A 57,409-nucleotide genomic window follows, 5' to 3' on the forward strand; every position below is an offset into this window, starting at 1 on the left:
GGTTCAGCACCGTCTGCACCCCCGGCACCGAGCCCGGCGCGGCGCTCAGCGCCGCCGGCAGCTTCATGCCGAAGCCCGCCATCAGCGACTGGAAATAGCCCGACCAGCCCACCGACACCGCCGAGGTGGCCAGCCCGTATTCCAGCAACAGGTCCCAGCCGATCATCCACGCCACGATCTCGCCCAGCGTGGCGTAGCTGTAGGTGTAGATCGAGCCCGACACCGGGATCGCCGAGGCGAACTCCGCGTAGCACAGCGCGGCAAAGCCGCACGCCAGCGCCGCGATCACGAACGACACCGTCAGCGCCGGCCCGGCGGTCAGCGCGCCGGTGCCGGTCAGCACGAAGATGCCGGTGCCGATGATGGCGCCGATGCCCATCAGCACCAGGTCGACCGGACCCAGCACCTTTTTCAGGGCGGCGACGTGGCTCTGCGCCAACATGGCGTCAATGTCCTTGGTTCTGAACAAGCTCATATAGGGATCTCCTAAATGGGTCCTGCCGCGCGCTCGCACGGCTGCGCGCCGGAGATGGCGGCGAGGCATGCGGTGCGCTGGCATCCGGGCAGCGTGCCGACGGGTAGACGACACCGCTTGCCGGCACGCAGGTCGCGCGCCGGTCCCGGTAGTTTTTTGGGAATGGCCCAGACCGCCCAGGCGGTGGGACAGACGTCAAGCCAGATCAACGCGGCGAGCGTTGCACTGCGATGCCTTGCTCGCCGCCGAGGTCAAACACGCCGATCTCAATCGACGTGATGCACCCATCCGAACGGGTCGGCGATGCTGCCGCGCTGGATGCCGGTCAGCAAGCCACGGAGCCGTTGCGTGACTTCGCCTTCGCCGCCGTTGCCGATGGTGAATTCGCCGCCGGCGTGACGCACCTGCCCGATGGCGGTAACGACCGCGGCGGTGCCGCAGGCGAATGTTTCCCTGACCCGGCCACTGGCTGCGTCGGCGCGCCACGACTCGAAGTCGTATGGCGTTTCGCTGACCGGAATGCCCTCGTGCCGGGCCAGTTCGATGATCGAAGCGCGGGTAATGCCCGGCAGGATGGTCCCTTTCAGGGGCGGCGTGCGCAGCGAGCCGTCATCCATCACGAAAAACACGTTCATGCCGCCGAGCTCCTCGATCCAGCGGTGCTCCGCAGCGTCCAGGAACACGACCTGGTCGCAGCCCTTGGCCGCGGCCTCGGTCTGCGCGATCAGGCTGGCCGCGTAATTGCCGCCGCATTTGGCGGCGCCGGTGCCGCCGGAAGCCGCACGGGTGTATTGATCCGACACCCAGACGGTCACCGCGGACTTGCCGGGCTTGAAATACGGACCGACCGGACACGCGATCACGCAGAATATGAATTCGGCCGAGGCACGCACCCCGAGAAAATTCTCCGAGGCGAACATGAACGGGCGCAGGTAAAGGCTGCCCTGGCTGCCGGGAATCCAGGCGCGGTCAATATCGACGAGCGCTTCCACGGCTTGCAGGAAGGTGGCCTCGGGCAGGTCCGCCATCGACATGCGGGCAGCGGAGGCGCGAAAACGCTTCGCGTTCTCCTGCGGCCGGAACAGCGAGATCCTGCCGCCCTCGCCACGGTATGCCTTCATGCCCTCGAAGATCTCCTGCGCATAGTGCAGCACTGCGCAGGCGGGATCGATCTGGAAAGGACGGCGTGCTTCGACCCTGGCGTCATGCCAGCCGCGACCGTCGGTCCAACGGATCGTGACCATGTGATCGGTGAACACGCGACCGAAGGCGGGGTTCTCCAGCCTGGCAGCGATCTGCTCGGCGGGGGTGGGGCCGGGATGGGGCTCCAGAACGAACTGCAATGGATTTTCGGTGCTCATGCTTCAGTGCTCGGGGATGTTGGGCCGTATGGCCTGGCCGCCGCGGTAGCGTTTTCCGGGACGGGTGCGCTGCAAGGGAGTATGGGGCAAAGGCGCGGCGGCGGGCGACCGACCGCGGCCTGGCGCAGGCTGGCGCGTGGGATGGCATTCACGATGTCTGTCTCCGGATGCTTCTTTTTGTCCGGTGGAGTGTATGAAGCGGCTGCTCCGCAGTAAATTGAAGAATTCCGACACCTGGTATCTGGAAAACGAATAGCAGGCGGTCACTCGTTGGCAAGGTACGTGCCGTGCCCGATGTGATGCCATATCATGGCGTGTCACCCGCCATCGGATGCTTGCGGCAACGCAATCTCCACCATCCCATCCTGCAGCCTGCGCCACGCCAAGCATGTCTCGTCACGATCCCTCTATCCGCCGGAACAGTTGCATGCCCGGGCCACAGGGCCGGCCAGGAAGCGCGCGCGGCGCCTGCGGCAAGGCCGTCCGCGCCCTGATGGTGCTTGTGCTTGCGGGAGTCGGTGCCTGCGGCTCGCTTTCTCACAATGTCCCCCGCAATCTGCCCCAGGCAACGGCCGCCAGCGCTGCCGTACCGTTGCGTGAACCTGCCGATGTCGCCGGGCCGACGACCATCGCGATGGCGTTCTCCGGCGGCGGCACGCGGGCCGCGGCCTTCGCCTTCGGCGCGCTCCAGGGGCTTGATGCCATGCGGGGCCGCGGCGGCGCTTCCTTGCTCGACGACGTGGCCTTTATCAGCAGCGTGTCCGGGGGTTCGCTCACCGCCGCCTACTACGGCCTGCATGGCAAGGACAGCCTGGCGACGTTCCGGTCGGTGCTTCTGAAAGACGGCGAGGCGCGGCTGCGCTTCAGCCTCCTTAATCCCTTCAACGTTGCCCGGCTCTTTGGCGGGGGGCTCAATAACCGGGAGGATCTCCGGACCTGGCTGGACGAAGACGTGTTCAAGGGGGCCACCTACGCCGACATGTTCCGCCGCGGCAAGCCGCTGGTGTGGATCAACGCCACCAACGTCTATTATCGGGTCGCGTTTCCGTTCAGCCAGCTGGCATTCGATGCGCTTTGCAGCGATCTCGCCAGCTTTCCCGTCTCCGAGGCCGTCGCGGCTTCCATGGCGGTGCCGCTGTTCTTCGCGCCCATCGTGCTGGAGAAGCATCCCCAGGCTTGCCGTGCGCCGCTGCCCAACCTCGATCACGCCGATGCCCCGGGGCAATCGCTGCTGAGTGGCGCGCTGGCGGTTGCCGTTCGCGGCCACCGGGATCTGTCCAGGGGCAAGTACATCAAGCTGGTCGATGGCGGCGTGACCGACAATTACGGCCTGGCCACCATCTTTCAGTCGCGCCTGCTGCTGGGCACGGCCTACGGGCCCATGAGCGAGAACGACGCGATCAAGGTGCGGCGGCTGCTGTTTGTCGTGGTCGATGCCGGCCAGGGACCGCGCGGCGACTGGAACCAAAGCCAGGTGGGGCCGTCGGGGATCGAAGTGGCAAACGCGTCCATCGACGCGGCCATGGCCACCAACGTGCGCATGAGCTATGACGCCTTCGTTCCCATGATGAGGCAGTGGCGCAACGACCTGGTGGCGTATCGCTGCGCCATGCCGCCTGAACGGCAGCAGGCGATCGCCGCAAGTCGTCCGGGCTGGCGCTGCGACGACGTCGAGTTCTTCGTCACCCGGATCGCCTTCGACGCCCTCGACAAGGCGCGTGCCGCAAGCCTGAACGAGCTGCCGACCAGACTCCGGCTGCCCGAGAAGGATGTCGACCGCCTGATCGAAGCTGGCAGGGACGCCATCCTGGGCAACCCCGTGATCCGCGCGTTCGAGCGCGAAGCCAACGCGGCGCGGTAGTTCCGTTGCAGGCCGATCCGGTGCCGCCGCATCGTGCCCGAAGATTGGTGTCGGCGCGGTAACAGTGCGTGTACTTCTGCGGCACTACCGGTGCGCCCGGCGTACGGCTACGCTTCCTTCCACGCGGTCCCTGCCATCCGGCGCAGGCCCGCCGGGTATCCCCGCCATCTCAGCAGGAGCGATCATGACGCAACGCCTAAACTTCTTCCAGCAATCCCCGGAGCTTTCCAAGAAGCTCATGGAACTCAGCAGCCTGTTCCCGAAAACGACGATCGAGCAGCACATTCGCGAGCTCGTCGAGATTCGCGCGTCGCAGCTCAACGGCTGCGCGTTCTGTGTCGACATGCACATCAAGATGGCGAAAATCCACGGCGAGCGCGAGCTGCGGCTGCACCACGTGGCGATCTGGCGCGAATCGACGCTGTTCTCGCCGCGCGAGCGCGCCGCGCTGGCCTGGACCGAGGCGCTGACCCAGCTGCCCGCGCACGGGGTGCCGGACGACGTCTACGAGCGCGTGCTGACGCAGTATTCCGAGAAGGAGCTGTCCGACCTCACTTTCCTGGTGGGCTCCATCAACACCTGGAACCGGCTGAACGTCGCCTTCCGCACGGTGCCGGGTTCCTCCGACAAGGCCTTCGGCCTGGACAAGGCCAACCTGGAGTAATGCCATGAAACGGTCGATTGCCATGGCGGCGAGCCTGCTGCTGCTGATGTCGGCGCCGCTGGCCAATGCCGCGCCGCCCGAGGTGGTGGTCAAGTCGCTGACCACCAAGGCACTGCCCGATTATGCGGGCAAGGAAGTCGAGATGATCACGGTGGAGTATCCGCCCGGCGGCTTCGACCCGGTGCACCGCCATGACGCGCATGCGTTCGTCTATGTGCTCGAAGGCAGCATCGTCATGGGCGTGAAGGGCGGCAAGGAGGTGACGCTGAAGGCGGGCGAGACCTTCTATGAAGGCCCGGACGACCTCCACACCGTCGGTCGCAATGCCAGCAAGACCAGGCCCGCGAAGTTTGTCGTGTTCCTGCTCAAGAAGCAGGGGGCGCCGGTCTTTACCCCGGTGAACTAGCGGTTTGCGCCTCAGTTAGCCGTGCTGTTTTCGACCGTGACCGGCTGCTTCCGTGTCAAGCGCGGGCTTGTTCTGTGGCGGCGCAGGCAGCCGCGACTGAAAGGCAGTGACCGTCGGTGGCCTTGGCAGGCTACCGGCACGGCATCGACGCATGGCCCCCACGACCATGGGGGAATCTGCGTCGATCTCCTGCGCAACGCTACTTCCCCAGCCAGGCCGCACGGCGGGCGTCGAATTCTCCGCCGGCCCTGGCCAGGTGCAGCCACTGGTCGACGTACCGCTTGAACACCTCGTCGCCATTGGGCAGCAGATAGCCCATTTCGGCGTACTGCAGCGGCTTGTCGGGATTGACCGCGCACAGCTCGGGATGGGCCTTGCTCTGGACGATGGCTTCGGCGGCCTCGGTGACGAAGACGTCGGCGCGTCCCTGGATCACCTCGTCGAAAATCGTCAGGTTGTCCTTGTGCATGGTCAGCCTGGCCTGGGACAGCTGCGTGCGGGCGAAGCGCTCGTTGCTGCCGCCCGGATTGGCGATCACGCGCACGCCGGGCCGGTTGATGGCCTCCACGGTCTGGAAGCGCTGCACATTCTCGCAGCGGGTGATCGGCGTCTTGCCATTGACCATGTAGGGCGCGCTGAAATAAGCCTGCTTCTGGCGTTCCAGCGACACCGAGATGCCGCCGGCGCCGATATCGCACCTGCCGCCGACGAAGTCCGGCATCAGCGTGGCCCAGCTGGTCTTGACGAATTGCGCCTTGGCGCCGAGCGAGCTGGCCAGCGATGCCATCAGGTCCACGTCGAGCCCCTCGTACTGGCCTTCCGACTTCATGAAGCTGAAGGGCTTGTAGTCGCCGGGCGTGCAGACGCGCAGCACGCCCGATTGCGCGACGCGGGTCAAAGTGGGCGACAGCGCGGGGGCCGGCGCGGCCGGCTGCGAGAACACCGGGGCGGCGCAGAGCAGGGCAACGGCGCTGACGATCGTCCTTGTCATTGGCATCTTCGTTTTTCTCTGTGTTGGGTTCGGGAAATGAGGCCAGGGCGGCATGCGGAAATATATCGCATGCGTTTGCCCGCATGTCGTCAGCCGATCCGCAACGATACGCAACGATCCGCCCGTGGCCTTATTCCCGGCTCTGTACGTATGTCGACGACTGGCCGAAGATCCAGCTCAGTGCCAGCCCGGCGGCCAAGGCGTCTTTGCGGCGCACCAGCGGGCTGTCCTCGAAGCTGGCGCCGTCGAGCCGGTCGTAGCGGACGAAGGCGCCGAACCAGACATGGCGAAAGCGCTTGGACAACGAAGCCAGCGCCATGCTGCCGGAATAGCCACCGCGCGCAACGTAGGCCGGACGCGCCGCGGTCGCGAATTGCGCCTCGACGGAATAGAAGTACTGGTTGTAGCGCGCGGTCGAGAACAGCGGCCCCGCCATCAGGCCCAGGTTCCAGCCCGGCAGGCCGCCGACGTTGGCAACGTCGAGGTTCAGGTTCGGCGAAAAGATCCAGCCTATCGCCTTGGGCGACGATTCCACGGTCACGGCCAGCCGTACCGGCAGCCGCAAGTCCAGCCTGGTGCGGTCCTCGGCGGAATGCCAGAGCGTGACCGCCAGCGAGGGCCCGATCTCCACGGCGGTCTTGAGATCCGGCATGCCGCGGCGGATTTCATCCTGGCTGCTCCTGACGGGGAGCGAGAGGCCGAGGCTGACATTGGCCTCGATGCGGTCGCTGTCGAACAGCTTGCCGCGCACCCCGCTCCGGTCCGCGCGCAGATGCTCGCCGCGGTAGACAAAGTAGGGGACCGGAAACAGCAGGTTGGCGCGCGAGTCCGAGCCGCGGTAGTGCGGCAGGGTGATGCCGCCGACTCCAAGCCCGGCCTCCCACAACGGCCGCTCGATGGCATCGAAATCCTGTGCCCAGCAGGTCGTTGCGAATGCCGCGGCAATGGCCGGGAGCGCGCGGCAGCGCTTGCGCAACCTCGTCTCTGGCAAGGCATGCCGTGGTCGGCTGGCGCAATGCCCGGTTCGCATGGCGTGGCTCCGGAGAACTTCGGTGGAACTGCGGGGGAAAACCGAACACGACGAAAACCAGGGCAAGTATAACCAGAGTGGCGGGCTGTGCGGCTCACTTTCAGCCTCGGTATTTCTCCCACATTTCGCGCACGATCGATTCCGGCGGCGGCGCCGGGGCGAAGCCCGCCACATTGCCGAATACTCCGGCAATGCGGCGCCTGAACGAATCGAGGTCGGCCATCGGCTCCGCCCCGGCATGGGCGCTATCGATGATGGTATGCAATTGCCCGGCGGAGAGGCCGGCGATGGCGCGCCATAGTTCTTCGGCGCTGGACAGCGTCCGGGCGACATCGGGCATGGCAAGCATCGTCTTCTCCACGCGGATCCATCAACGCGGCAGCACCGCTAGTCCCTGGCCCGTGCCCGTTCGATCGACATGTCGGTCGGCATCATGTTGAGGTCGGCGTTGTGCATCACCCACAGCGAGCCGGCGACGACGATCGCGATCAGGAAACCGGTGCAGGCGAAGATGACGGTATTGCCGCGCTGGCCGGGGCCGGTGCCCAGGTGCAGGAAGTACACCAGCTGCACCAGCAGTTGCGCGACGCAGAGGCCGACCACCAGCGCGATCGCGGCATCGCTCCGCAGCGTGCCGGTCATGACTGTGGCAAACGATGCCACGGTCAGTGCCACCGACAGCAGCAGGCCGATGGTGTAGCGGCGCACGCTGCCATGGACGGCGTGCTCGCCCGCATGGACGGAATGCAGATGGGACGGCTTCATGCGAACTCCCGCAGGTAGACGAAGGTAAACACGCAGATCCACACCAGGTCGAGGAAGTGCCAGAACAGGCTCAGGCACGCCAGCCGGCGGCGCACGATGTCGTCGAGGCCGAAGCGCCGGATCTGGTGGATCATCACGGCCAGCCAGAACAGGCCGGCGGTGACGTGGAGGCCGTGGGTGCCGACCAGCGTGAAGAAGGCGGACAGGTAGGCGCTGACGCCGGGGCCGGCGCCCTGGTGCAGCAGGTGGGCGAACTCGTAGACCTCCATGGCGACGAACAGTGCGCCCAGCACGAAGGTGGCCGCCAGCCAGCGGATCATGCGCGGCGCGGCATTGGCGTCCTGCCGCAGCATCGCCAGGCCGAAGGTGTAGCTGCTGAGCAGCAGCACCATGGTCTCGGCGAACACGAACGGCAGCTCGAACAGTTGTTGCCCGCCAGGCCCGCCCGCGGTATTGCCGGACAGCACGCCGAAGGTAGCGAACAGCACCGCGAAGATCAGGCAGTCGCTCATCAGGTAGAGCCAGAAGCCCAGCGTGGTATGGGCGGCGGCATCGTGATGGCCGTGGTCGGCGGCGTGGGTGGTCGCGTGTGTGGCGTCCGGGCCCGGGTGGTGCAGGGTAGGGGATAGCGTCGTGGTCATGGTCAGGCAGCTTGCTGCAGTTGGGCATAGCGGGCGCGCTCGATGCGCTCGACTTCGGCGGCCGGCACGTAGTAGTCGACGTCGCGGTCGTAGCTGCGCAGCACGAAGGTCGCGATCGCGCCGACCAGCCCGGCAATGGCGACCAGCCACATGTGCCAGACCAGCGCAAAGCAGCACACCAGCCCGAACACCGACACCAGGAAGCCGGCCGCGGTGGGGCGTGGCATGTGGATGTCCTCGTAGTGGGCCGGCTGGCGCCAGGCGCGCCCGGCCTCCTTGTCATCCCAGTGCTGCTCCAGCGAGGTGATATGCGGCACCTTCGCGAAGTTGTAGAACGGCGCCGGCGATGCGGTCGACCACTCCAGGCTGCGGCCGTCCCACGGGTCGCCGGTCAGGTCACGGTTGTGCTTGCGGTCGCGGATGCTGACGGCCAGCTGCACCAACATCGCCAGGATGCCGGCACCGATGACGAAGGCACCGATCATCGCCACCACCAGGTAGGGATGCCAGTCGACGTTGGCGTAGTGGTTCATCCGCCGGGTCATGCCCTTGAAGCCGAGCACGTAGAGCGGCATGAAGGCCAGGAAGAAGCCGGCCAGCCAGCACCAGAACGACACCTTGCCCCAGAACTCGTTGAGCTTGAAGCCGAACACCTTCGGGAACCAGAAGCTGATCGCGGCCAGGCAGCCGAACAGCACGCCGCCGATGATCACGTTATGGAAGTGGGCCACCAGGAACAGGCTGTTGTGCAGCACGAAGTCGGCACCCGGCACCGCCAGCAGCACGCCGGTCATGCCGCCGATCGCAAAGGTGACCATGAAGCCGATGGTCCACATGGTCGAGGTATGGAAGCGGATCCGGCCCCGGTACATGGTGAATAGCCAGTTGAACAGCTTGACGCCGGTCGGAATCGAGATGATCGACGTCATGATGCCGAAGAAGGCGTTGACGTTGGCACCCGAGCCCATGGTGAAGAAGTGGTGCAGCCACACGAAGAACGACAGCACGCCGATCGACGAGGTCGCATAGACCATCCACTTGTAGCCGAACAGCGGCTTGCGCGAGAACGTGGCGATGATTTCCGAGAACGCGCCGAACGCGGGCAGGATCAGCACATAGACCTCGGGGTGGCCCCAGATCCAGATCAGGTTCACGTACATCATGGCGTTGCCGCCCAGCTCGTTGGTAAAGAAATGCATGCCGAGGTAGCGGTCGGCGGTGAGCAGGGCCAGCGTGGCGGTCAGCACCGGGAAGATAGCGACGATCAGGATGTTGGTGATCAGCGCGGTCCAGGTGAACACCGGCATCTTCATCAGCGTCAGGCCCGGTGCGCGCATGCGCAGGATGGTGACGATGAAGTTGATGCCGGTCAGCGTGGTGCCGAGCCCGGATATCTGCAATGACCAGATGTAGTAGTCAACGCCGACGGTCGGGCTGTAGCCCAGTTCGGACAACGGCGGGTAGGCCACCCAGCCGGTCGCGGCGAAGTCGCCGACGAACATCGACAGCATCACCAGCACCGCGCCCATGGCCGACAGCCAGAAGCTGAGCGAGTTGACGAAGGGGAAGGCCACGTCGCGCGCGCCGATCTGCAGCGGCACGATCACGTTCATCAGCCCCACCACCAGCGGCGTGGCGACGTAGAAGATCATGATCACGCCGTGCGCAGTGAAGATCTGGTCGTAGTGGTGCGGCGGCAGGTAGCCCGCGGCATCGCCGTAGGCGATGGCCTGCTGGGTGCGCATCAGGATCGCGTCGGCAAAGCCGCGCAGCAGCATGACCAGCGCCAGGATGATGTACATCACCCCGACCTTCTTGTGGTCGACCGAGCAGATCCACTCGGTCCACAGGTATGCCCACTTGCGGTAGTAGGTGATGGCGCCGAGCAGCGCCGCGCCCAGCACGATCACCACCGCCAGCGTCCCCATGATGATCGGCTCGTGGTAGGGGATGGCCTCGAGGTTGAGTTTTCCTAGCATGTCATTGCTCCATGCGGCCGGGCAGCGCCGGCGGAACGCGCCGGAAGGCCTGCAGAGATTCGGGGGTGTCCGCGCGGCACACCGCGCCGTAGGCCTGCATGTACTTGTCGACCACCTGGTCGAACAGCTTCGGCGCCACCGAGGCGTACAGCGCGACCGGATCCTTGCTGCTGGGCTGCTCCAGCGCGCGGTAGGTGTTCGCATCGAGCGCCCGGGCCGAAGCGCGGGCCTTGCCGATCCACGCGTCGAATTCCTCGCGCGAGGTGGCCAGGGTCTTGAAATGCATGTCGGAAAAGCCCGCGCCGCTGTAGGCCGCGGACTGGCCGAGATAGACGCCCGGCGACTCGGCAATCAGGTGCAGGCGGGTCTGCATGCCGGCCATGGTGTAGACCATGCTGCCAAGTTGCGGAATGAAGAAGGCGTTCATCATCGATTCGGAGGTGAGCCGGAAGCTGACGGGCGTGCCGACCGGGATGGCCAGCTGGTTCACCGAGGCGACGCCGTACTCCGGATAGACGAACAGCCATTTCCAGTTCAGCGCGATGACGTCGACCTGCAGTGGCTTGACCTCGGACTGCAGCGGTCGGTAAGGGTCAAGCTTGTGCGTCGAATCCCAGATCAGCACCGCCAGGCAGGCCACGATCACGCACGGGATGCCCCATACCACGATCTCGATCCTGGTCGAGTGCGACCACCGGGGCGCGTAGGTCGCGCGCGTATTGCTTTCGCGGTAGCGCCACGCGAACCACAGCGTCAGGAAGATCACCGGGATCACGACCATCAGCATCACGAACAGCGAAATCAGGATCAGCGATTTCTCCTGCTCGCCGATGCTGCCCCTGGGATTGAGCAGTTCGAGGTTGCAGCCGCTCAGCAGGGCGCTCAGGCCGGCGGCCAGCAGCAAGACGCCGAGACGGGGCGCCCGGGTTGGCGATGGACTGTGGCGGGAGGACGGGCGGGGCAGCGGGCCTTGTCGATTCTGGTTTGCCGGCCCGGCGGTAGGTTTGAGCATGTCGGACACCTTGGTTACGGATTACCGAAGGCATCCGGCCACGCGCTCCGATTCAAGTGCTTCGTCAGCCCGCGCGGGCGTGGCTTGTATGGATTCCTTCGGCAATGTGTGGCATGCTATTCGAAGACAAAGGCCATACATCGAGGAAAATTTTGGCGACAGGATCCATACAAGATGCCGGCGCCGCGGCCGGGTGGGATCTGCGGATCGCCACCTCCGGCGTCGCCCGATACCTGCAGATCGTCGATTACATCGAGCAGGCCATCGGCGACGGCCGGCTCGTGGCCGGGGACCGCGTGCCGCCGCAGCGCAGCCTGGCGCAAGCGCTCGGCGTCGACCTGACAACGGTCACGCGCGCCTATAACGAAGCCCGGCGGCGCCAGCTGATCGAGGCCAGGGGTGCGCTCGGCACCTTTATCGCCGCGCCGCGCGCGGAACTGGCGCGGGTGGTCGACATGAGCATGAACGTGCCGCCGCGGCCCGCCGGCGTGGATTTCCAGGACCTGTTGCGGCGCGGCCTGAACCAGGTCCTGCTGCGCAGCGACCCGCAGCTGCTGATGACCTACCAGCTTGGCGGCGGCAGTGCTCCGGACCGCGCGGCCGGGGCGCTCTGGCTGGCGCCGATGTTCGGGCGGGTCGACACGGCGCGGCTGGTGGTGTGCCCCGGCGCCCAGGCCGCGCTGGCCGCCGTGATCCTTAGCCGCACCCGGCCCGGCGAGGCGATCGTGACCGAGCCGCTGGCCTACCCGGGCATCCGCGCCGCGGCGGCGCAACTGGGCCGGCGCGTGGTGGTCGCGCCGTGCGACGCCGACGGGATGCTGCCCGACGCGCTCGCCGCCGCCCGCGCCGACGGCGCCACGCTGGCCTACCTCAACCCGACCGCGCAGAACCCGACCACCCACACCATGCCGGCCTCGCGCCGGGCCGAGCTGGCCAGCGCGGCGCAGCGCTGCGATATCGCGCTGCTCGAGGACGACCCCTACTGGCTGCTGACGCCGTCCGCACCGCCTCCGCTCGCGCGCTTTGCTCCCGCACGCACCTACTACGTCGCGACGCTGTCCAAGGCGCTCAGCCCGGGCTTGCGCACCGCCTATGTGCTGTTGCCCGAAGGCCGCGGCAGCGACGACCTGCTGGCGCCGCTGCGCGCGTTTGCGCTGATGCCCGCGCCCATGACCGCGGCGCTGGCGACGCAATGGATCCATGACGGCTCGGCCATGCAATTGCTCGAAGGCATCCGCGCCGAAGCGCTGGCGCGCTGTGCCCTGGCCAGCCGCTGGCTGAGCGGGATGGGCCAGCTGCCGCCCAGCGGCATCCACGCATGGCACCGGCTGCCCTCCCACTGGTCCGCGCAGCAGCTGGCCAGCGCCGCGCTGGCGGAAGACCTTCGGGTCACGCCCTCCGATGTGTTCTGGGACGGCGCGGGCGCACCCAATGCCATTCGGATTTCGCTGGGCGGGGTGGACGACCGCACCCAGCTAGCGCACGCGCTGCGCAGGCTGGCGGCGCTGCTCGAGCGCGGGCCGCGGCAGAACCCCATCACGATCGTCTAGCGGGCAGGGTGCCGGCGCAGGCGTGCCCGCGTCATGCCAGGTCGTCCCGGATGGGGCGATGCTTGAACACCGCGCGGATGATGCCGTGGTCGTTGGTGCCCAGAGCCTTGTGGTCGGCGAAGTTCAGATGGTCGTTGTTGACGACGAGGCCGTCGAACAACCAGCGGCGGCGCCGGCTGTTGTCGTAGAGTTGCTCGCTGACCAGGATATGGTCGAGCGATTCGCGAAAGTCCTGGAACACATGGGTGTAGTAGACATCGCGCGTGTCGCGGTATTCCTGCAGCGTTTGCGCCGTATACAGGGCGATGTCGCCGCCGCCGACCGAGTCGCCGAGCAGGTAGGCCGGCTGTTCGGTCAGGATATTGGCGGTGTTGCTCAGCTGCCCGTCGTTGATATCGCCCATGACGACCACCGCGGTATTGTTGCCCTTCATGCGGTTGGTCAGGATAAAGCGCAGCGCCGCCGCTTCGGCGGTACGGCGGATGGTCGACAGCGCGGCGCCGATGGCCTTTGCATGCCGGGAATAGATTTCCTTTTCATACCAGGCCTCGCCATCGATCCGGGTCGGCTGCTTCGACTTGAGATGGCACACATACATCTGCATGGCGGGCTCGTCCTCGCGCGGCCGGATGGCGAAATGCAGCACCGGCCGAGAGAAGCCGCGAATATTGACGCTGATCTGCGGGGTTTGCGGGTCGTCCCCCTTTGCCTTGAGCACGAAATCCTCGGGGAAATCGGCGATCCATTCGGACTCGCCCGCCAGCAGCCCGCGGCGGACAATGGCGGCGCAGACGATGCCCTTGCCGTCGGCATTGTCGGGCACCACCACGTCGTAGTCGGCGGCAAGCCCGGCGGCCTCGACCGCCGCGGTCAGCGCCTCGCCATGCCATAGCTCCTGGAAGCCGACCACGTCGGCATCGATCAGCTTGAGCTGGCTTGCGGTCCAGGCGATCTTGCGCTCGTATTCCTGCTCGCTCCAGCCGTTGCTGTCGGTATAGAGCGGCAGGCCCGGCAGGTTGAGGTTGTACAGGTTGAAGGTGGCGATGCTGAGGGTCTTCAGGTCCACGGCGAACTCCTTTTCCAGGGGTGGGCGAATCGCCCGTGGAGTTCAGCAAGCCGCAGACCCGCTGTCTATCTCGCTTCTGTGACAATCGCGCAATCCGGGAGCGGCGCGGGGCATCAACGCACCCAGCGCTCGACCTGCGCCTGCAGGCGCGGCCCGATCAGCAGGATGGCGGGAATGACGATCACATAGCCGACGCCCCACGAGCGCAGCCAGGTCAGCGCGAATTCCTCGGTGAATCCGATATTGAGGGCCAGCAGGGCGAACGAGATGATCCCCGTGGTGACCACGCCCATCGATAGCGCGAAGGCGATTTTCCGTTTCAGTTCCAGGTTCATGGCGAATTTCCTGTCGTAAAGGTTTCGGCCGGCACGTTTGCCGGTGCCCGCGCGTGCGGCGCGTATGGCGCAGCCGGGCGGGCGCTCCGGACGCGGACGGTTACCGCGCGATGCCGTACCGCGCGGCCGGCTGCGCACGCGAAAGATTGGGCCCGAGCGCGGCACGTGCGGCCTCGAATGCCTGCCAGTCCCCGGCGTGCGGCAACGACGGCAGCGTGATCGCCTCGCCCTGGTCCAGGCCAGCCAGCGCTGCATCGACCAGGTCGTCGCCGTCCATCACCAGCGCTTCCGGCAGGTTCTCGACAGGCTGGCCGGCAACGTCCCAGAACGCCGTGCGGGTCGCCCCCGGCAGCACCGCCTGGACGCGCACGCCCTTGCCGGCAAGCTCATGCTGCAGCGACTGGGTAAAGGCCAGCACAAAGGCCTTGGAGCCGCCGTACACGCCGTTCAGCACCTCGGGCGCGATCGCGACGATCGAGGCAATATTGATGATCGTGCCCTGGCCGCGCGCCACGAAGGCTGGCGCGGCGGCATAGGTGAGGCGGGTCAGCGCCGTGACGTTGAGTTCGACCATTGCCTGCATCGTGTCGACGTCCGACTCCAGCAACGGCCGCGCGCCACCGAAGCCCGCGTTGTTGACCAGCGTGGTGATGCTGGCGTCCGTCCTCAGGATGTTTTCGACGTGGCGTACCTCGGCCGCCTGGCCCAGGTCGGCCGTGACGATCTCGACGGAGCGGCCGGTCTGGTCGGTGATGCGCCGCGCCAGTGCTTCGAGCCGGCCGCGGTTGCGCGCCACCAGGATCAGGTCATGGCCGCGGCGCGCCAGCCGATCCGCGTAGATCGCGCCGATGCCCGAGGAAGCCCCGGTGACCAGGGCGGTGCCAGCGTAGGTGTGAGTTGTCACGTTGAAGCTCCATAACAGTGGGAAAGCAGTGAGAAGTTCCGTGGCAGCCGGCCGTGCGTATCGCCGCTGCGTGCATCGAAGATTAGGTGCACAATGGCGATGGCAACAATGTCTTAGATCCCACCTTTTATGCCACGGCGGAGAACGTGCCTCCCGCCGCCATCGGGAGTTCACCATGCACCATGTGGCCCTTGCCCTCTATCCCGGCTTCCAGGCGCTGAACCTGGCGGTGTCGACGGTGCTCGAGTTTGCCAACCGGGCGCTTGGCGAGCCGCTGTACCAGGTTCACTTGCTGTCCGAACATGGCGGCCCAGTGGCGAGTTCCGGCGGCTTTGCCGTCGGCACCGCGCCGTTTGGGCGGCGTCGCTTCGATACCGTGCTGGTGGTGGGAGACAATGACGTCCTGCCTGCGCCGCCGGCGCTGGTGAAGTTCCTGCAGCGCGCGGCGCGCACTTCGCGGCGCATCGGCGCCACGTGTACCGGTGCCTTCACCCTGGCGGAGGCGGGCTTGCTGGCCGGCCGCCGTGCCACCACGCACTGGTACTACGCCGAGGAGCTGAGGCGCCGCTTCCCGGACGTCGGCGTGGAGGAGGACCGCATCTTCATCATCGATGGTCCGGTCTGGACCTCGGCCGGGATGTCGGCCTGCATCGACCTGGCGCTGGCACTGGTGGAAAAGGACGCGGGCGCCGCCGTCGCGCGCGGCGTGGCCAAGAGCCTGGTTGTGTACCATCGCCGCGCCGGTGGCCAGTCGCAATTTTCGGCGCTGCTGGACCTGGAGCCGCGCTCCGATCGCATTCGCGGCGCGCTGGATTTCGCCCGGCAGAACCTGCAACAGGACCTGTCGGTGGAGCAGCTGGCCAATGCCGCGCACCTCAGCGCCCGGCAGTTCTCGCGCGCATTCCGCGACGAAACCGGGCAGAGCCCGGCCAAGGCCGTGGAGCGCCTGCGCGTGGAGGCGGCGCGGCTGATGATGGAAAGCGGACGCCACCCCATCGACGTGGTGGCCCGGGAAACCGGTTTCGGCGATCCCGAGCGCATGCGGCGGGCCTTCCTGCGGGCGTTCGGGCAACCGCCGCAGGCGATCCGCCGCATGGCGCGCGGCGGCGCATTGCAGACGGCCTAGCTGGTGTACGCGTCACATTGGCGAGATATGGGCGTTGGGAGACCGGACCTCTTTCGCCAATGCCGCAAGCGCAATCGCGCCGATGCGCGCTACGCCAGCTAGAATCGGAAAACAGTTTTTTCCTGGCACGGCAGCATGAGACACGAATCTGGCGTCATGCAGGACGAATCGCAGGATCCCCGCAGCGGGCGCGACCCCGCGGATGCGGCCACCTTGCCCAACGGCAATGCGCGCTTCATCAACCGCGAACTCAGCCAGCTGGAATTCTTTTACCGCGTGCTTCAGCAGGCGGCCGATCCGGCCATGCCGCTGCTCGAGCGCCTGCGGGCGCTGTGCACCTTCAGCAGCAACCTCGACGAGTTCTATGAAGTCCGCGTGGCGGGGCTGAAGGAACAATGCGTGCTGTCGTCGCCGGTGGTCGGTCCGGACGGGCTGACGCCGCAGGCCGTTTATGCCGCGGTCAACCAGCGGGTGCGCGAACTGGTCGATCAACAGTACCGGCTGTTCAATGACGTGCTGATCCCCGCCATGGCCCAGGAGCAGATCTGCTTCTTGCGGCGGCCATCGTGGAACGCCGCGCAGCAGGACTGGATTCGCGAATACTTCTTCGCCGAACTGATGCCGGTCCTGACGCCGATCAGGCTGGATCCGGCGCATCCGTTTCCGCGCGTGCTGAACAAGAGCCTGAACTTCGCCGTTGAGCTGGAGGGCAAGGACGCGTTCGGCCGCAGCTCCGGCAATGCCATCGTGCAGGCGCCCAGGGCGTTGCCGCGCGTGATCGCGCTGCCAGCGCAGATCGCCGGATGCGAACACGGCTTCGTGTTCCTGTCTTCGATCCTGCATGCCCACGTCGGCGAGCTGTTCAGCGGCATGACGGTTCGCGGCTGCTACCAGTTCCGGGTCACGCGCAACAGCGAGCTGTTTGTCGACGAGGAAGAGGTCAAGAACCTGCGCGAGGCCCTGCAGGGCGAACTGCCGCACCGGCACCTTGGCGATGCGGTGCGTCTGGAGGTCGCCGACAATTGCCCCCGCGCCATGACCGCGTTCCTGCAGGAGCAGTTTGGCCTCGCGCCCGGCGAGGTGTTCGCGGTCAATGGCCCGGTCAACCTGGTGCGCCTGATGCAGGTGCCGGACCAGGTCGACCGGCCCGAACTGAAATACCCGCCTTTCCGGCCGGGCTTGCCGAAGGCGCTGCGGGACCAGCCCGATATCTTCCGCGCCATGCGCGATGGCGACATCCTGCTGCACCATCCGTTCCAGTCGTTTGCGCCGGTGGTCGATTTCGTCAGGCAGGCGGCGCAGGATCCGGACGTAGTCGCGATCAGCCAGACGGTGTACCGGGCCGGGCACGACTCGGCGCTGTTGTCGTCGCTGATCGAGGCGGCGCGAAACGGCAAGGAGGTCACGGCCGTGGTGGAACTGATGGCGCGCTTCGACGAAGAGGCCAACATCGGCTGGGCGGGGCAACTCGAGGATGTGGGGGCGCATGTGGTCTATGGCGTGGTCGGCTTCAAGGCGCACGCCAAGATCCTGATGGTGGTGCGGCGCGAGGAGGGACGGCTCAGGCGCTATGTGCATCTCGGGACCGGCAACTATCATCACCAGACCTCGCGCAGCTATACGGACTTCGGCTTGCTGACCTGCGATGAAGCGCTGACCCAGGATGTGGCACAGGTGTTCAGCCAGCTCACCGGCCGCGGCCAGACGCAGAGCCTGACGCATATCTGGCAATCGCCGTTTACGCTCAAGCAGCAGCTGCTGGCAGCGATCCGGCGCGAAGCCGAGCATGCCGGTGCCGGGCGCAAGGGGCGCATCGTCGCCAAGATGAATGCGCTGCTGGAGCCCGAGTTGATCCAGGCGCTGTACGATGCGTCAGGCCAGGGCGTGCGCATCGACCTGATCGTCCGCGGTGCCTGCGCGCTGCGTCCGGGTGTCGCCGGACTGTCCGAGCACATCACGGTGAAATCGGTGATGGGCCGGTTTCTCGAGCACTCGCGCATCTTCTGCTTTCACGACGGCGGGGCCGACAAGGTCATGCTGTCGAGCGGGGAATGGATGGAACGCAGCCTGTCCCGTCGCATCGAAATATGTTTTCCGGTGCTCGATCCCCGCTTGAAGGAAAGGGTCCTCTCCGAGGGCCTGGAGCCGTACCTGTCCGACCGCCGCGAAGCGTGGATGATGACGCCTGAAGGCAACTACGTGCGCCAGCCCGTGCCGGACGGCGAGTCGGCGCAGCGCATGCTGCTGGCTGCGCTGACCTGAGTGCCACGAATCCCCCCGCAAAAGGAACGACCATGACCCTGACCCCCGCCATCGGTCAAGGCCGCCTCAAGGCACGCCAGGCCAGGACCGCTGCCGCGTACACGACCTCCATGCTCGGCGGCGGCCTGGTTTTCGACCATCGCCACTGGGCCTGCGGCGAGGCGGAATTCCGCTGGAGCGCGCCGCGCCACCTGATCGTGCTGACCGAGCGCGGGTCGACCGGCCGCACTTGCGTCTACAGCGAAGGGCGCCTGATGCACGACGGGCGCGACCGGCCCGGCACGCTCAGTTTCGTGCCGGCCCACGCGGAACGCAGCGGGCATTTCCGCGACGCCGACCTGGTCTACACCGCGCTGTGGCTCGATCCGGCCCTGGCGCTGCCGGGTTGCGACCGCCTGGCGCAATTGCCGATGCGCATCAATGACACCGCCGACGCGGTAGTGCAGGCACTGCTGACCTCGCTCAGCGCCGAGATGGCCGCCGGCCGCGTGCCCGAACCGGTCTACCTCGAGCACCTGGTGTCGCTGGTGGCGCTGCGCATCGCGGGCGCAGCGCCGGCCGCGCCCGCGCGCCGCGTGCAGGGGCTGGGCCAGCGGCTGCTGGCGCGCCTGACCGACTATATCGACGCGCGGCTGGACGCGTCGCTGTCGTTGGGTGACCTGGCCGGCGTCGCGGGCATGCCGGTGGACACCTTCGCGCGGCGCTTCAAGGCGCAGACCGGCATGGCCCCGTATGCCTACGTCATCGACAGGCGCGTGCGGCGCGCGCAAGCCCTGCTGCGCGGCAGCGCGCTGCCGATCAGTGCCGTGGCACTGGAACTGGGCTTTTCGAGCCAGAGCCATTTCACCTCCACCTTCCAGCGCCTGACCGGCACGACGCCGCGCAGCTATCGGCAGCACTTGCGCCGGGATTCTGATAGTTCCGCCTGATATCTGAAAGAAACGCCCCCGCTGGCGCCGACATACTGCCGGTGCCGGCTGTGGCGGCTTCCGCTGGGGAAGTCTGTCGCGCCGCGCGGCAGGGCCGGGCCCTGCCGTCCTCACCAGGAGCAGACCATGGATCAGGCGGACCATCCGCAAAACCCCGGTCGCCGCGCCGTGCTGCGCGCCAGCGCGGCGAGCGGCATGCTGTTCGCAGTCGGCCCTGCGCCGGCGCAGGGCGCAGCGGGCCCATCGTCAGTCTCGAATGCCGCGCCCGCCGCCGTGCCGCTGCGGCCGCTGACCTTGCGCATCAACGGCGCAGACCACGCGGTGCAACTGGATGTGCGCACGACGCTGCTGGACGCGCTGCGCAACCAGCTCGGCCTGACCGGCACCAAGAAAGGCTGCGACCATGGCCAGTGCGGCGCCTGCACCGTGCTGGTGAACGGCCGCCGCATCAATGCCTGCCTGACGCTGGCGGTGATGCACGACGGCGACGCCATCACCACCATCGAGGGCCTCGCCGACGGCGATGCGCTGCATCCGCTGCAATCCGCATTTATCGCGCGTGACGCGTTCCAGTGCGGCTACTGCACGCCCGGCCAGATCTGCTCGGCCGTCGGCATGCTGGCCGAGGTGCGTGCCGGCTGGCCCAGCCATGCCAGCCGCGATGTCGCCGCGCGGACGTTCGCGCTCGACGAGGCCGAGATCGGCGAGCGCATGAGCGGCAACCTGTGCCGCTGCGCGGCCTATCCGAACATCGTCGCCGCGATCCGCGATGCCGCCGACGGAGGCCAGGCATGATGACCTTCAGCTATGAGCGCGCCGGCAACGCCGCCGAGGCGGTGCAGGCCGTCGCCAGCCGGGACGGCGCCCGCTTTATCGGCGGCGGCACCAACCTGCTTGACCTGATGAAGCTGGGCATCGAACAGCCGCGCCACCTGGTCGACGTCAGCCGGCTGCCGCTCGCCGCGATCGAGGATGCCGCGGACGGCGGGCTGCGCATCGGCGCGCAGGTGCGCAACAGCGACCTGGCGGCGGACCCGCGCGTGCGCGCGCGCTATCCGCTGCTGTCGCAGGCGCTGCTGGCGGGCGCATCCGGGCAGATCCGCAACAAGGCCTCGACCGCGGGCAACCTGCTGCAGCGGACGCGCTGCGCCTATTTCTACGATCCGCACATGCCCTGCAACAAGCGCACGCCCGGCAGCGGCTGCGCGGCGATGCAGGGCCACAACCGCATGAATGCCATCCTGGGCGGCAGCGAGTCCTGCATCGCCGTGCATCCGTCCGACATGGCGGTGGCGATGGCGGCGCTGGACGCGCGCGTGCATACCGTCTTGCCGCAGGGCGGCGGGCGCGTCATCGCGGTGCGCGAGCTGCACCGGCTGCCGGGCGCGACGCCGCACCTCGAGACCCAGCTCCGGCATGGCGAGATGATTGCCGCGGTCACGCTGCCGCCGCCGCCGGCCGGGCGCCAGCTTTACCGCAAGGTGCGCGACCGCGCCTCGTATGCGTTTGCGCTGGTGTCGGTGGCGCTGGTGCTCGACGTGGCCGGCGGCCAGGTGCGCGGCGCCCGCATCGCGCTGGGCGGCGTGGCGCCGCGCCCGTGGCGGGCGGACGGCGCCGAGCAGGCATTGCGCGGCAGGGCGGCGGATGCGGCCAGCTGGCAGGCGGCCGCCGACGCGGCGCTCGCCGGGGCGCGCGGCCATGGCGGCAACGATTTCAAGATTCCGCTGGCGCTGCGCACGGTGCGGCAGGCATTGGCCGCCGCGGCGCAGCCCGTTGCGCAGCGGACATGACACCAACCGTGCTCCGCTGCGCGGCTGCCGATCGGGCTGTCGATCGGGCTATCGATCAGCTTGCCGCCACGGGCACATGACGACGGACACCGACCATGACGACGACCATGCAAGGGAATGCGGGCCGGGGGCCGGGCGCTCCCGTGGGACTGCCCATCGACCGGGTGGACGGCAGGCTGAAGGTGACGGGCCGCGCCACCTATGCCTATGAACAGCCAGCGGCAGGACCGGTGCCGCCGGCGTACGGCTATATCGTGGGCGCCACCATCGCGCGCGGCCGTATCGTTGCCATCGATACCCGGCAGGCGCGGCAGGCGCCGGGGGTGATCCATGTGATGACGCATCGGAACGCGCCGGCGCAGCCGGCCTTCGGGCCATCGGTGCCGCCCACGCCGCGCGACGTGTTCACCCGCGCGCGGCCCTGCCTGGCATCGGACCGCGTGCGCTATTACGACGAGCCGGTGGCGCTGGTGGTGGCCGAGAGCTTCGAGGCGGCGCGCGCCGCCGCCGCGCTGGTGCAGGTGCGCTACCAGGCCGAACACGGCGAATTCGAACTGGCGCCGCGGCTGGCCCAGGCCTACAAGCCCCCGCGCACCAACGCGGGATTCGCGCCGGACAGCGCGACCGGGGATTTTGCCAGCGCGTTCTCCCAGGCGCCGGTGGCGCTCGACGTGACCTATGCCACGCCGTACCAGAGCCACAACCCGATGGAGCCGCACGCCACCATGGCGGTATGGTCGGATGCGGGCCTGACCGTCTACACCGGGTCGCAGACGCTGGGCAACTTCCAGGCGGGCCTGGCCGCCACGCTGCGCATCCCGCCGGAACGGGTGCGCATCGTCAGCCCCTTCACCGGCGGCGGCTTCGGCGCCAAGCTGATCATCCATGCCGACACCGTGCTGGCCGCGCTGGCGGCGCGAGAACTGCGGCGGCCGGTCAGGATCGCGCTGACGCGCCAGCAGATGTATGCGAACGCCGGCCATCGCGCGGCCATGTCGCATCGCGTGCGCCTGGGCGCGGAGCGGGACGGGCGGTTGTCGGCGATGGGCTATGAGGTCTGGTCGGCCACCTGCCGGTTCGAGGAATATTGCGAGCAGACCGCGGTGTTCGCGCGCGCGCTGTATGCCGCGCCCCACCGCGTGACGCGGCACCGGCTGGTGCCGGTCGACCTGAACCGCGGCGAATGGATGCGTTCGCCCGGCGAGGCGCCGGGCATGCAGGCCTTCGAGTGCGCCATGGATGAGCTGGCCGAGCGCCTGGGGCTCGACCCGATCGAGCTGCGCATACGCAACGAGCCCGAGCGCGAGCCCGAGACCGGCCTGCCATTCTCCACTCGCAACCTGGTGGACTGCATGCGCACCGGCGCCGCGCGCTTCGGCTGGCAGCGCCGCCGCGCCGCGCCGCGAAGCGTGCGCGAAGGACGCTGGCTGGTCGGCATGGGCATGGCCGCGGCGATACGGCCGAACTATCTCGGCGCCGCGGCGGCGCAGGTGGCCATGGACAGCCGCGGGCGCGTCACGGTGCGGCTGGACATGACCGACATCGGCACAGGCACCTACACCATCCTGACGCAGATCGCCGCCGAGAGCCTGGGCGTGCCGCTGAACTGGGTGCGGGTCCAACTGGGCGACAGCCGCTTCCCGCGCACGGCGGGCTCCGGCGGATCCTGGGGCGCGGCCAGCGCCGGTTCCGCCGTGGCCGACGCCTGCACCCAACTGAAGGCCTGCATCGTGGCCGCCGCAAGGGGGCCGGACGAAGCCGCGCCCACGGCGGTGCGCTTCGCCGATGGCAACGTTACCCTCGGCGGGCAGACGCAACGGCTGGGCGACCTGATGGCACGAGTCGCGCCGGGCGGGCTGCAGGCGGAAGGCCGGGTGGCAGGCATGGGCGAAGCGTACAAGGCGCATTCGCACCACGCCTATGGCGCGCACTTCGCCGAAGTCGCGGTCGATGCCGATACCGGCGAGATCCGCATGCGGCGCATGCTGGCCGTGATCGGCGCCGGCCGCATCCTCAATCCCAAGACCGCGCGCTCGCAGATCCTGGGCGGAATGACCTGGGGCATCGGCGCCGCGCTGATGGAGCAGACCCTGCTGGACGCGCGCTACGGCCGCTTTATCAACCACGACCTGGCCGAGTACCTGGTGCCGGTCAACGGCGATGTGGCGCAGATGGAGGTGGTGTTCCTGGACCAACCCGACCCGAACGCCAACCCGCTGGGTATCAAGGGGTTGGGCGAACTGGGCGTGTGCGGCGCGGGAGCGGCGGTGGCCAACGCGGTCTACAACGCGACCGGAGTGCGGGTGCGGGAATTTCCGGTGACGCTGGACAAGGTGCTGGCGGGGATGGAGGCGGCGCAGCGGCTGGCATTGTGAGACCAGGCGCTGCGCCGCCTGCAAGACGCGCCACCGGCATGGCAGGCAGCCAGGCGGACGAAAAAAGACGATGCTGCCGCGACGCCTTGCCGCGCCTGTTAAGTCTTGTTAAGCACCCTTGTAACCATTCGATCTCCGAATAGAGTGATAGTGCCGCGACCCATCGTGCACCGTCTGTTCCCATCCTGCTTGCCCGGCCATCCTCGGCATCGACGCGTGCCACGCCCTGGCGGCATGGCAACACAGCCGCGGCACGGGCAGGGCTCGTCCCTCACGATACCGGGCTCGTGGCGCAACCTTGAGCAGGTTCAGCACGCACAGGAGAACAGCAAATGGCGTCCCCAAAGCATGTGCCCGACGCGCGGCGAGTTCATGACAACGAGCCGGATGGTGGCCCGACGGTTCTGTCCCGTCGCCGCTTTATGCAGAGCGTCGGTGTTTCAGGGATGAGCGTGGCAAGTGGCACCCTGTCCGGCACGGTCGCGGCGCAGCCGGCAACGCCGGCGCTGCGGGAGCTGGCCGGCCCGGGCGTGGGGAAAGCCGGATATCCCATCACGCTGACGATCAACGGCACGACGCAGCAACTCATGGTGCAGGCCAATGAGATATTGCTCGATACCTTGCGCGAAAAGGTCCACCTGACCGGCACCAAGAAGGGCTGCGATCACGGCCAGTGCGGGGCCTGCACGATCCTCGTCAACGGTGTCTCGGTCAATGCGTGCCTGTCGCTCTCGGTGATGCATGACCGCGACGACATCACGACGGTCGAGGGCCTTTCCCGCGATGGCAAGCTGCATCCGGTGCAGCAGGCGTTCTGGGACCACGATGCCTACCAGTGCGGCTATTGCACCGCCGGCCAGATGATGAGCGCGGTGGGGATCCTGCAGGACAAGCGCATACCGTCCGACCCCGCGTCGGTGCAGGAAGCCATGAGCGGCAACATCTGCCGCTGCGGTGCCTACAAGAATATCGTGGCCGCGATCCAGGACGCGCGCGGCAAGATGAGGGAGAACGTCTGATGCGGAACTTCGATTATGCGCGCGCCGCCGACGTCGAACAGGCCATCACGCTGCATGCGCGCGGCAGCGACACGGTCTACCTGGCGGGTGGCACGACGCTGCTGGACCTGATGAAACTCGATATCACGCGGCCCGCCCGCGTGGTGGACATCCACAAGCTGAAGCTGGACCAGATCGAACCGCTGGACGATGGCCGTACGCGCATCGGCGCGATGGTCAGCAACACCGACCTGGCGCGCCACGAGCATATCCGGCGGCATTATCCGGTGCTGTCGCAGGCCCTGCTGTCCGGTGCCAGCACGCAGTTGCGCAACAAGGCCACCACCGCCGGCAACGTGATGCAGCGGGTGCGCTGCGGCTACTTCCGCGACGGCGTCTCGCCGTGCAACAAGCGTACGCCGGGCTCGGGATGCGCCGCGGTAGACGGCCTCAACCGCAACGTGCATGCCGTGCTGGGCGGAAGTCCGCAGTGCATCGCCGCGCATCCTTCTGACATGTGCGTCGCCATGGTGGCGATCGGCGCCACCGTCCACGTACAGGGGCCGAAGGGCCGGCGCGACATTGCCTTTGCCGATTTCCACCTGCTCCCGGGCGACACTCCGTGGAAGGAGCACGCGCTCGAAGCCGGAGAGATCATCACCCACATCACGCTGGATGCACCGATGCCTGGCAGCCGCTCGGCCTACCTCAAGCTGCGCGATCGCGGCTCCTACCAGTTCGCACTGGCTTCGAGCGCGGTAATCGTCGCGCTTGATGGCAACGCCGTGCGCGATATCCGCATTGCCCTTGGCGGCGTCTCAACCAAGCCCTGGCGTGCCGCCGGCGCGGAGGCGGTGTTGCGCGGCAAGCCGGTTTCCGAGGCGCTGGTCCGCGAAGCCGGCGTGTCGGCGATGGCTGGCGCGCGGTCGTATGGACAGAACGGTTTCAAGCTCAATCTCGGCCAGCAGGCCGTGGTACGCAACCTGTCGCTTCTTACCGCCTGAAGGGAGTGCACGCGTGAACAACACTGCTATCGGCGCGTCGCCACGCCGCATCGACGGCCGGCTCAAGGTCACCGGCGCCGCCTTGTATACCGCCGACCGCGCGCTGCCAGGCATGCTGTACGCATACGGCGCATACAGCACTGTTGCCAGCGGCCGGATCACGGGACTGGACCTGGCCGACGCGCGCCGCGTGCCGGGCGTGGTCGACATCCTGCACCACGGCAACTTCCCGCGCCTGTACCGTACGCCCAAAAGCCCGATCTCCGGCGCAAACATCCTGACGGCGTCGATTACGGACGAACACCGGCTGCCGTTCGAAGACAATACGATCTACTATGGCGGCCAGATGGTGGCGCTGGTGGTGGCGGACACCTTCGAGCATGCCCGCGAGGCGGCGTACCGGGTCGGGGCGTCCTACACCGGTGAAAAGCCCGTGGTAGACCTGGAACACGGCATCAAGGCCGGCGGCCTGCGCGATGGCGGGAGAGGGCATGCGCGCGGCAAACCGGCACCCGCCTACGACCGCGCTGCGGTGAAGATCGACGCCACCTACCGCACCCCGGTCGAGACGCACAATCCGATGGAGATGCATGCCACGCTGGCGTGGTGGGAGAACGGCGACCTGCGTCTCTATGAAGCGACCCAGGGCGCAACCGTCCACCGCAATACCATCGCGCAGATCTTCGGCCTGACGCCGGAGCGCGTCACCGTCGATGCGCCCTTCATCGGTTCCGGCTTCGGCTCCAAGCTGTTCCTGTGGCCACACTCCGTTGCGGCCAGCGCGGCGGCGCGCATGACCGGCCGGCCCGTCAAGCTGGTGGTGCCGCGGGCCTTTATGTTCACCACCACCGGGCAGCGCCCCGAGACGCGCCAGCGTGTGCGCGTGTCCGCCGGGGCGGACGGCAAGATCACGTCGATCCGGCATGAATCGGTCAACACCACCTCATTCATCGAGCAGTACGTCGAGAATTGCGGTGGCATGACGCAGAGCCTGTACGCCTGTCCCAACCTCATGGTGAGCCACCACACCACGAAGGTGCACCGCGGGGCGCCCACCTCCATGCGCGCGCCGGGCGCTGCGCCGGGCCTGTTTGCGCTGGAGTCCGCCATCGATGAGCTGGCCCTGGCCTGTCGCATGGATCCGGTGCGGTTCCGGCTCGCCAACCTTTCGACGCGCGATGAAAGCCTGAATCTGCCATGGTCGAGCAATCACCTGCGCGAGGCTATCGAGCAGGCCGGCCGCAAGTTTGGCTGGGAGCGGCGCGACCCGCGCCCGGGATCGATGGCGGTCGGCACGGAGATCGCCGGCTATGGCGTCGCCGTCTGCAACTGGGACGCCTGGCGTACCCCGGCCGAGGCCCGCGTCCACCTGCGCAGCGACGGCACTGCGTCGGTGACCTGCGCGGTGCAGGACATCGGCACCGGGATGTACACCATCGTCGCGCAGATCGTCAGCGAGCTGACCGGCCTCCCATTCGAGAAGATCGAGGTCAGGCTCGGCGATTCCTCGTTCCCGGCGGCACCCGTCGCGGGCGGGTCCTGGGCAACCGCGAGCGTGCTTCCCGCGGTAGCCGAGGCCACGCGCCATGCCATTGGCCAGCTGCGCGCGTACGCCACCCAGGAAGGCGGCGCCTTTGCCGGAGCGAAGCCAGAGACGCTGACGATGCAACAAGGCCGCCTGACCGACGGCCGGCGCAGCCTCGATTATGCCGAGGTGCTGACGGCGCAGCGCTTCGCCAGTGCCGAGGGGTTCGCCCGCACCGGCGCGGCACCGGCCGACAAGCTGTCGTTCATGTCCTTCGGCGCCCACTTTGTCGAGGTGCGCTGGGACCCGGGCATTTCGCGGCTGCGCGTGGCAAGGGTCGTCAGTGCCATCGATGTCGGTCGGGTGATCAACCCGGTCACCGCGCGCAACCAGGTGGAAGGGGCGATCGTGATGGGCGTCGGCATGGCCTTGTTAGAAGCCACCGAGTACGACGAGCGCAGCGGCATGCCGGGCAACAACAACTATGCCGAATACGCGGTACCCGTGCATGCCGACCAGCCCGAGATCGACGTGATCCTGCTCGACTATCCCGATCTGCGGTTCAATGAGTTCGGCGCGCGCGGCATCGGCGAGATCGGCATCACCGGTCTGGCCGCCGCCGTCGCGAACGCGGTGTATCACGCGACCGGCAAGCGAATCCGGGAACTGCCGATCACGAAGGAAAAGCTGATGGCATGAGGCGGTGCGCTGCTCTGGCGATGCGGGGCGGGGGGATGCGTCAGCCAAGGCGGCCGAGCAGGGCGGCTGCCGCGCGCAGGTCGGCGGTGTCGAAGCCTTCGCGAAAGCGGTCGTACACCGTGCCCAGGACGCTGCGCGCCTGCGCGATCGATCCGGTTTCCGCGGTCAGCGCGGCCAGGCTCATGGCACATCGCAGGGACAGCGCCAGGGCGCCTTGCGCGTCGGCCTGGCGCAGGCCGCTGCGTATCCTCTCTGCCGCCGCGGCGAGCTTGCCGGCGTCGCGCAGCCGTTCGCCCTCGATCCTGCGCAGTTCCGGCAAGCTCCAGGGAACCAGGCCGTGCCGGGCGCGCGCGAAGTCGTCGTCGCCGGCCAGCGTGGCATCGAACGTGCACAGCATGTCGCGCAAGGGATGGGGCCAGGCGGCCGGCATCCGCGCCACGCCGCCGTCATCGCGAAGGCGACCAAGCACCAGCAAGAAGCCTTCCGCATAACAGCCCCAGAATGTGAGCGAGTATTCCGCGGTGCAGCGGCGCAGCAGGGCGGTATAGCGTTCCGCGCGATCGAGCTCGCCCGTCCAGAACGCGGCCGGACCGCACCCCACGGCGATGGCAAAGCACAGCGACAGCGAATGATCGATGGCTTGTGCTCGTTCCACCGCAGCTTCGGCATGTTCGAGGGACTGTTCGGGCATGCCTTGTATCCACAGGATGCGCGCCAGCGCCGTCAGTGCCGCTACGCCCTGATCGAACTGGAAGCCGATGCGGCGCGCACTGAGATTGATGGCCAGGGGCTGGCAGAGTACGCGCCGGGCGTGGCGCAGCGCCTCCTCGTGATGGCCGGTAAAGTGCATGCTCCATGTCATCATCCGCTCGTGGATGACGGCGTCCGCCGCATCACCGGCGTGGACGGCGAGTGCCCCGAATTCCTGCGCCCTGCGTACGGTGGCGCCATAGTCGCCAACGGAATTGCTGATGAGCCACAGCCCCCACAACGCGTGCAGCTGGTCGGCGACCGAGCTGGCCTGGCGCGCCACCTCGAGACTGCGTTCGAATGCGGCGATGGCAGCGGGTCCAGCGCCGCGAATATTCCACAGCGCGTGGCCATGCGCTTCACGCATGGCGATTTCACGCGCCGGTTCGAGCGGGCCGGTGCCAGGCATGCGCTCGAGCAACCGCTCCAGCAGCTCGAGATACTCGGCCATGTGCGACAGCGCGTACCAGAGCGGAGCGGAGGCGGCGGCCAGAGCCGCCCCAAGGCTGACATCGCCGGCATCTGACAGGCTCCAGTGCAGTGCGAGGCGAATGTCGTCCAGCAGATAGGCGTGGCGTGCAAGCCAGTCGCCACGGGCCTGGCGCGGCCTGGCGTGCTCCATCGCGTCGGCGGTCGCCAGCATATGCACGGCATGAAGACGGCCGACTTGCGCGCGTCCGGGGCAGGCCGACAGTTGCGCCAGGCCATACTCGCGCGTGGTCTCGAGCAGCCAGTACTGTACGGATTCGCCGGCGATGTCCGACATCAGCAGCGACTTGCTGACCAGGTTATGGAGCAATTCGCCGGTTTCGCCGGCGAGCAGCCCCTGCGCCACGGCCCGCGCGCCATCCGCCGTAAACCGGCCGCGGAACATCGCCAGGCTGCGCAGCAGCCGCCGCTCGTTCTCCGGCAGCAGTGCATAGCTCCAGTCCAGTGCCGCCCGCAGGGTCTGGTGGCGCGGCAACGCCGTGCGGCGGCCCCGCGTCAGCACCGCCAGGCGGTTGCCGAGTTGCGCGTACAAGCCGCGCATGCCGAGCCGTTCCACCCCCGCTGCGGCCAGCTCCAGCGCCAGCGGGATGCCGTCGAGGGCGCGGCAAATGCCCACCAGCGCCGGGACGTCAGCCTCGCACAGCGCGAAGGTGCCCTGGCTCGCGCGCACGCGCTCGACGAACAGTTCCGCCGACGGATAGCGCAAGGCCTGGTGAACGTCGAGCGTGTCGAGCGACGGAGGAACCGGCAAGGCGCCGAGGCGTTGCACCCATTCGCCCTGGATGCGCAGGGGTTCCCGGCTGGTGGCCAGCAGATGTGCTTCGGGCGCGCCGGTCAGCAGGGATTCCGCCAGTTCGGCCGCGGCCTCGATCACATGTTCGCAGTTGTCGAGCACGATCAGGATGCGGCGGGTCTGGAGATAGGCAATCAGGCTGCGCAACGACACGGCTTCGAGGGCGGGAGCGCCGAGCGCCGCCGTCACGGCATTGGTCACGAGCGCGGGGTCGTTCAGCGGCGCCAGGTTGACAAAGACGGCCTGCTGGCCGAACGACGCCGACAACCGGCGCGCGGCCGCCAGCGCCACGGTGGTCTTGCCCATGCCCGCCGGGCCGGTCACCGTGACGCAGCGCCGCGAGGACAGTTCGCGGGCCAGGTCGGCAACCATGTCGTCGCGGCCGATCATGCGCACCAGTTGCGCGGGCAGCGGCAAGGCTACCCGGAGATCGGGCGTGACACTGGCGGGCGTTGCCGCCAGCGCGTCGGCCGATGCCTTGCCTGCCGGCGCGGGCGTCGCGACTGCCGTAACGCCCACGGGCACGTCCGTGGGCACGTTTGCGGGCAGATTCGCGGAATCGTCAGCGTTCGCCGGAGCGACAGCATGCGAGACCTCCGCGACAAAACAGTACCCTTGGGCAGGTACGTTCACGATGTAGCGATGAGACTCGCGCCTGTCGCCAAGCACCTTGCGCAGCTCGGTCAGGTGGACCCTGAGCGCGCCGGACTCGATGACCACCTTCGGCCATACGCGCGCGATCAGTTCGGCATTGGAGACGACTTCGCCGGGCCGCTCGGCCAGCGCGACCAGCAGGTCGAAGGCGCGGCTGCCCAGCCTGACCGGGACGCCGCTCTTCAGCAGGATCCGCTGGCGGGGCAACAGGCAGAACGGGCCGAAATTCATGGCGGCGTCGGCTGTCATGTTCGCGCCTCGCCGCCAGCCTTGGACGTCGCGCCGTTTGCGTCTGCACGTATTTCTGACGCGCACGACGCGACATCTTCATGCCCACCCGCAATCAGGAATTGACGAATTTCCGACATGGCAGCCTCGGCGTGATCGAGATCCCGAACCGGCGAATTTAGCATAACGGTTGCACTATCGTTGTCATCGCATCCCGGGCCGCCAGGCTGGCGCAATGCGCATGCATCGCGTGCGCAAAATGCAGCCGCGGACGGACTGGCGCGGCGCATTGTATGAGACAAAACCGGGTGTGGAAGGCCTGGTGCGCGACGAGACTTAGCAACGCATAACTGGCACTCCGGATGCAGCCCGACCAGACTTGTCACACCAGCCCGATATGCCAGTCGCGATGAGCCAGCCCGTTCGCACAGACCTGTTCGCGCCGTTGAAGCTCGGCGCCTTGCCGCTGCAGCACCGGATCGTCCTGAACAGCCCGCGGGCGCTGCAGCATGGCAGGCCTTCTCTATCCCGCAAGCCGCCGTCGGAATCCCTGGATGGCGCCCTGGTCATCTATGCCGTCGCGGAGGCCCACTGCGCCGAGGGCCGGCACCTGGTCACCCAGGGCATCGCAAATGCCGGCGAAGTCAATGGCTGGCTCCGCGCCACGCAGGCGGTCCACGACCGGGGCGGCATGGTGGTCGCGCGGATTGGCGGTTGTCCCGTGCCCGCCGGCATCGCGCTCAACGCCGATCAGGTCGACCTGGCGCTCGATGCCTATCGGTCGGCGGCGGAGAACGCCCATGACGCCGGCTTTGATGGCATCGAGCTGGCTGCGATGGCGGGCACGTTGCCAGAGCAGTTGTATCGGCAATGGGCCGAGGTGCCCGCTGCGGTGCCGGCTGCCCTGACCGAGTGTCCGGTGGCCACGGAATTTCTCTGCGATGCGCTGCGAACGCTGCTGGCCGCATGGCCGCCGGACCGGGTCGGGGCCTGCATGACGCTTCCCGCAACCGCTGCCGGGCTGCGCCGGCACCACGCGCTGCTTCCCCCAGTGGCGGCCGGAGAGCTCGCCTACCTGCACCTGCACTCGACCGGTTCGGGTCACGCGACCTACTGTAAGCCATTTACCGCGAGTGTCCGCCTGCACTACCGAGGCCCGCTCATCGTCACCGGTGTATGGACGCCGGAGCTGGCCGCCACCGCGGTTCGCAGCGGCCGCATCGACGCCGTTGGAGTCTGCGGCGAGGGCGTAGCGCGACCTGACGAACTGGCAGCGACATGGCGCGCGCAGCTGGGCGTGCATGGATGACGAAGGTGTCCCGCGGGATTCGCAAGGCAGAGCAGTCAGGCGATCGGCGCAGGCTCTTTTCCCGTGGAACCGTTCCGGTTCCTTGTTCCACCGCGCTGCAGTCTGCGCACTGTTCCAGGAGTTAGATGATGCGGAAAGACAGACGAGTTTCCATTCCGGCGAGCGTCCTTGGCATGGCCGCTGGGCTCGGCATGGCGCTGGGCATGGTGGCTTCGGCCAATGCGCAGACCAATGAGAAGCGCGATCCCTTCACCCAGGGCGCACGGTCCGACAAGTTCGACGCCTATACGCAGGGCGGTCACATCGATACGCGTTCCAGCCTGGCGCCGGCCGGCAATGCCGTGGATCCGCATACGCAAGGCGCCAGGCAGGGCGCGCGCGATCCCTATACGGATGGCAGCAGGACCGGCGCGCGCGATGCGTTTACGGATGGCGCGCGAACCGGCGCGCGCGATCCGTTTACCGAGGGGGCAAAGTCGGGCGACGGCGCTTCGCGGTAGCCTGCGGGCGGCGGCTGCCGTACGCCGCTCGCCCGCGCTTGATCGGCCCGCCCTCGACCGGCATGATGCGGAAGCGCGCCCTGCGCGCCGCACCTGTAGCGGCCACGGCCGCCGCACACCGCCGACCACTGAGAAGGAGGGCACATTGCGACTCCGCCGCAAGGCGATGCTAGTCGTCCGCGCAGCCCTGGCCGCTGCTGCCGTGCTGTTGGCCGCATGCGCTGCCAGCGGCCGGCCGCCGCCCATCGCCACGGGCTTCGAGGACTACCGTCGCGACACCATCGACATGCTGCAGGCACGGCGGCATTTCCAGGCCACCGACAAGGCCGCCGACAAGGCCGCCGAACTCGCATGGAACGCGCCCCGCGAATGGCTGCCCGCGACAGCCTACGACGGCGCGACTCCGGCGACCGCGCCGACACCGGATAAGGGCATCTTGCTGATTCACGGTCTGGGCGACTCGCCCTGGTCGTTCCATGACGTGGCGCGGCAACTTGCCGGGCAAGGGTTTTTGGTACGCACCGTGCTGCTGCCGGGCCACGGCACCCGGCCGGAAGATCTGCTGGACGTGACGCTGGAGGATTGGCAGCGCGTGGTGCGGGAGCAGGCCGATGCGCTGCGCCGCGACGTCGCGCAGGTCTACCTGGGCGGTTTCTCCACCGGTGCCAACCTGGCGCTCGACTATGCCTATGCGCATCCGGAGGTGGCCGGGCTGGTGCTGTTCTCGCCCGCGTTCCAGTCAAGCAGCCGCTACGACTGGCTGACCCCGCTGATCGGTTGGTTCCGCCCCTGGCTGCTGGAGCCGGATGGCCGCCGGCCCATGCAGAACGCCGTGCGCTATATGACCGTGCCGACCAATGCCTTCGCCCAGTTCTGGCGCAGCAGCCGCGAGGCACGGCAGCGGTTGGCCGAGCGCCCCTATGACAAGCCGGTGTTCATGGCGGTCGCGCAGCATGATTCCGTGCTGGACACGGCCTATCTGCTCAGCGCGTTCCAGCATCACTTTACCCACCCGGCCAGCCGGCTGATCTGGTATGGCGCCCGGCCCGCCGGGCTGGCCGACGGTGGCCGGGTACTGGTGCGCAGCGATGCGCTGACGCAGCGGCGTATCAGCCGGTTTTCCCACATGGGCTTGATGTTCTCGCCGGCGAACCCGCTGTATGGCGAGCGGGGCAGCTTGCGCATCTGCTGGAACGGCCAGGACGAGGTGGCGCTGCGGGCATGCGAGCGCGGCGAGCCAGTCTGGTATTCCGACTGGGGGTATCGCGAGCCAGGCAAGGTGCATGCGCGCCTGACGTTCAATCCGTATTTCGAGTGGCAAGGCGAGGTGCTGGCGGACGTGCTGAACCGCAGGCCTGGCAGCTTGCCGCAAGCCAGGCATGACGGTCCCGTCGCGGGACCCTGAGCCCGAACCGAGGCGGGGTATTGCGCCGATGCGCGACACACGCTATAGTTCGGCCTCCTGCAGCAAGGCCCGGCTCGCAAAGGACGCAGGTGGTGTGCCAGGTTCATGATTCTTAAGGGAAATTTCGCTTTCCTTTACGAGACATGGAAACCGGCGGCCGAGATTCTCGGCATGCGCCAGCACTGTCCGTCGCAAGCCAACGCCACGCGGGAACCGACACAGGAGTGGTAGTTCAGTCGGTTAGAATACCGGCCTGTCACGCCGGGGGTCGCGGGTTCGAGTCCCGTCCACTCCGCCAGTATCATGAAACGCCCGCGAAAGCGGGCGTTTTTCATTTGTGCGGAGTGGAGGAAGCCGCCTGCGCGGCTTCCGGCGGGAATCGAAGGGCTGCGCGTGTCAGCGCAGCCGCGGCCCGCGGGACGTGGGCGAGTCCCGTCCACTCCGCCAGTATCATGAAACGCCCGCGAAAGCGGGCGTTTTTCATTTGTGGCCCATGTTCGCCACCCTGCACAAAGGGCGCTTGCCCACCGGCTCCTGATAGAATTGCGGAGTTTGTCTTTCGTGCCAATCCACTACCCGAATCCGCATGCTTGATTTCGTACGCAACAACCGGCGCCTGATGCTCTTGCTGCTGCTGGTGCTTGTTTTCCCGTCGTTCGTGTTCTTCGGCGTGGAAAGCTATTCGCGCTTCATGGACAGCTCGCACGATGCCGCCGAGGTCGACGGCCGGGCCATCAGCGTGCAGGAGGTCGACAACGTGGTGCGCGACCAGAGCGAGCGCGCGCGCCAGATCCTGGGCGCCAGCTATGATCCGCGCCAGTTCGAGGGCCCGGAGGCACGCAAGGCCGTGCTCGAGCAGCTGATCCAGCAGCGCGTGATGGCCAATACGGTGGCCAACGAGCACCTGACGGTGTCGGACGCCAAGCTGCTCGAAGAGATCAACAGCCTGCCGGCGATCGCGCAGCTGCCGCGGGGCAAGGATGGCAAGATCGACGACAAGGCTTACCTGCAGCTGCTGCAGTCGCAGGGCATGACCCCCGAGCAGTTCGATGCGCGCATGCGCTTCGAGCTGGCCACGCAGCAGCTGGGCGCGTCGATTGCCGCGACCGCGTTCGTGCCGAAGTCGCTGATCGAGCGTCTGATGGCGGTGCGCGACCAGCAGCGCGAGGTGCAGGCGCTGCTGTTCAAGCCGGCTGGCTACACCGCCAAGGTGCAGCCCGACGCCGCCGCGCTGAAGGCCTACTATGACAGCCACCAGCAGGACTTCGCGGTGCCGGAGCAGGCCCAGGTCGAATACCTGGTGCTGTCGGGCGAGGCGCTGGCCGCGTCGCAGGCGGTGACGCCGGAAGAGCTGAAGTCGTACTACGAAAGCAATATCGCGCGCTTCCGTGTCGACGAGCAGCGCCGCGCCAGCCATATCCTGATCAGCGCGCCGAAGGATGCGCCGGCGGCGCAGCGCCAGGCCGCCAAGGACAAGGCCACCAGGCTGCTGGAAGAAGTGCGCAAGCATCCGGACAGCTTCGCCGACGTGGCACGCAAGAACTCGCAGGACCCGGGTTCGGCCGAGAAGGGCGGCGACCTCGGCTTCATGGGGCGCGGCGCGCTGGTCAAGCCGTTCGAGGACGCCATGTACGCGCTCAAGGAAGGCCAGATCAGCGACGTGGTCGAGACCGACTTCGGCTACCACATCATCAAGCTGACCGGCACCAAGCCCGCGGAAACCAGGCCGCTGGAGGCCGTGCGCACCGAGCTGGAAGCCGAGCTGCGCAAGCAGTTCGCCGACAAGAAGTTTGCCGAGCAGGCCGATGCCTTCGGCAATACCGTCTACGAGCAGGCCGACAGCCTCAAGCCCGCGGCCGACAAGTTCAAGCTGACCATCCAGACCGCCGACAACGTCACGCGCCAGCCGAATCCGGCGCTGGGCGCGCAGAGCCCGCTGAACAACGAGAAGCTGCTCAAGGCACTGTTCAGCGACGACGCCATCAAGAACAAGCGCAACACCGAAGCCGTGCAGGTCGCCCCCAACACGCTGGTGGCCGCGCGCATCGTCGCGTATCGCCCGGCGACTGTGCGCAAGTTCGAAGAGGTCGAAGCCAAGGTGCGTGAAGGCTATGTCGCGCAGCAGGCGGCGGCGCTGGCGCGCAAGGATGGCGAGGCGCGACTGGCCGCGCTGAAGCAGGCCGACAGTGCCGAGGGCTTTGGCCCGGTGCAGGCGGTGTCGCGCACCAAGGCCGAAGGCATGACGCCGCAGGCCGTGGAAGCCGTGATGCGCGCCGATGCCGCCAAGCTGCCGGCGCTGGTGGGTGTCGACCTGGGTGCGCAAGGCTATGCCGTCTATCGCATCACCAAGGTCAGCCAGCCGGCGCAGGCCAACCCGGCCCAGCGCCAGGCCGAGGCGCAGCAACTGGCGCAACTGGCCGGCCAGACCGACCTGCAGGCTTTCTATGAAAGCCTGAAGGCCCGCTCCAAGGTCAAGCTGCTGACGCCGGCAGGCGCGACGCAGGAGCAGGGCGCCGAGTGAGCCGCGCCGGGCCGGCACCGCGCCGGCCCTGCCAAAAACAAGAACCCCTGCCATGCGGCAGGGGTTTTTTTATGGTCACTTCGCGGCGCTGCGCTTGAGCAGTGGCTTGAGCTGCGGCCACACCGTATCGAGCAATGCGGGCTGCGCCGCGGCGGTGGGGTGGATGCGGTCGGGCTGGAACCAGTCCTGCCGCGCGATCACCTGGTCGAGGAAGAAGGGCACCAGGCGCACCTTGTATTCGCCCGCCAGCCTGGGATAGAGCGAGACGAACTTTTCGGTGTAGTCCTGGCCATAGTTGGGCGGGATGCGCATGCCGATCAGCAACACGCTGGCGCCGGCCTGCTGCGCCGTGGTGACGAGGTTGCGCAGGTTAGCCTCGGTGGACTGCAGCGGCAGGCCGCGCAGCGCGTCGTTGGCGCCGAGCTCGATCACCACGATGGCGGGGCGATGCCGCGACAGCAGCTCGGGCAGGCGGGTCTTGCCGCCGATGGTGGTCTCGCCGCTGATGCTCGCGTTGACGACGCTATAATCGAAGCGCTCTTGCCGCAGCCGGTCCTGCAGCAGCGTGACCCAGCCCGCGCCGCGCGCAATGCCGTATTCGGCCGACAGGCTGTCGCCCAGCACCAGCAGCGCGGGGGCGCTGGCCTTGGCCGCGGCCTTTGCCTGGGCCTGGGCCTGGGCCGGTCCGGCAGCCGCAATCGCCAGCGCCATGCCGGCTGCCAGCAGCAGCCTGCGCTTTTTCCCTCGGATCCCTATATCCATGTCTTCTTCCATTCTTGCAGTCGAATCCCTTGGAAAGACCGTAGCCGACACGACCGGTTCGCTGACGATTTTGCACGACGTGACGTTTTCCGTCACGCCGGGCGAAACGCTCGCCATCGTGGGCGCGTCCGGATCCGGCAAGTCGACGCTGCTGGGGCTGCTGGCCGGGCTCGACCTGCCCAGCACCGGCACGGTGCGGCTGCAGGGCCAGGACCTGTACGCGCTGGACGAAGACCAGCGCGCCGCGGTGCGCGGCCGGCATGTCGGCTTCGTGTTCCAGTCGTTCCAGCTGGTGGCCCACCTGACCGCGCTCGAGAATGTGATGCTGCCGCTGGAGCTGCGCGGTGAAACCGCGCAGGTGCGCGAGCGCGCGGTCGACATGCTGCAGCGCGTGGGCCTGGGCGCGCGCCTGGGCCACTACCCGCGCACGCTGTCGGGCGGCGAGCAGCAGCGCGTGGCGCTGGCGCGCGCCTTTGTGGCGCGTCCGGACATCCTGTTCGCCGATGAACCGACTGGCAGCCTCGATACCGCCACCGGCGAAGCGGTGATCGCGCTGATGTTCGAACTGAACCGCGACGCCGGCTCGACGCTGGTGCTGGTCACGCACGACCGCTCGGTGGCGTCGCGCTGCGGGCGCGTGCTGACCATCGACGCCGGCCGCGTGGCCAGCGACGAATGGATCGGCGCCGAGGTCTAGCGGGCTAGCTGGCCGCGTCCGCCTGCAGCACCGCGCGGGCACGCGCGATCAGCGCGGCGGTGGAGGCGTCGTGCTGGCCGGTGGCGGTGCCGGCCAGTTCGGCCTCGATCGGCCGCGCCAGGATCTTGCCCAGCTCCACGCCCCACTGGTCGAACGAGTTGATGCGCCATACCACGCCCTGCACGAAGGTGCGGTGCTCATACAGCGCAATCAGCGCGCCCAGCACATTGGGCGTCAGGTCTTTCATCAGCAGCGTGTTGCTGGGGCGGTTGCCGTCGAACACCATATGCGCGATGCGCACTTCATCCTTCAGCCCGGCGGCGCGCAGCTCGTCGGCGCTGCGTCCGCGCATCAGCGCCTCGGCCTGCGCGAAGCAATTGGCCAGCAGCTTGGCGTGATGGCCCGGCAGGCGTCGCGGCGGCACCAGCGGCGCGACGAAATCGACCGGCACCACCTGCGAGCCCTGGTGGATCTGCTGGAAATACGCGTGCTGCCCGTTGGTGCCGGCCGTGCCCCACACCACCGGCGACGTATGCGTACGGATGGGCTCGCCGTCGAGCTGCACGGACTTGCCGTTGCTCTCCATCTCCAGCTGCTGCAGGAAGGCCGGGAACAGCTCCAGCGAGGTGGAGTAGGGCGCCATGCAGCTGGTGGGCAGGTTCCAGAAGTTGCGGTACCAGATGCCCAGCATGCCGAGTATCACCGGCATGTTGCGCTCCAGCGGCGCGCTGCGGAAATGCTCGTCCATCGCGCGTCCGCCCGCCAGCAGGTCGGCAAAGGCATCGAAGCCCACCGCCAGCGTGATCGACAGGCCGACCGACGACCACAGCGAAAAGCGTCCGCCGATCCAGTCCCAGAACTCGAACATATTGGCCGGGTCGATGCCGAATTCGCGCACCGCCTCGGTATTGGTCGAGACCGCGACGAAGTGCTTGGCCAGGTCCTGCTCGGCCACGCCGCCGGCGACAAACCACGCGCGCGCGCTGCGCGCGTTGGCCATGGTCTCGAGCGTGGTGAAGGTCTTGGAGCAGACGATCACCAGGGTGCGCTGAGGATCCAGCCGCACCAGGGTCTCGGCCAGGTCGGTGCCGTCGACATTGGAGACGAAGTGCATGCGCGGCCCGGTCTGGCCGTCGGCATCGGCCAGGTGCGACAGCGCCCGGCACACCATGCGCGGCCCAAGGTCGGAGCCGCCGATGCCGATGTTGATGACATCGGTGATACGCTCGCCGGTCGCGCCCTTCCAGGCGCCGCTGCGCACGCGCGCGGAGAAATCGCGCATGCGCGCCAGCACCTGCTGGATGGCCGGCACCACGGCTTCGCCGTCGACCTTGTAGCCGGCGCCGGCGGTGGCGCGCAGGGCCACGTGCAAGGCCGCGCGGTCTTCGGTGGTGTTGATATGCTCGCCCGCGAACATCGCGTCGCGACGGCGGGTGACTCCGGCCTCGGCCGCGAGCTGCATCAGCAGGCGCATCGTCTGCGCCGTGATGCGGTTCTTCGAGTAATCGAGATAGAGGCCGGCGGCCTCGAGCGAGCATTGCGCGACGCGCTGTGCGCCTTCGCGATCGAACCAGTCGCGCATCTGGGCGTCGCGAAGGGTGTCATGGTGCCGCAGCAGGGCATTCCAGGCGTGAAGGTCAGTGGGCATGCAGGACTAGCGTGCAGGACTAGCGGGTTGCAGGGCGCGAGCCGCGTGGCATTGCCGGCTTGCAAGACGGAGCGGTAAGTATATCGCCAGCGATCGCGGCATCGAGGCTCGCGGCGGCGTCATATCGTTACCACTTGCAACATAACAGCCGCGGCGCCGAGCGGGTATCGGACGTTGTCTGACGGCAGGTGCGGCGGGCGCCGCCGGTAGTCGCAGAAACGCGCACCTCACGCGCACCTCACGCGCGCCTCACGGGCGTAATACACGCGCATTACGCGCGTACTACGCGTGCGCTGTGCTCAGCAACTGGTTGAATACGCCGCGTGCCGGCGCATACAGTTCGCTCGCCGTGACGCCTGCCGGGCCCGTGCCTTGTTCGACCAGCACATCGGCGGCACGGCCGTGGATCCACACTGCCGCCTGCGCCGCGGGCAGCGGCGCCATGCCTTGCGCCAGCAGCGCGCCCAGCATGCCGGCCAGCACGTCGCCGGTGCCGGCGCTGGCCAGCGCCGCGTTGCCGGTCGGGTTCAGCGTGCACGGGCTGCCGTCGGGCGCGGCGATCACGCTGCCCGATCCCTTCAGCACCACCACCGCCTGCCATTGCGCGGCCAGCGCCGCGGCGGCGGCGGGGCGGTCGCGCTGGATCTCGGCCACCGGCACGCCCATCAGCCGCGCGGCCTCGAGCGGGTGCGGCGTCATCACGGTGGCTGCGCCGCGCGTGGCCAGCGCGCCGGCCAGCGCCGGATCGGAGGCCAGCACGTTCAGCGCATCGGCATCCAGCACCAGCGGATGCGTCGTAGCCTGCAGCAGCCGCGCGAACTGCTGGCGGGCGTTGATATCGGTGCCCATGCCCGGGCCGATCACCAGCGCCGACATCGACGCGAGCGCCAGTGCGTCGACCGCGTGCAGCATCAGTTCCGGATGCAGCGGATCGAGCAGCGGCGCCGGCTGCGCCAGGAAGCCGATATGCACCTTGCCCGCGCCGAGCCATTGCGCGGCCCGTGCGCCGAGCAGGGGCGCGCCGGTCATGCCGAGGTTGCCGCCGATCACGGCGAGCGCGCCATGCGTGCCCTTGTTGCTGGCGTGGCGACGGCGCGGCAGCGCGGCACCGAACAGCGCGGGGCCGTTCACCAGGCCCTGCGGTGCTTCGCGCGGAGGATAGTCCAGGCCGATCGGCGCGATCTCGACCGCGCCGGCGCAGTCGCGCCCGTCCAGCGTCAGCAGGCCGGGCTTGGCGGCGATGAAGGTCAGCGTGCGCCGGGCGTGCACGGCCGGCGCGCCCGCGCCGGTGTCGGCGGACAGGCCGCTGGGAATGTCCAGCGCAAACACCGGCAGCGCGCCGCGGTTGAGTTGGGCGATCCACCACGCCATGCGGCCGTCGGCGGGGCGGTTCAGGCCGATGCCCAGCAGGCCGTCGACGATCGCGGCGGTGCCGGCGGGCCAGTGCGCGTCCTGCGCGGGGTCCACCTCCGCCATCACGCTCGAGGGCACGCCCGCGGCCTGCGCCTGCTGCCACGCGGTGGCGGCATCGGCGGGCAGGCGCTGCGGATCGGCGGCGAGCCAGACCTGCACCGCGCGGCCGGCGCGGTGCAGCTGCGTGGCGGCGACCAGCGCGTCGCCGCCGTTATTGCCGGGCCCGGCCAGGAACAGCAGCGGGCCGTCGGGCGCATGGCAGGCGAGCCAGCGCGCCGCCGTCGTGCCGGCGCGCGACATCAGCGTGGAGGCCGGCAGCTGGGCCAGCGCGGCATGCTCGATGCGGCGGATCGCGGCCACGCCGTAGAGTGGCACGGGGGCCGGCGCGGCCGCATCGAGGGCAAGCCAGCTGTGTTCGTGGTCGGTGGGCGTGATGACGGTGGCGGCAGGGCGGGTCATGTCGGGCTTAATTGGGCGGCCCCAGCCCGTAGCGGTCGGGCAGCAGGCCTTCCATGTCGATGTCCGGGCCGCCGCGGCCGGCGCAGGCGCCAGCGCTGGCGGCGATCTGGTCAGCCGCAATCTTGCCTGATCCGCAGCTCATCGCCCAGCCCGTCGAACCATGGCCGAGGTTCAGGAACAGCCCGGGCACCGCGGTGGGGCCGATCAGCGGCGGGCCGTCGGGCAGCATCGGCCGGGCGCCGGCCCATTGCGTGGCTTCCTGGTAGTTGCCGGCCACCGGGAACCAGTCCCGCGCGACCTTGATCAGCGTGTTCAGCGCGGCGGGGCGCAGGTCGAGCCGGCGCGAGCCCAGTTCCGCGGTGCCGGCCACGCGCAGCCGGTTGCCCATGCGCGTCATCGCCACCTTGTACGACTCATCCATCAACGCCCCCAGCGGCGCCTGCAGTTCGTCGCGGATCATCACCGTGACCGAATAGCCCTTGACCGGATACAGCGGCACGCGCAGGCCCAGCGGGCGCAGCAGCGCGGTACTGTCGGCGCCGGCGGCGACCAGCACGCGGTCGGCAGCGAGCACTTCCGCCGCACCCTGGCGGCCGGCTCCTGGCAGCTCGATCTCCAGCTTGCCGGCCGCGCCGGGCCGGACGCGCGCCACCGGGGTGTCGAAGCGGAACGACACGCCCGCGGCCTGCGCATGCCGGTGCAGCGCGCGCACGAACATCGGGCAGTTGCCGGATTCATCCTCGGGCAGGTGCAGCCCGCCGGCCAGCGGCGTGCCGGCGGCCAGGCCCGGTTCGATCCGGCGGCATTCGCCGGCGCTGACCAGCCGGTGCGGCACGTTGTTCTCGCGCAGCAGGGCGATGGCGGGCCCGGCCAGGTCCAGGTCGCGCGCGGTGCGGAACAGCTGCAGGTAGCCCTGCGATTGCTCGTAGTCGATTTCCAGTTCGCTGCGCAGCCGGTGCAGGCAGGCGCGGCTGTAGAACGCCAGCCGCTGCATGCGCAGCTTGTTGGCGCGGTAGCGCTCGAGCCGGCATTCGCGCAGCCAGCGCGCGATCCAGCGCCACATGGCCGGATCGGCGGCGGGCCGGAACAGCACCGGCGCCTCGCGCGCAAAGAGCGTGCGCAGGATCTTGGCCGGCATGCCGGGCGCGGCCCAGGGCGTGACGTAGCCGGGCGCGATCACGCCGGCATTGCCGAAGCTCGCTTCCTGGGCCGGCGCGCCGCGGCGCTCGAGCACGGTCACGTCGAAGCCGGCCTGCCGCAGGTACCACGCGGAACTGACGCCGATCGCGCCGGCGCCGATGACGATCACATGCATCGGTCTGGCAACCTCCGTGCGCGTCCGTTGCGGTATCCCGCCATGCTATTTGACTTCCTGCTGCATGACCATGTCCGGCAGCCAGGTCACCACGCCCGGCCAGATCGTGACGATGGCGATCGCCACCACCATCATCATGAAGAACGGCAGCGAGACCCGCGCGATGTAGTTGCTATCCTTGCCGGTCATGCTCTGCAGCACGAACAGGTTGAAGCCGACGGGCGGTGTCACTTCGGCAATTTCCACCAGCAGCACGATGAAGATGCCGAACCAGACCAGGTCGAAGCCGGCCGCCTGCACCATCGGCAGCACCGTGGCGGTGGTCAGCGCGATCATCGAGATGCCGTCCAGCGCCGTGCCCAGCACGATGTAGATCACCGTCAGCACCGCGATCAGCGCCCACGGCGACAGCTGCAGCGCGGCCACCCACTCGGCCAGCGCGCGCGGGATGCCGGTAAAGCTCATGGTGACCGACAGGAACGAGGTCGCGCCCAGCACGAACATGATCATCGCGGTCAGGCGCGTGGCCGACATCAGGCTGTCCCAGAATGCCGCGCGCGTCAGCGAGCCGCCGGCCCAGGCCAGCGCCAGCGATGCGACCACGCCATAGGCGGCGGCTTCGGTCGCGGTGGAGTAGCCGGTCACCATGATGCCGGTGATGAAGGCGATCAGCACGATGCACGGCAGCAGCTGCCGGAGCGACGCCAGCCGCGCGCGCCAGTTGAAGTGCTCCGACGCCGGGGTCTTGTCCGGGTTGGCCAGCGCCCAGACCACGATGTAGCCGGAGAACAGCAGCATCAGCAGCAGCCCGGGGATGAAGCCCGCCAGGAACACGCGGATGATCGACACGTCCGCCGAGACCGCGTACACCACCATCGTGATCGACGGCGGGATCAGGATGCCGAGCGTGCCGGCGCACGACAGCGAGCCCAGCGTGATGCGCTCGTCGTAGCCGCGCCGCGTCAGTTCGGGCAGGGCCGACTTGGCGATGGTGGCGCAGGTGGCCGCCGACGAACCCGAAACCGAGCCGAAGATGCCGCAGCCCAGGATATTGACGTGCATCAGCCGCCCGGGCAGCCAGCTCAGCCATGGCGACAACCCGCTGAACATCTGCTCCGACAGCCGGGTGCGAAACAGGATCTCGCCCATCCACACGAACAGCGGCAGCGACGCCAGGGTGTACGAGGCGCTCGATGACCACCACGCATTGGCCAGGCTGACCAGCGCCTCGCGGTCCGAGAACACCACCAGCCCGAGCCACGAGGTGACCGCGATGGCCACCGGGATCCATGCGCCCAGCGCGAGGAAGACGATCAGCACAAGCAGCAGGATCAGTGCAACGACGACAGTGCTCATCAGACCGTCTCCCCGAAATCGCCGGCGGCAAGCTTGGCTTCCTGGGCCAGCTGGTAGCGCGGCTTCTGGCGCCGCACCACGCGCAGCCATTCATCCGCGACCGCCAGCAGGAACCCCGCGCAGCCCAGCACCGCGAAACTCTGCGGTATCCACAACGGGATCACGATCTGGCCCTGCGAGACATCGCCGATCTCCCAGCTCTGCCAGGCAAAGGTGCCCAGGGCCCAGCTTGCATAGGCGGCGAACAGCAGGCAGATGGTCAGCGAGACCAGTTCCAGCAGCCAGCGCCGGCGCGGGCCGAGCGCCGACAGCAGCATCTCCACGCGCACGATGCCGCCATGCTGGAAGGTCTGTCCGAGCACCAGGAAGGCGGAGGCGGCGCACAGCCAGGCCACGATGTCGTCGCCGCCCTTGAAGATCACCGTGGTTTCGCGCGACAGCGACATCAGGATCATGATCAGGCAGACGGCCAGGATGCACAGCGCGCCGAGCACGGCGAACAGGTCCAGCACGCGGTCGAGCCAGCGCTTGGAAGAGGGGGCAGTTGGCATGGTGGGCGGCGCAGGGGAAGGATGGGCTTCCTGCATCGCAGCCGGCGCGGCCGCGATGCAGGCGCTGGAGTGGGTGGGCCCGCGGGGTTACTTGCGGTAGGCGTCGAGGATGGCCTTGCCGTCGGCGCCCGCGCTCTTGGCCCAGTCGTCCACCATGGTCTGGCCGAGTTTCTGCATGTCGGCCTTGAGCTGCGGCGACGGTTGCTGCACCGTCATGCCGTTCTTGGCGAGCGTGGCCAGGTACTCCTTGGTCTTCTGCTCCGACACCTGCCAGCCGCGCTTCTCGGCGTCGGCGACGGCCTTGAGCAGCGCGTCCTGGGTGGGTTTGTCGAGCGCGGCGAAGGCCTTCTTGCTGACCACCAGCATGTTCTTGGGCAGCCAGGCATCGACCGGATAGAAGTACTTCACGCTCTCCCACACCTTGGTGTCGACGCCGGTCGCACCCGACGACATGAAGGAGTTGACGGTGCCGGTGGCCAGCGCCTGCGCCAGGTCGGCGGCCTGGATGGTCACGGGCTGGGCGCCGACCAGCTCGGCGATGCGCGAGGTGGCGGGATTGTAGGCGCGCCACTTCAGGCCCTTCATGTCGGCGGCCGAATTGATCGGCTTGTTGGCGTAGATGCCCTGCGGCGGCCAGGCCACCGCGTACAGCAGCTTCAGCCCCTGCTTGTCCAGCACCTTCTCCGTGACCGGGCGCGATGCCTGCCACAGCTTGTAGGCATCGGCATAGCTGGTGGCCAGGAACGGCACCGCGTCGACGCCGAATATCGGATTCTCGTTGGCCAGCAGCGACATCAGGATCTCTCCCATCTGCACCTGGCCGGTCTGCACGCCGCGCTTGATCTCGTTGGCCTTGAGCAGCGACCCGTTGGGATGCAGCACGATCTTGAGCTTGCCGCCGGTGGCCTTGTCGACATCGCTCGCCATCTGCTGCAGGTTCTCGGTGTGCAGGTTGGCGACGGGGTAGCCGGTGGGCAGGTCCCACTTGGTGTCCGCCTGTGCCGCCACGGCGGCCAGCATCAGCGTGGCCGCGATCATTGCCTTGACTCGCATCTCGATCTCTCCTGGTGTGCGCGCGGGGGCGCGGTTGTACAGCGGGTTGCGTACTACCTGGTGCCACGCGCAGGCCTGGCTCCGAACCGGGCGCGTGGCGCAAGATCAACGGCGCGGCGGCGGGCTCAGTCGTCGCGCGCTGGTGGCTGCACGACGGGCTGCACGATGCGCTCCAATGCAAGCGCCGTGCCGAGCAGCGCGGCGTCGCGCATCGGCCCGTGCGACAGCATCAGCCCGACCGGCAGTTCGTCCGGCGCGTGGCAGGGCATGGACAGCGAGCAGCCGTCGAAGAAATTGAAGGCGGAGGTATTGCGCAACAGCAGGGCATTGACGCGGAAGAAGTGCGCGTCATCGGTGCGCAGCGGCCCGATCTCGGGCGCCACCATCGGCACGGTGGGGCAGACCACGGCGTCGAACCCGGCCAGCCGGGCTTCCATGCGGGCGATCCAGTCCAGCCGGGCGCGGCCCAGGTCGATATAGTCGGCGGCGCTCACGCCGGCGCCGCGGTCGATGCGCGACGCCACGCGCGCATCGTAGCGGTCGCGGCGGGCCGCCAGCAGGTGGCGGTGGATGGCATAGGCCTCGGCCGCGCTGAAGCCGCCCTGAGCGTTCAGCGCGGCCAGTTCGCCGAGTTCGGGCAGGTCGACATGCTCCAGCCGCACGCCGGCGGCCGACAGCCGGCCCAGCGCGCGGTCGAAGGCGCGCGCCACCACCGGATCGAGATCGTCCAGCAGCAGCTGGCGCGGGATCGCCAGCCGCGTGGCGGCGGGATCGGTCACGCGCGGCAGCACCGCGCTGTCGGCAATCACGCTGTCCACCGCAATGCAGTCGCCGACCGTGCGCGCCATGGCGCAGGCGGTGTCCAGCGTGTACGACAGCGGGAACGCCCCCGCCAGCGGCACGCGCCGCGCGGTGGGCTTGAAGCCGGTGATGCCGCACAGCGCCGCCGGGATGCGGATCGAGCCGCCGGTGTCGCTGCCCAGCGCGGCCACCGCCAGCCCCAGCGCCACCGATACCGCCGCGCCCGACGACGACCCGCCCGGGATGCGCGCGGGGCCGCTGCCGCCGGCCGGATTGACGGGCGTGCCGTAATGGGGATTGATGCCCACACCCGAGAACGCGAATTCGGTCATGTTGGTGCGCCCGACCAGGGCCGCGCCGGCCGCGCGCAGCCGCGCCACCACCGGGGCGTCGGCGGCGGCCGGCGCGGCGTCGGCGCGCACCAGTGAGGCGGCGCGGGTGACCTCGCCGGCCACGTCATACAGGTCCTTGACCGAGACCGGCAGGCCCGCCAGCGGATGCAGCGCCTTGCCGGCCCGGCTGGCGGCGTCGGCGGCGCGCGCCACCTGGGCGGCGGCCTCGAAGGTGCGGTGCAGGAACACGGCCTCGGCCGCCGGCGTGGCCGCCCGGGCCGCGGCCTGCTCGACGATCTGCGCGCGGCTGGTGGCGCCGTCGCGCAGGCGGGCGTTGAGGGTATCGAGGTCGGGAAGCATCAATGGCATGGGTCTGCAAATGGGGGGGCGGATACGCACGCGGCGCGCGGGGGCGGGGCGGGCCCCGCCGCGGAACCGTCCCGCGCAGTCGCCGAGGCGTAGCGTGGGAACCTCAAGGGTAGCAAGAAGCCCTGCAGGGCGACAGATAGGGATGGCCTTTATATGATGGTGCCCGGGCCGCGCCGCCGGCTACGCATGCCGCGGCAGGCAGAGCTCGAACACGGTTCCGGCCTTATCCGAGCGGACTTCGATCGACCCGTGGTGGGCCTTGGCGATTTCGCTGGCGATATACAGCCCGAGCCCCAGGCCGGGAGCGTTCTTGTCGTGCGGACCCTCGCCTCGCCTGAGGGGGTTGAAGATCTGGTCCAATGTCTGCGGATCGATCGGCGGGCCGCTGTTCCAGACCGCGACACGGACCTCCGCATCGTCGCCGGTCGCGACCACGCGGACCGGCGCGTCCCCTGCGCCGTACGTGACCGCATTGGTGACCAGGTTGGAAAGCAGCTGCTGCAGCCGCAGGCCGTCCCAGACGCCCTGCACGTTGCCATGGACCGCGAATTCGATGCGGTGGTCCGGGTGGGCGGCGCGCAGCTGGTCCACGGCATCGCCAAACACCTGCGCCAGGTCGATGCCGGCCGGCGCGATATTGATACCCAGGCCAAGCTTGGTCCGGTTGAAGTCGCACAGGTCGTCCAGCAGCGCATTCATGCGGGCGCCGCTGCGGATAAGCCGGGCCGCGGCTTCCGAGACCTTCTCCCCGGCATTCAGCGCCGCCAGGAAGTGCGCGGTGGACTGGATGGTCTGCAAGGGGCTGCGCATGTCGTGTCCCAGCATGCCGAGCAGCAGGTTGCGCGCCTGCTCGACCTGCGCATCGAAATAGCCCACCGATTCGGCGACGGCCTGGTCGATGGCCTCGTTGAAACGGATCATGTCATCGAGATCCGGCGGGTCCGGCAGGCAGGCATCGATCCACAGGCTAAGCACGCTGGCGCGCAGGGCCCGGTACTCGGCCACCATCTGGTTGATGTTGAAGCCGTGCCGCGCCCGCAGCAGCGCGTGGGTCTGGGCCGCGGTTTCCGGTGCATCGGCCAGGCGCGGAGCCCGCCCCATCGACTTCTCACGCTGGGCGTGGCGGGTTTGCGGGATCGACAGGTCCTTGGCCACGGCCCGCAGGATATAAACCGCGTGGTTGCGCAGCGCGAGTGAATCCATGTGTCTGGCGGCCGGCATCTGGGTGGCGGCAAACGCCTCCCATTCCGTCAGGATGCGGCTCATGTCGCGCAAGATGAAGTCAGCAAGTCGCATGTCTGCTCCGGCAGGATTGGGCGAACCCGTCTATATACCTGGGTGGGAGCCATCTTACGCTGATTGTCGGCGCGGCCGATGACCGCAGGGCCATGGGCCGGCGAGATCCCCGATATCAGCCCTGTGATTCCCCGGTGCTGCCAGCGGCCACGCGCAGGCGCAGGCCACCGTCGTGGCGATGGATATGCAGTTCGCCGTTTTGCTGCCTGGCCTGCGCCCATCCCGCCGAGATGGCGTCCTCGAGCGTCCGGAACCGTTGCGGCTGGGGAAAGCTGTCGGAGTCCAGCGTCCAGCCAGAGTCGACCGGTGTAACGCGAATGATTCGCGCTTGCATATTGCCTCCCGGGTCAGGGCCAGAAAAAAAGCGCCCGCTACGTGTAGCGGGCGGTCGAAGCCGAATGGGTGAACGCATTCGGCAGTTCGATATTGCCGCGCCATGGTCGCCATAGCATAGCCCTACTCAAGAGGTAGCGTGGCAGAAATGCATCACGTCTTGATGCTTCGGGGTCGTGCGGAAGACAGGCGGCACGCCGGCCCGGCGTCAGGCCGGTTCCGCGCGATAGGCCGACCAGTAATAGTGGCTGTGCCGGTTATGGCGCGCGAGCTTCTTCACGATAAAGAGCCTGACCGTGCCGAGATGGCCGGCCTCGACCAGCACCTCATGGTGATTGGGCGCGTCCGCCGTCGCGCGCGGCAGGGTCTGCAGCGCGGCGGCGACATGGTGTCCCTGCACCTGCGCCAGTATGCCGTTCGCCCCCGGCACCGGATACTCTGGCGTTGCCGCCGGCAGGTGGCAGCTTGCCGCCCGTTTGCTGTTGCCCATGCCTAGCTCCGCCCGGGCACGATGCGCACGCCGTCCCGGCAGACCTCGATCTGAGGCTGGTGGCCATAGGCGCGCAGCAGCCGGACATCGCTCCTGGCGGAAGCCGGAATGTCCTGGCGGCAGGCCAGGGCGCTGCGGCTGATGTGATACGCACCGCAGCCGGGGCACAGGTAAAGATAGCCGCGGGGCGCGGCGCGCGTGCGCTCGGCAGCAGCGCCGCAAAGGGGGCAGTTTGCAGGTTCGGGCGACATGGGGGCTCGGATTGGTACTGTATGGATATACAGTATAGCGTCTTCGGCTGGTCTGGGAAGAGTCCGAAACGCGGTGACGCCTGTCCGGCTTCCCAGGCCGGAGGCGCCGTCCGAAATGTCGTTTTATTCGTGGTAATTCACCGATAAACTGTCAGGCCAAAGGCGGCGTCCGGCGGCTCGGTCCCGCGAAATCTGGTCCCCGAACCGCCGTCAACGCCGCCCTCCATCGAAAGGAATCGTCCCCCATGTCACGCAAGCCAGCCGAAAGCGCGCCCGCCACCGCGGCCGCCGCGGTCGCCGATACCCCTGCCGGCAGGCCAGCCACCGCACTGTCGCGCGCCGCCGGCGCGAATATCGTGTCGTCGTCGCACCTGGTGTCGGTGCGCAGTCCCGAGCTGTCGGAATTCGAGTTCGGCCTGAACACCGCCTACAACGCCTACAGCCGCTGGGTGGTGCGCTGCATGGGCGCGGCCGGCGTGCGCGACCTGACCTTCCTCGACGTGCTGGTGCTGCACCACGTCAACCACCGCGGCCGGCCCAAGCGGCTGGCCGATATCTGCTTCGTGCTCAACGTGGAAGACACGCACCTGGTCACCTATGCGCTGAAGAAGCTGCAGGGGCTCGGGCTGGTGAGCGGGGAGCGGGTGGGCAAGGAGGCCACGTACTCGACCACCGATGCGGGCGCCGAGGCGTGCTCGCGCTACCGCGAGATCCGCGAGCAATGCCTGACCAGCAATTTCACCGCAGGCAGCGAAGAGAATGCCGAGATCGGCGAACTGGCCCGGCTGATGCGGGTATTGACCGGCCTGTACGAGCAGGCGGCGCGGTCGGCAACGTCACTCTGAGCCGTTCCTTGCCATCAAGTGATGCATAAGCATTATCACGCCGGACCGTAACACGGCGCCTTGCTGATGTCGCAGTGCAAAAAGCGGGTGCCGGCAAGGTACAATAGCGGTTTCCCGCCAGCCGGCACCCCATGCAGCGGTGCCGAGCAAGCAGCAGCCCCCTACCAGGCCCGTACCAGGCTTTACCTCCACGCCTCCCGACCGCTACGATCATGGCGCATTTCTCGTGCTTCCCCGGCGCTTTGGCGCTCTCCGCCTTCCGTCAGCAACGCCTGCTCACCGCTCTCCGGCAAATCGACGCCGATATCGAGTCGGTGCACGGCCAGTTCCTGCATTTCGTCGATGCGCAAACGCCGCTGTCGGCCGACGACCAGTCGCGCGTGGCGGCGCTGCTGACCTATGGCGCACCGTTCGCCGAGCAGCCCGAGGGCGACCGCTTCGTGGTGATCCCGCGCTTCGGCACGATCTCGCCGTGGGCCAGCAAGGCCACCGACATCGCCCACAACTGCGGCCTGACCCATATCCACCGCATCGAGCGCGGCATCGAGATCACCGTGGTTTGCAAGAAGGGCCTGCTGCGCGGGCGCAAGTCGCTGGATGCGGACACCCGCGCGGCGGTCGCCGCGCACCTGTTCGACCGCATGACCGAGACCGTGGTCGCGTCGCGTGACGATGCCGCCGGCCTGTTCCAGGAACTGCCGGCCAAGCCGCTGCGCTTTATCGACATCTCCGCCGGGCGCAGCGCGCTGGCCGCGGCCAACGTCGAGATGGGCCTGGCGCTGTCCGAGGACGAGATCGACTACCTGGTCGACGCCTACGCGAAGCTGGAGCGCAACCCGACCGACGTCGAGCTGATGATGTTCGCGCAGGCCAACAGCGAACACTGCCGCCACAAGATCTTCAACGCCACCTGGACCATCGACGGCGTGCAGCAGGACAAGTCGCTGTTCGCGATGATCCGCAATACGCACCAGCTCAATCCGCAGGGCTCGATCGTGGCCTATTCGGACAACTCGGCGGTGATGGAAGGCGACGTGGCCGAGCGCTGGTTCCCGCGCGGCGATGACCACAAGTACGGCCGCCACGAGGCGCTGACCCACACGCTGATGAAGGTGGAGACGCACAACCACCCGACCGCGATCTCGCCGTTCCCGGGCGCCTCCACCGGCGCCGGCGGTGAAATCCGCGACGAGGGCGCGACCGGCCGCGGCGCCAAGCCCAAGGCCGGCCTGACCGGCTTCACGGTGTCCAACCTGATGCTGCCCGATGCCGTCGAATCCTGGGAAAACGACCGCGACGCGGCCCAGCCGGTGGCGCACCGCAACCCCGACGACAAGGCCGGCGTGACCGGCAAGCCCGACCGCATCGCCTCGCCGCTGCAGATCATGATCGACGGCCCGCTCGGCGGCGCCGCGTTCAACAACGAATTCGGCCGCGCCAACCTGGGCGGCTACTTCCGCGTCTACGAGCAGAACGTCGGCGGCACCGTGCGCGGCTACCACAAGCCGATCATGATTGCCGGCGGCATCGGCAATATCGACGCCTCGCACACGCACAAGAACCCGCTGCCGGCCGGCACGCTGCTGATCCAGCTGGGCGGCCCGGGCATGCGCATCGGCATGGGCGGCGGCGCCGCCAGCTCGATGGCGACCGGCACCAACACCGCCGACCTGGACTTCGACTCGGTCCAGCGCGGCAACCCGGAAATGGAGCGCCGCGCGCAGGAAGTGATCAACGCCTGCTGGCAGCTTGGCGACGCCAACCCGATCCTGTCGATCCACGACGTCGGCGCGGGCGGCATCTCCAACGCCTTCCCGGAACTGGTGGACGGCGCCGACCGCGGCGCGCGCTTCGACCTGCGCCAGGTGCACCTGGAAGAGTCCGGCCTGTCGCCGGCGGAAATCTGGTGCAACGAGTCGCAGGAGCGCTATGTGCTGGCGATCGCGCCGGACAGCTTCCCGCAGTTCCAGGCCATGTGCGAGCGCGAGCGTTCGCCGTTCGCCGTGGTCGGTATTGCCACTGAAGAGAAGCAGCTGCAGCTGGTCGACGCCAGCGTCGACGCCGCGCTCAAGGAACACTACGCCGTCAACATGCCGATGGACGTGCTGCTGGGCAAGCCGCCGCGCATGCATCGCGACGTCAAGCGCGTCGAGCAGCCGCTGCCGGCCGTGGACGTGACCGGCATCAGCCTGGAGCAGGCCGTGCGCGACGTGCTGCGCCACCCGACCGTGGCCAGCAAGTCGTTCCTGATCAGCATCGGCGACCGCACCGTCGGCGGCATGAACGCGCGCGACCAGATGGTCGGTCCGTGGCAGGTGCCGGTGGCCGACGTGGCCGTGACCACGCTGGACTACAAGGGCAACGCCGGCGAGGCGATGACCATGGGCGAGCGTACCCCGCTGGCCGTGATCGACGCGCCGGCGTCGGGCCGCATGGCGATCGGCGAGGCGCTGACCAACCTGGCCGCGGCACCGGTCAAGGACCTGGGCAAGGTCAAGCTCTCGGCCAACTGGATGGCCGCCTGCGGCGTCGAGGGCGAGGACGCGAAGCTTTACGACACCGTGCACGCCGTGGGCATGGAACTGTGCCCGGCGCTGGGCATCAGCATCCCGGTCGGCAAGGATTCGCTGTCGATGCGCACCAAGTGGCAGGACCAGGGCGTCGACAAGGAAGTGGTCGCGCCGGTGTCGCTGATCATCTCGGCCTTTGCCGCGGTGGACGACGTCAACCGCACGCTGACGCCGCAGCTGCGCACCGACGCCGGCGACAGCGTGCTGATCGCCATCGACCTGGGCCGCGGCAAGAACCGCATGGCCGGCAGCATCCTGGCGCAGGTGACGCAACAGGTGGGCGATAGCGCCCCCGACGTCGACAATGCCGAGGACCTGAAGAACTTCTTCAACGTGATCCAGCGCCTGAACCGCGACGGCAAGCTGCTGGCCTACCACGACCGCTCCGACGGCGGCTTCATGGCGGCGCTGGCGGAAATGGCCTTTGCCGGCCATTGCGGCATCTCGCTCAACGTCGACATGCTGGCGCTCGATCCGCAGCAGGAGCAGGACTACGGCGACGCCAAGAACTGGGCCCAGCAGGTCGCCGAGCGCCGCAACGACCAGACCCTGCGCGCGCTGTTCTCCGAAGAACTGGGCGCGGTGGTGCAGGTGCGCATGGAAGACCGCGACGCCGTGTTCGCGGTGCTGCGCGAGGCCGGCCTGTCGGCATGCAGCCACGTGGTCGGCAAGCCCAACACCACCGACCAGGTCGAGATCTACCGTGACGCGAAGAAGGTGTTCGGCGCCTCGCGCACCGACCTGCAGCGCAACTGGAGCGAGGTCAGCTGGCGCATCGCGCGCCTGCGCGACAACCCGGCCTGCGCCGACAGCGAATACGACCGCCTGCTCGACGCCGCCGACCCCGGCATCAGCCCGGTGCTGACGTTCGATCCGGCCGAAGACGTGGCTGCGCCGTTCGTCGCCACCGGCGCCCGTCCGCGCGTGGCGATCCTGCGCGAGCAGGGCGTCAACTCGCAGATCGAGATGGCGTACAGCATGGACCGCGCCGGCTTCGACACGCACGACGTGCACATGAGCGACCTGATCGCCGGCCGTGCCAACCTGGCGGACTTCCAGGGCTTCGTGGCCTGCGGCGGCTTCAGCTACGGCGACGTGCTGGGCGCGGGCGAGGGCTGGGCCAAGACCATCCTGTTCAACGCGCAGATGGCCGAGCAGTTCGCGGCCTTCTTCAACCGCCAGGACACCTTCGCGCTGGGCGTTTGCAACGGCTGCCAGATGATGAGCAACCTGGCCCCGATCATCCCGGGCGCCGGCGCCTGGCCCAAGTTCACGCGCAACCAGTCCGAGCAGTACGAGGCGCGCTATGTCACGGTCGAGGTGCAGTCGTCGCCGTCGATCTTCTTCGCCGGCATGGAAGGCAGCCGCATCCCCATCGTGGTCGCGCACGGCGAAGGGTTTGCCGACTTCTCGCAGCAAGGCAATATCGACCAGGCCCATGTGGCGCTGCGCTTTGTCGACAACTACGGCGTGGTCACGCAGACCTATCCGCTCAACCCGAACGGCTCGCCGGACGGCATCACCTCGGTGACCACTGTCGACGGCCGCTTCACCGTGCTGATGCCGCACCCCGAGCGCGTATTCCGCGCCGCGACCATGAGCTGGGCGCCGGACGCGTGGAAGCAGGTTGCCGACGGCGGCAGCCCGTGGATGCGGATGTTCCGCAATGCGAGGAAGTGGGTGGGGTAAGGCGCTGCGCCAAGGCAACCAACTGCTGACGGTCGAGCCTCCCCCGTTTGCGGGGAGGAGAGCAGTTGGGGGGGCACCGGTATCTGGCGGTCATGACTTCGTCGATACGCCCGCCCTCACCTCAACCCTCTCCCGCAAGCGGGAGAGGGAGCACGCAAGCGGAATTTGCAAAGCCAGAGGGATCTGGCGCAGCCGAGGGATCCACCTGAGCCACAAAGCCAGGCGTCAGGCGGCAGCCACACCTTGCGGCCTCGAACTCCACCCCACGCACGCATACGTCAGCATCCGCGTGCCCTCATATCCGCGCGCAGGCACCAGCGCGCCGCTGGCCAGTTGATAGGCCACGACCGCATGCAGCGTCTTTTCCGGGGAATACCTGTCCCGCAGGGGCAGGTGGGGATGGAGCCGGCGCCAGCCGGGGGCGGCGCCGTCCAGTGTGGTCCAGGCCAGTGCGCAATAGCACAGGCCCCGGGACGAGAGATGCCAGAGCTGCCAGTAGCGGCCGGTCGTCTGCACGCGCGCTGCATCCTTGAGGGCTGCAGGGCCGGCGGGGGCGACCGGCCCGCGGCTTACTGGATCTTGGCCTTGTCCTTCAGGGCCTTCATCATGGCCTGGAACTGCTCGCGTTGCCAGTTCTGGTCGCCCATCAGCATCTGCGTCAGCTGCGGCTTCACTTCTTCGAACGACGGGATCTTGGCATCGCGCACGTCGACCAGTTCGATGATGTGCCAGCCGAACTGGGTCTTGACCGGGGTGTCGGTCATCTGGCCCTTCTTCAGGCCGGTCATCGCCGCCGAGAACTCGGGCACGTAGCTGCTGCTGTTGGCCCAGTCCAGGTCGCCGCCGTTGGCGGCCGAGCCCGGGTCCTTCGATGCGGCCTTGGCCTGGTCCTCGAACTTGGCGCCGCCCTTGATCTTGGCGATGATGGCCTTGGCGTCGGCTTCCTTTTCCACCAGGATATGGCGGGCATGGTATTCCTTGCCGTTGCCGAACTGCGACTTGATCTTGTCGTATTGCTTGCGCAGCTCGGCGTCGCTGGCGCCGTGGGTCTTGACGTAGTCTTCGAACACCGCGCCGGCCAGCACGTTCAGGCGGGCCTGTTCCAGTTGCTCCTGCACGTCGTCGCGCTGGGTCAGGCCGCGCTTGTTGGCTTCCTGCACGAGCAGTTCGCGGTCGATCAGCATGTTGCGGGCGCGCGTGCGCAGCTCCGGGCTGTCGGGCTGGCCGGTGCCGGCGATCAACTTGTCCAGCTTTGCCGACGGAATGGCCTTGCCATTCACGACGGCGGCATTCTGGGCGATGGCCGGCAGGCTGCCGGCAGCAAGCACAGCCGCCAGGCTGAACGAGAGGACGGTGGTCTTCATGGAATCAGGTCTGAGAGTTGCTGGAAGAATCGCGTGAGGGTGCGAGGGATTGTGCGCGGGATTGGTACTCTTGGTCGGTGAACGCAGTCACGGCGAGGGCGTGGATCTGCGTGGGGAACAGACCGCGCAGCGCATCATACACCATGCGGTGTCGGGCAACCCGGTTGTGACCCGCAAAGCGCTCGCTGACGATTGTCACGTCGTAATGTCCGCCGCCGGACGCGGCGCCGGCGTGTCCGGCGTGCAGCGCGCTGTCGTCGCGCACGGCCAGGTGGCTGGGGGCGAGCGCTGCGCGCAGCATCGCCTCGATCGTGGCGGGATCGGCTGCCATCAGTAGTTTCCTTCGGTTCGTAAGGGTGGGGCGCGGCGGCGCCGTCAGTCCTGGGTGTTTTCGGGCATGTGGCGCGACAGCCAGACGCTTTGCGCGACGATGAAGACCAGCATCAGCCCCATGCTGCCGAACAGCTTGAAGTTGACCCAGGCCTCGGTCGAGAACTGGTAGGCCACGTACAGGTTGAGCACGCCCATGGCGGCGAAGAAGCCGGCCCAGGCGACATTCAGTCGCGCCCACACCGGATCGGGCAGGGACACCTGCTTTTCCATCATGGCGCGGATCAGGTTCTTGCGCCACACCAGCACCGAACCCAGCAGCGCGGCCGCGAACAGCCAGTACAGCACGGTCGGCTTCCACTTGATGAAGGTCTCGTTGTGCAGCACCAGCGTGGCGCCGCCGAAGACCGCGATGATCAGCAGGCTGACCCACTGCATCGGCTCGACCTTGCGGTGGCGGAACCAGACCCAGCCGATCTGCACCACCGTGGCGCCGATGGCCACGGCGGTGGCGGTGTAGATGTCGGCCAGCTTGAATGCGGCAAAAAACAGGATGACCGGGAACAGGTCGAACAGGAATTTCATGCGGGTCCAGGTTGTGTCCGGCATCGTGGCCGGACCATTCAGGCATCAGGGCTGCGGGTCGCGTTTGGGCGCTTCGGCAGCGTGGGCATCATCCGCCGCACGCTGGGCCGGGTCGCGATCGTCGAATTTTAGCGCAGCCGAGTTGATGCAATAGCGCAGGCCGGTCGGCGCCGGGCCATCCTCGAACACGTGGCCCAGGTGGCTGCCGCATTCCTTGCAGCGGACTTCGATGCGCGTCATGCCGTGGCTATGGTCGACATGCTCGGCAATGACCTCGCCGTTGATCGGGCGGAAGTAGCTGGGCCAGCCGCAGCCGGCATCGAACTTGGTGGAGGATTCGAACAGCGGCGTGCCGCAGCCCACGCAATGGTAGATGCCCTGGTCCCAGTGGTCCCAGTAGCGCCCGGTGAACGGGCGCTCGGTGGCGGCCTCGCGGGTCACGCGGTATTCAATGTCGGAGAGTTGTGCACGCCACTCGGCGTCGGTCTTGGTGGTAGTCATGG

At 68.1% G+C, this 57,409-nt stretch carries 48 protein-coding genes and 1 tRNA gene (1 of these 49 cut by a window edge); 21 read left to right on the forward strand and 28 right to left on the reverse strand.

The features are described 5' to 3' along the window. Both bcaP and FHX60_RS14170 read right to left on the reverse strand, forming a co-directional pair. A protein-coding gene (gene bcaP, locus FHX60_RS14165) for a branched-chain amino acid transporter BcaP (RefSeq protein ID WP_183283719.1) crosses the window boundary here: on the reverse strand, positions 1–475 show its 5' end (the start). It extends 923 nt beyond the left edge of the window; 475 of the gene's 1,398 nt are visible here — the first part of the coding sequence; the start codon lies at positions 473–475; the stop codon falls past the left edge of the window. Positions 476–741: 266 nt separating this feature from the next. After that, positions 742–1,836 carry a branched-chain amino acid aminotransferase gene (locus FHX60_RS14170; protein ID WP_183283720.1) on the reverse strand — a complete coding sequence of 365 codons (1,095 nt, stop codon included), beginning with the start codon at positions 1,834–1,836 and terminating at the stop codon, positions 742–744. Positions 1,837–2,263: 427 nt separating this feature from the next. Here FHX60_RS14170 and FHX60_RS14175 point away from each other — a divergent pair, with 427 nt between their 5' ends. The 3 genes from FHX60_RS14175 to FHX60_RS14185 all read left to right on the forward strand — a co-directional run bounded on the left by FHX60_RS14175 (position 2,264) and on the right by FHX60_RS14185 (position 4,767). After that, entirely contained in the window at positions 2,264–3,697 is a 1,434-nt protein-coding gene (locus FHX60_RS14175) for a patatin-like phospholipase family protein (RefSeq protein ID WP_260163911.1), read from the forward strand. A gap of 184 nt (positions 3,698–3,881) precedes the next feature. Beyond that, positions 3,882–4,361: a carboxymuconolactone decarboxylase family protein gene (locus tag FHX60_RS14180; RefSeq protein WP_112777004.1), complete on the forward strand. Its 480-nt coding sequence runs from the start codon at positions 3,882–3,884 to the stop codon at positions 4,359–4,361. A gap of 4 nt (positions 4,362–4,365) precedes the next feature. Beyond that, positions 4,366–4,767: a cupin domain-containing protein gene (locus FHX60_RS14185; protein WP_092316534.1), complete on the forward strand. Its 402-nt coding sequence runs from the start codon at positions 4,366–4,368 to the stop codon at positions 4,765–4,767. A gap of 199 nt (positions 4,768–4,966) precedes the next feature. On the opposite strand, the gene FHX60_RS14190 is transcribed toward FHX60_RS14185, so the two are convergent. From FHX60_RS14190 to cyoA, 7 genes are all read right to left on the reverse strand, one after another. After that, on the reverse strand, positions 4,967–5,758 hold the full coding sequence (locus FHX60_RS14190) for a transporter substrate-binding domain-containing protein (protein WP_183283721.1): 792 nt from the start codon (positions 5,756–5,758) through the stop codon (positions 4,967–4,969). Positions 5,759–5,888: 130 nt separating this feature from the next. Then, the gene (locus FHX60_RS14195) at positions 5,889–6,734 is read right to left on the reverse strand and encodes a MipA/OmpV family protein (RefSeq protein WP_258397105.1); all 846 of its coding nucleotides are present in this window, start codon (positions 6,732–6,734) and stop codon (positions 5,889–5,891) included. A gap of 154 nt (positions 6,735–6,888) precedes the next feature. Then, positions 6,889–7,137 (reverse strand): hypothetical protein, encoded by a 249-nt coding sequence (locus FHX60_RS14200; RefSeq protein ID WP_183283722.1) that lies wholly within the window; start codon positions 7,135–7,137, stop codon positions 6,889–6,891. A 38-nt stretch (positions 7,138–7,175) separates the two neighbouring features. Then, positions 7,176–7,553: a cytochrome o ubiquinol oxidase subunit IV gene (gene cyoD, locus FHX60_RS14205; RefSeq protein WP_183283723.1), complete on the reverse strand. Its 378-nt coding sequence runs from the start codon at positions 7,551–7,553 to the stop codon at positions 7,176–7,178. Then, on the reverse strand, positions 7,550–8,194 hold the full coding sequence (cyoC, locus tag FHX60_RS14210) for a cytochrome o ubiquinol oxidase subunit III (RefSeq protein ID WP_183283724.1): 645 nt from the start codon (positions 8,192–8,194) through the stop codon (positions 7,550–7,552). The genes cyoD and cyoC overlap by 4 nt, the downstream gene beginning before the upstream one ends. Before the next feature lie 2 nt (positions 8,195–8,196). Next, entirely contained in the window at positions 8,197–10,173 is a 1,977-nt protein-coding gene (cyoB, locus tag FHX60_RS14215; RefSeq protein WP_183283725.1) for a cytochrome o ubiquinol oxidase subunit I, read from the reverse strand. A 1-nt stretch (position 10,174) separates the two neighbouring features. Next, positions 10,175–11,185: a ubiquinol oxidase subunit II gene (gene cyoA / locus FHX60_RS14220; RefSeq protein ID WP_183283726.1), complete on the reverse strand. Its 1,011-nt coding sequence runs from the start codon at positions 11,183–11,185 to the stop codon at positions 10,175–10,177. A 152-nt stretch (positions 11,186–11,337) separates the two neighbouring features. Between cyoA and FHX60_RS14225 the strand changes: the two genes are divergently transcribed. Continuing rightward, entirely contained in the window at positions 11,338–12,735 is a 1,398-nt protein-coding gene (locus FHX60_RS14225; RefSeq protein ID WP_260163912.1) for an aminotransferase-like domain-containing protein, read from the forward strand. 31 nt (positions 12,736–12,766) lie between these two features. Here FHX60_RS14225 and FHX60_RS14230 read toward each other — a convergent pair whose 3' ends face one another. From FHX60_RS14230 to FHX60_RS14240, 3 genes are all read right to left on the reverse strand, one after another. Further along, a complete protein-coding gene (locus FHX60_RS14230; protein WP_183283728.1) occupies positions 12,767–13,801 on the reverse strand; it encodes an endonuclease/exonuclease/phosphatase family protein in 1,035 nt (344 codons plus the stop codon). A gap of 113 nt (positions 13,802–13,914) precedes the next feature. Further along, complete coding sequence (locus FHX60_RS14235) at positions 13,915–14,136, reverse strand: DUF2798 domain-containing protein (RefSeq protein WP_181487091.1); 222 nt, start codon at positions 14,134–14,136, stop codon at positions 13,915–13,917. A 100-nt stretch (positions 14,137–14,236) separates the two neighbouring features. Then, complete coding sequence (locus tag FHX60_RS14240; RefSeq protein WP_112776994.1) at positions 14,237–15,040, reverse strand: SDR family NAD(P)-dependent oxidoreductase; 804 nt, start codon at positions 15,038–15,040, stop codon at positions 14,237–14,239. A 175-nt stretch (positions 15,041–15,215) separates the two neighbouring features. Between FHX60_RS14240 and FHX60_RS14245 the strand changes: the two genes are divergently transcribed. The 9 genes from FHX60_RS14245 (at position 15,216) to FHX60_RS14285 (ending at position 27,748) form a co-directional block, all read left to right on the forward strand. Further along, positions 15,216–16,166, forward strand: a complete 951-nt coding sequence (locus FHX60_RS14245) for a GlxA family transcriptional regulator (protein ID WP_183283809.1) — start codon at positions 15,216–15,218, stop codon at positions 16,164–16,166. Positions 16,167–16,301: 135 nt separating this feature from the next. Then, a complete protein-coding gene (gene ppk1, locus FHX60_RS14250; protein WP_183283729.1) occupies positions 16,302–18,428 on the forward strand; it encodes a polyphosphate kinase 1 in 2,127 nt (708 codons plus the stop codon). Positions 18,429–18,460: 32 nt separating this feature from the next. Continuing rightward, positions 18,461–19,357, forward strand: coding sequence for an AraC family transcriptional regulator (locus FHX60_RS14255; RefSeq protein WP_183283730.1), 897 nt, complete (start codon positions 18,461–18,463; stop codon positions 19,355–19,357). A 126-nt stretch (positions 19,358–19,483) separates the two neighbouring features. Beyond that, positions 19,484–20,152, forward strand: a complete 669-nt coding sequence (locus FHX60_RS14260; RefSeq protein WP_092316506.1) for a 2Fe-2S iron-sulfur cluster-binding protein — start codon at positions 19,484–19,486, stop codon at positions 20,150–20,152. Further along, the gene (locus FHX60_RS14265) at positions 20,149–21,147 is read left to right on the forward strand and encodes an FAD binding domain-containing protein (protein WP_092316504.1); all 999 of its coding nucleotides are present in this window, start codon (positions 20,149–20,151) and stop codon (positions 21,145–21,147) included. Before FHX60_RS14260 ends, FHX60_RS14265 begins: the two co-directional genes overlap by 4 nt. A 95-nt stretch (positions 21,148–21,242) precedes the next feature. Beyond that, positions 21,243–23,522 (forward strand): molybdopterin cofactor-binding domain-containing protein, encoded by a 2,280-nt coding sequence (locus FHX60_RS14270; RefSeq protein ID WP_183283731.1) that lies wholly within the window; start codon positions 21,243–21,245, stop codon positions 23,520–23,522. Between the two features lie 332 nt (positions 23,523–23,854). Next, positions 23,855–24,541 carry a (2Fe-2S)-binding protein gene (locus tag FHX60_RS14275; RefSeq protein WP_112776988.1) on the forward strand — a complete coding sequence of 229 codons (687 nt, stop codon included), beginning with the start codon at positions 23,855–23,857 and terminating at the stop codon, positions 24,539–24,541. Next, positions 24,541–25,524 (forward strand): FAD binding domain-containing protein, encoded by a 984-nt coding sequence (locus FHX60_RS14280; RefSeq protein WP_183283732.1) that lies wholly within the window; start codon positions 24,541–24,543, stop codon positions 25,522–25,524. Before FHX60_RS14275 ends, FHX60_RS14280 begins: the two co-directional genes overlap by 1 nt. A gap of 82 nt (positions 25,525–25,606) precedes the next feature. Continuing rightward, entirely contained in the window at positions 25,607–27,748 is a 2,142-nt protein-coding gene (locus FHX60_RS14285; RefSeq protein ID WP_260163913.1) for a xanthine dehydrogenase family protein molybdopterin-binding subunit, read from the forward strand. Between the two features lie 40 nt (positions 27,749–27,788). On the opposite strand, the gene FHX60_RS14290 is transcribed toward FHX60_RS14285, so the two are convergent. Then, positions 27,789–30,683, reverse strand: a complete 2,895-nt coding sequence (locus tag FHX60_RS14290; protein WP_183283733.1) for an ATP-binding protein — start codon at positions 30,681–30,683, stop codon at positions 27,789–27,791. A 388-nt stretch (positions 30,684–31,071) separates the two neighbouring features. On the opposite strand from FHX60_RS14290, the gene FHX60_RS14295 reads away from it, so the two are divergent. The 5 genes from FHX60_RS14295 (at position 31,072) to FHX60_RS14315 (ending at position 36,397) form a co-directional block, all read left to right on the forward strand. Beyond that, positions 31,072–31,971, forward strand: a complete 900-nt coding sequence (locus tag FHX60_RS14295; RefSeq protein ID WP_183283734.1) for a beta/alpha barrel domain-containing protein — start codon at positions 31,072–31,074, stop codon at positions 31,969–31,971. A 191-nt stretch (positions 31,972–32,162) separates the two neighbouring features. Then, positions 32,163–32,471 (forward strand): hypothetical protein, encoded by a 309-nt coding sequence (locus FHX60_RS14300; protein ID WP_112776983.1) that lies wholly within the window; start codon positions 32,163–32,165, stop codon positions 32,469–32,471. Next, positions 32,389–33,876 carry an alpha/beta hydrolase gene (locus FHX60_RS14305; protein WP_260163914.1) on the forward strand — a complete coding sequence of 496 codons (1,488 nt, stop codon included), beginning with the start codon at positions 32,389–32,391 and terminating at the stop codon, positions 33,874–33,876. The genes FHX60_RS14300 and FHX60_RS14305 overlap by 83 nt, the downstream gene beginning before the upstream one ends. Before the next feature lie 221 nt (positions 33,877–34,097). Then, positions 34,098–34,174 (forward strand) — tRNA-Asp (locus FHX60_RS14310). Positions 34,175–34,462: 288 nt separating this feature from the next. Further along, on the forward strand, positions 34,463–36,397 hold the full coding sequence (locus tag FHX60_RS14315; RefSeq protein ID WP_112776981.1) for a SurA N-terminal domain-containing protein: 1,935 nt from the start codon (positions 34,463–34,465) through the stop codon (positions 36,395–36,397). Positions 36,398–36,472: 75 nt separating this feature from the next. Here the strand turns inward: FHX60_RS14315 and FHX60_RS14320 are convergent, their stop codons facing one another. Continuing rightward, on the reverse strand, positions 36,473–37,159 hold the full coding sequence (locus FHX60_RS14320; RefSeq protein ID WP_183283735.1) for an arylesterase: 687 nt from the start codon (positions 37,157–37,159) through the stop codon (positions 36,473–36,475). Between FHX60_RS14320 and FHX60_RS14325 the strand changes: the two genes are divergently transcribed. After that, positions 37,158–37,856: an ABC transporter ATP-binding protein gene (locus FHX60_RS14325; RefSeq protein ID WP_092316482.1), complete on the forward strand. Its 699-nt coding sequence runs from the start codon at positions 37,158–37,160 to the stop codon at positions 37,854–37,856. The genes FHX60_RS14320 and FHX60_RS14325 overlap by 2 nt on opposite strands. Before the next feature lie 4 nt (positions 37,857–37,860). Here FHX60_RS14325 and pgi read toward each other — a convergent pair whose 3' ends face one another. The 10 genes from pgi to FHX60_RS14375 form a co-directional block, all read right to left on the reverse strand. Beyond that, complete coding sequence (gene pgi, locus FHX60_RS14330; RefSeq protein ID WP_183283736.1) at positions 37,861–39,504, reverse strand: glucose-6-phosphate isomerase; 1,644 nt, start codon at positions 39,502–39,504, stop codon at positions 37,861–37,863. A 282-nt stretch (positions 39,505–39,786) separates the two neighbouring features. Beyond that, entirely contained in the window at positions 39,787–41,376 is a 1,590-nt protein-coding gene (locus FHX60_RS14335; protein WP_183283737.1) for an NAD(P)H-hydrate dehydratase, read from the reverse strand. A 7-nt stretch (positions 41,377–41,383) separates the two neighbouring features. Next, positions 41,384–42,691 (reverse strand): D-amino acid dehydrogenase, encoded by a 1,308-nt coding sequence (locus FHX60_RS14340; protein ID WP_116602769.1) that lies wholly within the window; start codon positions 42,689–42,691, stop codon positions 41,384–41,386. A gap of 45 nt (positions 42,692–42,736) precedes the next feature. Next, positions 42,737–44,047 (reverse strand): TRAP transporter large permease, encoded by a 1,311-nt coding sequence (locus tag FHX60_RS14345; protein ID WP_092316474.1) that lies wholly within the window; start codon positions 44,045–44,047, stop codon positions 42,737–42,739. Continuing rightward, a complete protein-coding gene (locus FHX60_RS14350) occupies positions 44,047–44,598 on the reverse strand; it encodes a TRAP transporter small permease subunit (RefSeq protein WP_183283738.1) in 552 nt (183 codons plus the stop codon). The genes FHX60_RS14345 and FHX60_RS14350 overlap by 1 nt, the downstream gene beginning before the upstream one ends. Before the next feature lie 87 nt (positions 44,599–44,685). Beyond that, the gene (locus tag FHX60_RS14355; RefSeq protein ID WP_112776976.1) at positions 44,686–45,651 is read right to left on the reverse strand and encodes a TRAP transporter substrate-binding protein; all 966 of its coding nucleotides are present in this window, start codon (positions 45,649–45,651) and stop codon (positions 44,686–44,688) included. Between the two features lie 125 nt (positions 45,652–45,776). Then, positions 45,777–47,153: an amidase gene (locus FHX60_RS14360; protein ID WP_183283739.1), complete on the reverse strand. Its 1,377-nt coding sequence runs from the start codon at positions 47,151–47,153 to the stop codon at positions 45,777–45,779. 180 nt (positions 47,154–47,333) lie between these two features. Next, entirely contained in the window at positions 47,334–48,449 is a 1,116-nt protein-coding gene (locus FHX60_RS14365; RefSeq protein ID WP_183283740.1) for a sensor histidine kinase, read from the reverse strand. Between the two features lie 115 nt (positions 48,450–48,564). After that, positions 48,565–48,783, reverse strand: coding sequence for a DUF2188 domain-containing protein (locus tag FHX60_RS14370; RefSeq protein WP_092316465.1), 219 nt, complete (start codon positions 48,781–48,783; stop codon positions 48,565–48,567). A gap of 207 nt (positions 48,784–48,990) precedes the next feature. Then, on the reverse strand, positions 48,991–49,272 hold the full coding sequence (locus tag FHX60_RS14375) for a hypothetical protein (RefSeq protein ID WP_092316463.1): 282 nt from the start codon (positions 49,270–49,272) through the stop codon (positions 48,991–48,993). 496 nt (positions 49,273–49,768) lie between these two features. Between FHX60_RS14375 and FHX60_RS14380 the strand changes: the two genes are divergently transcribed. Beyond that, entirely contained in the window at positions 49,769–50,368 is a 600-nt protein-coding gene (locus FHX60_RS14380; protein ID WP_092316459.1) for a winged helix DNA-binding protein, read from the forward strand. Between the two features lie 212 nt (positions 50,369–50,580). Next, the gene (purL, locus tag FHX60_RS14385; RefSeq protein WP_112776972.1) at positions 50,581–54,627 is read left to right on the forward strand and encodes a phosphoribosylformylglycinamidine synthase; all 4,047 of its coding nucleotides are present in this window, start codon (positions 50,581–50,583) and stop codon (positions 54,625–54,627) included. Positions 54,628–55,196: 569 nt separating this feature from the next. Here purL and FHX60_RS14390 read toward each other — a convergent pair. From FHX60_RS14390 to msrB, 4 genes are read right to left on the reverse strand one after another with little or no spacing between them, the layout of a single operon-like run. Then, positions 55,197–55,991, reverse strand: a complete 795-nt coding sequence (locus FHX60_RS14390; protein ID WP_062799127.1) for a peptidylprolyl isomerase — start codon at positions 55,989–55,991, stop codon at positions 55,197–55,199. A 4-nt stretch (positions 55,992–55,995) separates the two neighbouring features. Further along, positions 55,996–56,322: a BolA family protein gene (locus FHX60_RS14395; protein WP_062799129.1), complete on the reverse strand. Its 327-nt coding sequence runs from the start codon at positions 56,320–56,322 to the stop codon at positions 55,996–55,998. A 44-nt stretch (positions 56,323–56,366) separates the two neighbouring features. Next, positions 56,367–56,906, reverse strand: a complete 540-nt coding sequence (locus FHX60_RS14400; protein ID WP_092316449.1) for a septation protein A — start codon at positions 56,904–56,906, stop codon at positions 56,367–56,369. Between the two features lie 45 nt (positions 56,907–56,951). Further along, positions 56,952–57,407 (reverse strand): peptide-methionine (R)-S-oxide reductase MsrB, encoded by a 456-nt coding sequence (gene msrB, locus FHX60_RS14405; protein WP_183283741.1) that lies wholly within the window; start codon positions 57,405–57,407, stop codon positions 56,952–56,954. Positions 57,408–57,409: the final 2 nt, after the last annotated feature.

It is taken from the genome of Cupriavidus alkaliphilus (assembly GCF_014191175.1).
Lineage (GTDB): Bacteria > Pseudomonadota > Gammaproteobacteria > Burkholderiales > Burkholderiaceae > Cupriavidus > Cupriavidus alkaliphilus.

What these genes read in the sequence shown, in the direction of transcription:
- cyoD (WP_183283723.1), bottom strand. Translation starts at nt 7,553, where the DNA reads ATGAAGCCGTCCCATCTGCATTCCGTCCATGCGGGCGAGCACGCCGTC.
- msrB (WP_183283741.1), bottom strand. Translation starts at nt 57,407, where the DNA reads ATGACTACCACCAAGACCGACGCCGAGTGGCGTGCACAACTCTCCGAC.
- FHX60_RS14260 (WP_092316506.1), top strand. Translation starts at nt 19,484, where the DNA reads ATGGATCAGGCGGACCATCCGCAAAACCCCGGTCGCCGCGCCGTGCTG.
- FHX60_RS14380 (WP_092316459.1), top strand. Translation starts at nt 49,769, where the DNA reads ATGTCACGCAAGCCAGCCGAAAGCGCGCCCGCCACCGCGGCCGCCGCG.
- FHX60_RS14365 (WP_183283740.1), bottom strand. Translation starts at nt 48,449, where the DNA reads ATGCGACTTGCTGACTTCATCTTGCGCGACATGAGCCGCATCCTGACG.
- FHX60_RS14395 (WP_062799129.1), bottom strand. Translation starts at nt 56,322, where the DNA reads ATGGCAGCCGATCCCGCCACGATCGAGGCGATGCTGCGCGCAGCGCTC.
- FHX60_RS14295 (WP_183283734.1), top strand. Translation starts at nt 31,072, where the DNA reads ATGAGCCAGCCCGTTCGCACAGACCTGTTCGCGCCGTTGAAGCTCGGC.
- pgi (WP_183283736.1), bottom strand. Translation starts at nt 39,504, where the DNA reads ATGCCCACTGACCTTCACGCCTGGAATGCCCTGCTGCGGCACCATGAC.
- FHX60_RS14340 (WP_116602769.1), bottom strand. Translation starts at nt 42,691, where the DNA reads ATGCATGTGATCGTCATCGGCGCCGGCGCGATCGGCGTCAGTTCCGCG.
- FHX60_RS14360 (WP_183283739.1), bottom strand. Translation starts at nt 47,153, where the DNA reads ATGCCATTGATGCTTCCCGACCTCGATACCCTCAACGCCCGCCTGCGC.
- FHX60_RS14350 (WP_183283738.1), bottom strand. Translation starts at nt 44,598, where the DNA reads ATGCCAACTGCCCCCTCTTCCAAGCGCTGGCTCGACCGCGTGCTGGAC.
- cyoC (WP_183283724.1), bottom strand. Translation starts at nt 8,194, where the DNA reads ATGACCACGACGCTATCCCCTACCCTGCACCACCCGGGCCCGGACGCC.
- FHX60_RS14275 (WP_112776988.1), top strand. Translation starts at nt 23,855, where the DNA reads ATGGCGTCCCCAAAGCATGTGCCCGACGCGCGGCGAGTTCATGACAAC.
- cyoA (WP_183283726.1), bottom strand. Translation starts at nt 11,185, where the DNA reads ATGCTCAAACCTACCGCCGGGCCGGCAAACCAGAATCGACAAGGCCCG.
- FHX60_RS14175 (WP_260163911.1), top strand. Translation starts at nt 2,264, where the DNA reads ATGCCCGGGCCACAGGGCCGGCCAGGAAGCGCGCGCGGCGCCTGCGGC.
- FHX60_RS14370 (WP_092316465.1), bottom strand. Translation starts at nt 48,783, where the DNA reads ATGCAAGCGCGAATCATTCGCGTTACACCGGTCGACTCTGGCTGGACG.
- FHX60_RS14170 (WP_183283720.1), bottom strand. Translation starts at nt 1,836, where the DNA reads ATGAGCACCGAAAATCCATTGCAGTTCGTTCTGGAGCCCCATCCCGGC.
- FHX60_RS14305 (WP_260163914.1), top strand. Translation starts at nt 32,389, where the DNA reads ATGCGTTTACGGATGGCGCGCGAACCGGCGCGCGCGATCCGTTTACCG.
- FHX60_RS14265 (WP_092316504.1), top strand. Translation starts at nt 20,149, where the DNA reads ATGATGACCTTCAGCTATGAGCGCGCCGGCAACGCCGCCGAGGCGGTG.
- FHX60_RS14290 (WP_183283733.1), bottom strand. Translation starts at nt 30,683, where the DNA reads ATGACAGCCGACGCCGCCATGAATTTCGGCCCGTTCTGCCTGTTGCCC.
- FHX60_RS14190 (WP_183283721.1), bottom strand. Translation starts at nt 5,758, where the DNA reads ATGACAAGGACGATCGTCAGCGCCGTTGCCCTGCTCTGCGCCGCCCCG.
- FHX60_RS14270 (WP_183283731.1), top strand. Translation starts at nt 21,243, where the DNA reads ATGACGACGACCATGCAAGGGAATGCGGGCCGGGGGCCGGGCGCTCCC.
- FHX60_RS14200 (WP_183283722.1), bottom strand. Translation starts at nt 7,137, where the DNA reads ATGCTTGCCATGCCCGATGTCGCCCGGACGCTGTCCAGCGCCGAAGAA.
- FHX60_RS14400 (WP_092316449.1), bottom strand. Translation starts at nt 56,906, where the DNA reads ATGAAATTCCTGTTCGACCTGTTCCCGGTCATCCTGTTTTTTGCCGCA.
- FHX60_RS14355 (WP_112776976.1), bottom strand. Translation starts at nt 45,651, where the DNA reads ATGCGAGTCAAGGCAATGATCGCGGCCACGCTGATGCTGGCCGCCGTG.
- ppk1 (WP_183283729.1), top strand. Translation starts at nt 16,302, where the DNA reads ATGAGACACGAATCTGGCGTCATGCAGGACGAATCGCAGGATCCCCGC.
- FHX60_RS14325 (WP_092316482.1), top strand. Translation starts at nt 37,158, where the DNA reads ATGTCTTCTTCCATTCTTGCAGTCGAATCCCTTGGAAAGACCGTAGCC.
- FHX60_RS14185 (WP_092316534.1), top strand. Translation starts at nt 4,366, where the DNA reads ATGAAACGGTCGATTGCCATGGCGGCGAGCCTGCTGCTGCTGATGTCG.
- FHX60_RS14345 (WP_092316474.1), bottom strand. Translation starts at nt 44,047, where the DNA reads ATGAGCACTGTCGTCGTTGCACTGATCCTGCTGCTTGTGCTGATCGTC.
- FHX60_RS14235 (WP_181487091.1), bottom strand. Translation starts at nt 14,136, where the DNA reads ATGAACCTGGAACTGAAACGGAAAATCGCCTTCGCGCTATCGATGGGC.
- cyoB (WP_183283725.1), bottom strand. Translation starts at nt 10,173, where the DNA reads ATGCTAGGAAAACTCAACCTCGAGGCCATCCCCTACCACGAGCCGATC.
- FHX60_RS14255 (WP_183283730.1), top strand. Translation starts at nt 18,461, where the DNA reads ATGACCCTGACCCCCGCCATCGGTCAAGGCCGCCTCAAGGCACGCCAG.
- FHX60_RS14300 (WP_112776983.1), top strand. Translation starts at nt 32,163, where the DNA reads ATGGCGCTGGGCATGGTGGCTTCGGCCAATGCGCAGACCAATGAGAAG.
- FHX60_RS14320 (WP_183283735.1), bottom strand. Translation starts at nt 37,159, where the DNA reads ATGGATATAGGGATCCGAGGGAAAAAGCGCAGGCTGCTGCTGGCAGCC.
- FHX60_RS14375 (WP_092316463.1), bottom strand. Translation starts at nt 49,272, where the DNA reads ATGGGCAACAGCAAACGGGCGGCAAGCTGCCACCTGCCGGCGGCAACG.
- FHX60_RS14390 (WP_062799127.1), bottom strand. Translation starts at nt 55,991, where the DNA reads ATGAAGACCACCGTCCTCTCGTTCAGCCTGGCGGCTGTGCTTGCTGCC.
- FHX60_RS14315 (WP_112776981.1), top strand. Translation starts at nt 34,463, where the DNA reads ATGCTTGATTTCGTACGCAACAACCGGCGCCTGATGCTCTTGCTGCTG.
- FHX60_RS14245 (WP_183283809.1), top strand. Translation starts at nt 15,216, where the DNA reads ATGCACCATGTGGCCCTTGCCCTCTATCCCGGCTTCCAGGCGCTGAAC.
- FHX60_RS14180 (WP_112777004.1), top strand. Translation starts at nt 3,882, where the DNA reads ATGACGCAACGCCTAAACTTCTTCCAGCAATCCCCGGAGCTTTCCAAG.
- FHX60_RS14280 (WP_183283732.1), top strand. Translation starts at nt 24,541, where the DNA reads ATGCGGAACTTCGATTATGCGCGCGCCGCCGACGTCGAACAGGCCATC.
- FHX60_RS14335 (WP_183283737.1), bottom strand. Translation starts at nt 41,376, where the DNA reads ATGACCCGCCCTGCCGCCACCGTCATCACGCCCACCGACCACGAACAC.
- purL (WP_112776972.1), top strand. Translation starts at nt 50,581, where the DNA reads ATGGCGCATTTCTCGTGCTTCCCCGGCGCTTTGGCGCTCTCCGCCTTC.